53 protein-coding genes and 1 pseudogene (2 of these 54 only partly in view) are annotated in these 55,405 nt (G+C 65.5%); 35 read left to right on the top strand and 19 right to left on the bottom strand.

Features of this window, described 5'->3' with window-relative positions; translation table 11 throughout:
• The 4 genes and pseudogenes from AC1DSF_RS25735 to AC1DSF_RS25720 form a co-directional block, all read left to right on the top strand.
• Window positions 1–448 carry the 3' portion of a ferritin-like domain-containing protein gene (locus AC1DSF_RS25735; RefSeq protein ID WP_478128128.1) on the top strand. The gene continues 125 nt to the left of window position 1, outside the view, so only the last 448 of its 573 coding nucleotides appear in the window; its start codon lies off the left edge, out of view; its stop codon occupies window positions 446–448.
• Window positions 449–453: 5 nt separating this feature from the next.
• Entirely contained in the window at window positions 454–864 is a 411-nt protein-coding gene (locus AC1DSF_RS25730; protein WP_478128127.1) for a c-type cytochrome, read from the top strand.
• Between the two features lie 140 nt (window positions 865–1,004).
• Window positions 1,005–1,829, top strand: a pseudogene (locus AC1DSF_RS25725) (isocitrate lyase/PEP mutase family protein); the annotation flags it as partial.
• A 260-nt stretch (window positions 1,830–2,089) separates the two neighbouring features.
• The gene (locus AC1DSF_RS25720) at window positions 2,090–2,536 is read left to right on the top strand and encodes a hypothetical protein (protein WP_478128126.1); all 447 of its coding nucleotides are present in this window, start codon (window positions 2,090–2,092) and stop codon (window positions 2,534–2,536) included.
• A 7-nt stretch (window positions 2,537–2,543) separates the two neighbouring features.
• Here AC1DSF_RS25720 and AC1DSF_RS25715 read toward each other — a convergent pair whose 3' ends face one another.
• Complete coding sequence (locus tag AC1DSF_RS25715) at window positions 2,544–3,293, bottom strand: FAD-binding oxidoreductase (RefSeq protein WP_478128125.1); 750 nt, start codon at window positions 3,291–3,293, stop codon at window positions 2,544–2,546.
• Complete coding sequence (locus AC1DSF_RS25710) at window positions 3,283–3,891, bottom strand: sulfite oxidase-like oxidoreductase (protein WP_478128124.1); 609 nt, start codon at window positions 3,889–3,891, stop codon at window positions 3,283–3,285. The genes AC1DSF_RS25715 and AC1DSF_RS25710 overlap by 11 nt, the downstream gene beginning before the upstream one ends.
• A 329-nt stretch (window positions 3,892–4,220) precedes the next feature.
• Between AC1DSF_RS25710 and msrA the strand changes: the two genes are divergently transcribed.
• The 3 genes from msrA to AC1DSF_RS25695 are packed head-to-tail and all read left to right on the top strand — an operon-like array spanning window position 4,221 to window position 7,032.
• Window positions 4,221–4,730, top strand: a complete 510-nt coding sequence (msrA, locus tag AC1DSF_RS25705) for a peptide-methionine (S)-S-oxide reductase MsrA (protein WP_478128123.1) — start codon at window positions 4,221–4,223, stop codon at window positions 4,728–4,730.
• A gap of 59 nt (window positions 4,731–4,789) precedes the next feature.
• A complete protein-coding gene (locus AC1DSF_RS25700; protein WP_478128122.1) occupies window positions 4,790–5,707 on the top strand; it encodes an NADP-dependent oxidoreductase in 918 nt (305 codons plus the stop codon).
• Window positions 5,708–5,730: 23 nt separating this feature from the next.
• The gene (locus AC1DSF_RS25695; protein WP_478128121.1) at window positions 5,731–7,032 is read left to right on the top strand and encodes an MFS transporter; all 1,302 of its coding nucleotides are present in this window, start codon (window positions 5,731–5,733) and stop codon (window positions 7,030–7,032) included.
• Here AC1DSF_RS25695 and AC1DSF_RS25690 read toward each other — a convergent pair.
• Window positions 7,001–8,794: a glutamine--tRNA ligase/YqeY domain fusion protein gene (locus AC1DSF_RS25690; RefSeq protein WP_478128120.1), complete on the bottom strand. Its 1,794-nt coding sequence runs from the start codon at window positions 8,792–8,794 to the stop codon at window positions 7,001–7,003. The genes AC1DSF_RS25695 and AC1DSF_RS25690 overlap by 32 nt on opposite strands.
• Window positions 8,795–9,198: 404 nt before the next feature.
• Between AC1DSF_RS25690 and AC1DSF_RS25685 the strand changes: the two genes are divergently transcribed.
• The 3 genes from AC1DSF_RS25685 to AC1DSF_RS25675 all read left to right on the top strand — a co-directional run bounded on the left by AC1DSF_RS25685 (window position 9,199) and on the right by AC1DSF_RS25675 (window position 12,962).
• The gene (locus AC1DSF_RS25685) at window positions 9,199–9,735 is read left to right on the top strand and encodes a peroxiredoxin-like family protein (protein WP_478128119.1); all 537 of its coding nucleotides are present in this window, start codon (window positions 9,199–9,201) and stop codon (window positions 9,733–9,735) included.
• Window positions 9,736–9,835: 100 nt separating this feature from the next.
• Window positions 9,836–11,521, top strand: a complete 1,686-nt coding sequence (locus tag AC1DSF_RS25680; RefSeq protein WP_478128118.1) for an ATP-binding protein — start codon at window positions 9,836–9,838, stop codon at window positions 11,519–11,521.
• Complete coding sequence (locus AC1DSF_RS25675; protein ID WP_478128117.1) at window positions 11,490–12,962, top strand: phage terminase large subunit family protein; 1,473 nt, start codon at window positions 11,490–11,492, stop codon at window positions 12,960–12,962. Before AC1DSF_RS25680 ends, AC1DSF_RS25675 begins: the two co-directional genes overlap by 32 nt.
• Here the strand turns inward: AC1DSF_RS25675 and AC1DSF_RS25670 are convergent.
• From AC1DSF_RS25670 to AC1DSF_RS25655, 4 genes are all read right to left on the bottom strand, one after another.
• Window positions 12,959–13,177: a hypothetical protein gene (locus AC1DSF_RS25670; RefSeq protein WP_478128116.1), complete on the bottom strand. Its 219-nt coding sequence runs from the start codon at window positions 13,175–13,177 to the stop codon at window positions 12,959–12,961. The genes AC1DSF_RS25675 and AC1DSF_RS25670 overlap by 4 nt on opposite strands.
• A gap of 598 nt (window positions 13,178–13,775) precedes the next feature.
• Complete coding sequence (locus tag AC1DSF_RS25665) at window positions 13,776–17,618, bottom strand: NACHT domain-containing protein (protein ID WP_478183684.1); 3,843 nt, start codon at window positions 17,616–17,618, stop codon at window positions 13,776–13,778.
• 862 nt (window positions 17,619–18,480) lie between these two features.
• Complete coding sequence (locus AC1DSF_RS25660) at window positions 18,481–21,042, bottom strand: TonB-dependent receptor (RefSeq protein WP_478183683.1); 2,562 nt, start codon at window positions 21,040–21,042, stop codon at window positions 18,481–18,483.
• A gap of 40 nt (window positions 21,043–21,082) precedes the next feature.
• Complete coding sequence (locus tag AC1DSF_RS25655; RefSeq protein WP_478143899.1) at window positions 21,083–21,874, bottom strand: pentapeptide repeat-containing protein; 792 nt, start codon at window positions 21,872–21,874, stop codon at window positions 21,083–21,085.
• Between the two features lie 100 nt (window positions 21,875–21,974).
• Between AC1DSF_RS25655 and AC1DSF_RS25650 the strand changes: the two genes are divergently transcribed.
• The 8 genes from AC1DSF_RS25650 to fae all read left to right on the top strand — a co-directional run bounded on the left by AC1DSF_RS25650 (window position 21,975) and on the right by fae (window position 29,090).
• Window positions 21,975–22,364: a 4a-hydroxytetrahydrobiopterin dehydratase gene (locus tag AC1DSF_RS25650; RefSeq protein ID WP_478183682.1), complete on the top strand. Its 390-nt coding sequence runs from the start codon at window positions 21,975–21,977 to the stop codon at window positions 22,362–22,364.
• A 144-nt stretch (window positions 22,365–22,508) separates the two neighbouring features.
• Complete coding sequence (locus AC1DSF_RS25645) at window positions 22,509–23,549, top strand: beta-ribofuranosylaminobenzene 5'-phosphate synthase family protein (protein WP_478183681.1); 1,041 nt, start codon at window positions 22,509–22,511, stop codon at window positions 23,547–23,549.
• A gap of 21 nt (window positions 23,550–23,570) precedes the next feature.
• Window positions 23,571–24,482, top strand: coding sequence for an NAD(P)-dependent methylenetetrahydromethanopterin dehydrogenase (locus AC1DSF_RS25640; RefSeq protein ID WP_478183680.1), 912 nt, complete (start codon window positions 23,571–23,573; stop codon window positions 24,480–24,482).
• Between the two features lie 17 nt (window positions 24,483–24,499).
• Complete coding sequence (locus tag AC1DSF_RS25635; RefSeq protein ID WP_478183679.1) at window positions 24,500–25,618, top strand: ATP-grasp domain-containing protein; 1,119 nt, start codon at window positions 24,500–24,502, stop codon at window positions 25,616–25,618.
• Complete coding sequence (mch, locus tag AC1DSF_RS25630) at window positions 25,615–26,625, top strand: methenyltetrahydromethanopterin cyclohydrolase (protein WP_478183678.1); 1,011 nt, start codon at window positions 25,615–25,617, stop codon at window positions 26,623–26,625. The genes AC1DSF_RS25635 and mch overlap by 4 nt, the downstream gene beginning before the upstream one ends.
• Window positions 26,625–27,581 (top strand): ATP-grasp domain-containing protein, encoded by a 957-nt coding sequence (locus tag AC1DSF_RS25625; RefSeq protein WP_478183677.1) that lies wholly within the window; start codon window positions 26,625–26,627, stop codon window positions 27,579–27,581. Before mch ends, AC1DSF_RS25625 begins: the two co-directional genes overlap by 1 nt.
• The gene (locus AC1DSF_RS25620) at window positions 27,578–28,483 is read left to right on the top strand and encodes a triphosphoribosyl-dephospho-CoA synthase (RefSeq protein ID WP_478128106.1); all 906 of its coding nucleotides are present in this window, start codon (window positions 27,578–27,580) and stop codon (window positions 28,481–28,483) included. The genes AC1DSF_RS25625 and AC1DSF_RS25620 overlap by 4 nt, the downstream gene beginning before the upstream one ends.
• 94 nt (window positions 28,484–28,577) lie before the next feature.
• Window positions 28,578–29,090 carry a formaldehyde-activating enzyme gene (gene fae, locus AC1DSF_RS25615; RefSeq protein WP_478128105.1) on the top strand — a complete coding sequence of 171 codons (513 nt, stop codon included), beginning with the start codon at window positions 28,578–28,580 and terminating at the stop codon, window positions 29,088–29,090.
• A 127-nt stretch (window positions 29,091–29,217) separates the two neighbouring features.
• Here fae and AC1DSF_RS25610 read toward each other — a convergent pair whose 3' ends face one another.
• A complete protein-coding gene (locus AC1DSF_RS25610) occupies window positions 29,218–29,718 on the bottom strand; it encodes a dihydroneopterin aldolase (RefSeq protein WP_478128104.1) in 501 nt (166 codons plus the stop codon).
• Window positions 29,719–29,857: 139 nt separating this feature from the next.
• On the opposite strand from AC1DSF_RS25610, the gene AC1DSF_RS25605 reads away from it, so the two are divergent.
• Genes AC1DSF_RS25605 through AC1DSF_RS25585 form a run of 5 tightly spaced genes read left to right on the top strand, consistent with a single transcriptional unit; the run spans window position 29,858 to window position 35,195 of the window.
• The gene (locus AC1DSF_RS25605) at window positions 29,858–31,957 is read left to right on the top strand and encodes a sigma-54-dependent Fis family transcriptional regulator (protein ID WP_478128103.1); all 2,100 of its coding nucleotides are present in this window, start codon (window positions 29,858–29,860) and stop codon (window positions 31,955–31,957) included.
• The gene (locus AC1DSF_RS25600; protein ID WP_478183676.1) at window positions 31,947–32,552 is read left to right on the top strand and encodes a flavoprotein; all 606 of its coding nucleotides are present in this window, start codon (window positions 31,947–31,949) and stop codon (window positions 32,550–32,552) included. The genes AC1DSF_RS25605 and AC1DSF_RS25600 overlap by 11 nt, the downstream gene beginning before the upstream one ends.
• Window positions 32,531–33,868, top strand: a complete 1,338-nt coding sequence (locus AC1DSF_RS25595) for a DUF6513 domain-containing protein (protein ID WP_478183675.1) — start codon at window positions 32,531–32,533, stop codon at window positions 33,866–33,868. Before AC1DSF_RS25600 ends, AC1DSF_RS25595 begins: the two co-directional genes overlap by 22 nt.
• The gene (locus tag AC1DSF_RS25590; RefSeq protein ID WP_478183674.1) at window positions 33,865–34,476 is read left to right on the top strand and encodes a DUF447 domain-containing protein; all 612 of its coding nucleotides are present in this window, start codon (window positions 33,865–33,867) and stop codon (window positions 34,474–34,476) included. Before AC1DSF_RS25595 ends, AC1DSF_RS25590 begins: the two co-directional genes overlap by 4 nt.
• Window positions 34,473–35,195, top strand: coding sequence for a (5-formylfuran-3-yl)methyl phosphate synthase (locus AC1DSF_RS25585; protein ID WP_478183673.1), 723 nt, complete (start codon window positions 34,473–34,475; stop codon window positions 35,193–35,195). Before AC1DSF_RS25590 ends, AC1DSF_RS25585 begins: the two co-directional genes overlap by 4 nt.
• Here the strand turns inward: AC1DSF_RS25585 and AC1DSF_RS25580 are convergent.
• Genes AC1DSF_RS25580 through AC1DSF_RS25570 form a run of 3 tightly spaced genes read right to left on the bottom strand, consistent with a single transcriptional unit; the run spans window position 35,174 to window position 37,825 of the window.
• Window positions 35,174–35,770, bottom strand: coding sequence for an amino acid kinase family protein (locus tag AC1DSF_RS25580; RefSeq protein WP_478183672.1), 597 nt, complete (start codon window positions 35,768–35,770; stop codon window positions 35,174–35,176). The genes AC1DSF_RS25585 and AC1DSF_RS25580 overlap by 22 nt on opposite strands.
• Window positions 35,758–36,867, bottom strand: coding sequence for a hydantoinase/oxoprolinase family protein (locus AC1DSF_RS25575; protein WP_478183671.1), 1,110 nt, complete (start codon window positions 36,865–36,867; stop codon window positions 35,758–35,760). The genes AC1DSF_RS25580 and AC1DSF_RS25575 overlap by 13 nt, the downstream gene beginning before the upstream one ends.
• Window positions 36,860–37,825, bottom strand: coding sequence for an ATP-grasp domain-containing protein (locus AC1DSF_RS25570; RefSeq protein ID WP_478183670.1), 966 nt, complete (start codon window positions 37,823–37,825; stop codon window positions 36,860–36,862). The genes AC1DSF_RS25575 and AC1DSF_RS25570 overlap by 8 nt, the downstream gene beginning before the upstream one ends.
• Window positions 37,826–37,860: 35 nt before the next feature.
• On the opposite strand from AC1DSF_RS25570, the gene AC1DSF_RS25565 reads away from it, so the two are divergent.
• The 6 genes from AC1DSF_RS25565 to AC1DSF_RS25540 all read left to right on the top strand — a co-directional run bounded on the left by AC1DSF_RS25565 (window position 37,861) and on the right by AC1DSF_RS25540 (window position 44,264).
• The gene (locus tag AC1DSF_RS25565; protein WP_478183669.1) at window positions 37,861–38,562 is read left to right on the top strand and encodes a HisA/HisF-related TIM barrel protein; all 702 of its coding nucleotides are present in this window, start codon (window positions 37,861–37,863) and stop codon (window positions 38,560–38,562) included.
• A 212-nt stretch (window positions 38,563–38,774) separates the two neighbouring features.
• Window positions 38,775–40,079 (top strand): molybdopterin-binding domain-containing protein, encoded by a 1,305-nt coding sequence (locus tag AC1DSF_RS25560; protein WP_478183668.1) that lies wholly within the window; start codon window positions 38,775–38,777, stop codon window positions 40,077–40,079.
• On the top strand, window positions 40,076–41,767 hold the full coding sequence (locus AC1DSF_RS25555; RefSeq protein WP_478183667.1) for a formylmethanofuran dehydrogenase subunit A: 1,692 nt from the start codon (window positions 40,076–40,078) through the stop codon (window positions 41,765–41,767). The genes AC1DSF_RS25560 and AC1DSF_RS25555 overlap by 4 nt, the downstream gene beginning before the upstream one ends.
• 61 nt (window positions 41,768–41,828) lie before the next feature.
• Window positions 41,829–42,752, top strand: a complete 924-nt coding sequence (gene fhcD, locus AC1DSF_RS25550) for a formylmethanofuran--tetrahydromethanopterin N-formyltransferase (RefSeq protein ID WP_478183666.1) — start codon at window positions 41,829–41,831, stop codon at window positions 42,750–42,752.
• Window positions 42,749–43,567 (top strand): formylmethanofuran dehydrogenase subunit C, encoded by an 819-nt coding sequence (locus AC1DSF_RS25545; RefSeq protein WP_478143920.1) that lies wholly within the window; start codon window positions 42,749–42,751, stop codon window positions 43,565–43,567. Before fhcD ends, AC1DSF_RS25545 begins: the two co-directional genes overlap by 4 nt.
• Complete coding sequence (locus tag AC1DSF_RS25540) at window positions 43,557–44,264, top strand: HAD family hydrolase (protein ID WP_478183665.1); 708 nt, start codon at window positions 43,557–43,559, stop codon at window positions 44,262–44,264. The genes AC1DSF_RS25545 and AC1DSF_RS25540 overlap by 11 nt, the downstream gene beginning before the upstream one ends.
• Window positions 44,265–44,276: 12 nt before the next feature.
• Here the strand turns inward: AC1DSF_RS25540 and AC1DSF_RS25535 are convergent, their stop codons facing one another.
• The gene (locus tag AC1DSF_RS25535) at window positions 44,277–44,906 is read right to left on the bottom strand and encodes a response regulator (protein ID WP_478128089.1); all 630 of its coding nucleotides are present in this window, start codon (window positions 44,904–44,906) and stop codon (window positions 44,277–44,279) included.
• Entirely contained in the window at window positions 44,903–46,264 is a 1,362-nt protein-coding gene (locus tag AC1DSF_RS25530) for an ATP-binding protein (RefSeq protein WP_478128088.1), read from the bottom strand. Before AC1DSF_RS25530 ends, AC1DSF_RS25535 begins: the two co-directional genes overlap by 4 nt.
• Before the next feature lie 208 nt (window positions 46,265–46,472).
• On the opposite strand from AC1DSF_RS25530, the gene pqqA reads away from it, so the two are divergent.
• The 6 genes from pqqA to AC1DSF_RS25500 all read left to right on the top strand — a co-directional run bounded on the left by pqqA (window position 46,473) and on the right by AC1DSF_RS25500 (window position 50,879).
• Window positions 46,473–46,547, top strand: coding sequence for a pyrroloquinoline quinone precursor peptide PqqA (gene pqqA, locus AC1DSF_RS25525; protein WP_478104087.1), 75 nt, complete (start codon window positions 46,473–46,475; stop codon window positions 46,545–46,547).
• An 88-nt stretch (window positions 46,548–46,635) separates the two neighbouring features.
• The gene (gene pqqB, locus AC1DSF_RS25520) at window positions 46,636–47,556 is read left to right on the top strand and encodes a pyrroloquinoline quinone biosynthesis protein PqqB (RefSeq protein ID WP_478143923.1); all 921 of its coding nucleotides are present in this window, start codon (window positions 46,636–46,638) and stop codon (window positions 47,554–47,556) included.
• Window positions 47,553–48,269, top strand: coding sequence for a pyrroloquinoline-quinone synthase PqqC (gene pqqC / locus AC1DSF_RS25515; RefSeq protein WP_478183664.1), 717 nt, complete (start codon window positions 47,553–47,555; stop codon window positions 48,267–48,269). Before pqqB ends, pqqC begins: the two co-directional genes overlap by 4 nt.
• Complete coding sequence (gene pqqD, locus AC1DSF_RS25510) at window positions 48,266–48,541, top strand: pyrroloquinoline quinone biosynthesis peptide chaperone PqqD (RefSeq protein WP_478128085.1); 276 nt, start codon at window positions 48,266–48,268, stop codon at window positions 48,539–48,541. Before pqqC ends, pqqD begins: the two co-directional genes overlap by 4 nt.
• Complete coding sequence (pqqE, locus tag AC1DSF_RS25505) at window positions 48,532–49,683, top strand: pyrroloquinoline quinone biosynthesis protein PqqE (protein ID WP_478183663.1); 1,152 nt, start codon at window positions 48,532–48,534, stop codon at window positions 49,681–49,683. The genes pqqD and pqqE overlap by 10 nt, the downstream gene beginning before the upstream one ends.
• An 86-nt stretch (window positions 49,684–49,769) precedes the next feature.
• Complete coding sequence (locus tag AC1DSF_RS25500; protein WP_478183662.1) at window positions 49,770–50,879, top strand: MBL fold metallo-hydrolase; 1,110 nt, start codon at window positions 49,770–49,772, stop codon at window positions 50,877–50,879.
• Window positions 50,880–50,894: 15 nt separating this feature from the next.
• Here the strand turns inward: AC1DSF_RS25500 and AC1DSF_RS25495 are convergent, their stop codons facing one another.
• The 6 genes in view from AC1DSF_RS25495 to AC1DSF_RS25470 are tightly spaced (at most 15 nt apart) and all read right to left on the bottom strand, a layout consistent with a single transcriptional unit that may run on beyond the window.
• The gene (locus AC1DSF_RS25495) at window positions 50,895–51,851 is read right to left on the bottom strand and encodes an MBL fold metallo-hydrolase (RefSeq protein ID WP_478183661.1); all 957 of its coding nucleotides are present in this window, start codon (window positions 51,849–51,851) and stop codon (window positions 50,895–50,897) included.
• An 11-nt stretch (window positions 51,852–51,862) separates the two neighbouring features.
• Complete coding sequence (locus tag AC1DSF_RS25490) at window positions 51,863–52,714, bottom strand: quinoprotein dehydrogenase-associated SoxYZ-like carrier (protein WP_478183660.1); 852 nt, start codon at window positions 52,712–52,714, stop codon at window positions 51,863–51,865.
• Complete coding sequence (locus tag AC1DSF_RS25485) at window positions 52,711–53,730, bottom strand: quinoprotein relay system zinc metallohydrolase 2 (protein WP_478183659.1); 1,020 nt, start codon at window positions 53,728–53,730, stop codon at window positions 52,711–52,713. The genes AC1DSF_RS25490 and AC1DSF_RS25485 overlap by 4 nt, the downstream gene beginning before the upstream one ends.
• 7 nt (window positions 53,731–53,737) lie before the next feature.
• Window positions 53,738–54,106: a hypothetical protein gene (locus tag AC1DSF_RS25480; protein ID WP_478183658.1), complete on the bottom strand. Its 369-nt coding sequence runs from the start codon at window positions 54,104–54,106 to the stop codon at window positions 53,738–53,740.
• Window positions 54,107–54,116: 10 nt separating this feature from the next.
• Window positions 54,117–54,794, bottom strand: a complete 678-nt coding sequence (locus AC1DSF_RS25475; protein WP_478183657.1) for a hypothetical protein — start codon at window positions 54,792–54,794, stop codon at window positions 54,117–54,119.
• Between the two features lie 15 nt (window positions 54,795–54,809).
• Window positions 54,810–55,405 carry the 3' portion of a substrate-binding domain-containing protein gene (locus AC1DSF_RS25470; RefSeq protein WP_478183656.1) on the bottom strand. Its footprint extends 286 nt past the window's final position, so 596 of the gene's 882 nt are visible here — the last part of the coding sequence; its start codon lies beyond the right edge, outside the window; it ends in the stop codon at window positions 54,810–54,812.

Here is a 55,405-nt window from a genome sequence, read left to right as displayed (position 1 = left end):
ATCCAGGGACGTGTCGGTCATGCAGACGGCCCTCGCACTGGAACACGAAGGCATCGCCGCATATCGGCTCGCTGGCGGCAGCGGCCTGCTCAAGCCCGGCACCCTCAAGATCGCGAAGGTGTTCATGGGGCACCACGAGCAGCACCGGGACTCGCTGGCCGCGCTCATTGCCAAGGCGGGGGGCACGCCGGTCCAGCCGCAGGCGGACGGCCATTACGTGGAGTCGCTCAACCTGGGATCGCTCAAGACCGAGGGCGATGTGGTGGCTCTCGCGACCAAGCTCGAGCAGGGAGCGGCGAGCGCCTATGTCGGCCAAGTCGCGGCGCTGCGCGACCCCAAGCTGGCGCAGCTTTTCAGCAGCCTCGCGGCCGACGAAGCAGTGCACTGGGCGACCCTGAACAACGCGCAGGGGCTGGAGATCCGCCCCCGGGCCTACCTGTTCGGCTGAACCGCATGCGAACCAGTCCCTTGCCGGTGGCCGGCACGATGGCGCTCCTGGCCGTCCTTGGCGCACTGCCGCTATCCGTGGCGGCGCAGGTCGTCGAAAGCGCAAGCGCGGGCGCGACGCTGTTCGAAAGCAGGTGCGCAGCCTGTCATTCACTCGACGCGAGCCGCGTGGGCCCGATGCTGCGCGGCGTCGTGGGCCGCGAGGTGGCCTCTGTTGCCGGCTACACGTACTCGGGCGCCCTCAAGCGCGTGAACGGACGCTGGGATGCGCGGCGCCTGGAGATGTGGTTGCGGGACCCGCAATCGGTCGCTCCGGGTACTGCGATGGCGTTTTCCCTCGCTTCGGCGGCCGATCGCCAGGCGGTGATTCACTACCTTGCGTCCACGAGTTCGCCGACCGATGCCGTTAAGCGATGACGGCAGAGAATGCATCTTCGCTTCCCGATAACCGACTCGGTCGCCCTTCACGCGATCGCGCCCAGGGCGGGGGCCAGACCTTGCCGCTGGGGAGCATTGGCGCCTTCGTCTTCCGCAGAGAGCTATTCAGGAGCAATTCCATGTCATCCCAACCCGCCGACATTGCCCAACGTCGCCGCGCCTTTCGTGAACTGCATCAGTCCGGATGCTTCGTCATGCCGAATCCCTGGGACCGGGGCAGTGCACGCTACCTGCAGGCTTTGGGGTTCAAGGCCTTGGGAACCACCAGTGCAGGCGCAGCCTGGTCACGAGCACGCGCGGACGGGAATCTGTCTCTGGACGATGTGCTCGAGCACCTGCAGGACATCGTCGATGCGACGGCCATCCCCGTCAACGCCGACTTCGAATCTGGCTTCGCGCAAAGTGCAGCCGGACTCGCCGACAACCTTCGCAAGGCCGTAGACACCGGGGTCGCTGGCATCTCGCTCGAGGACGCCAGCGGCATTCCTTCGAATCCCGTGCGGGACATCGGCTCCTCTGTCGCACGGCTGCGGGCGGCGCGTGCCGTGCTCGACGAGCACGGGCCCGATGCACCGCTTTTGATCGGACGCGCGGAGAACTTCTCGGTCGGGAACCCCAACCTGGAGGACACCATCCTGCGCGTGCGGGCCTATGCCGAAGCAGGCGCCGACGTCCTCTACGCCCCCGGAATCACGAGGCGCGAGGACATCGCGGCGCTCGTGAATGCCGTGCACCCCAAGCCATTGAACGTGCTCGTCGGGCCAGACACGGCCTTGACCTTCGACGAGATTGCATCTCTCGGCGTGCGGCGCATCAGCGTAGGAGCGGCGCTCGCGCGCAGCGCTTGGGGTGGTTTCATGCGCGCCGCGCGGTCGATCGCCGAAAACGGCCGCTTCGACTTTGGCAAGCCCGCAAGCGGCAAGGAGCTGAACTCGTTCTTCAAGCTCAGTACGGAAACGCCCTCCTCCGTGACGGCGAACATCTTGGGACGCGTGGAGTTTCGCCTGGGAGAAGGTCCGCTCCTGGAGATCCGGAAGGGCTCGGTCGAGATCACATTCTCCTCAGGTGACGCCGTGTTTACGTGGTCGGATGGCAACTGGCGAGAGGAGGCGGCCATGCCGTTTGCGAATTTCTGCCGGTACGTCTCCGACGGAGCCATCGTCCTGGCGGAAACCTGAGCGCCCGCACCTATCGAAAGCAGACCATGTTGAGCAAGACTTCCCTTCAGACGACCATCAGGAACCTCCAGGAGGCGCAATTGCGGCAGTCGCGCGACGCTTATGCGGCCTACCTCGCCGCGGCGAGGCGCGATCGCACGGAACCCGTTGACCAGGACCAGGCATCGCAGGAATTCGGCAATGCCGAACTGGCGGAGTACTTCGAGGGGCCGACGCGAACCTACGAGGCCGCGCTGAAACGCCTGCAGTCCATCGACTTCGGGCCGAAGTCGCGCGTGGAGGAGGGCGCTGCCGTCCAGGTCGACGGCCGTTGGTACGTCATAGGCGTTGCGAGCCAGGCATTCGAGTGCGACGGCGTGACGTACATGGGAATTTCCACGGACGCGCCCATCTACAAGGCTCTCGCAGGCGCGGCCGCTGGCGATGTCGTCGCATTCCGCGGGCGCGACTGGAAGATCCGGGCGGTTGCCTGAGGCTGGATCAGGCGCCTCCGTATCGCTCCGTCTTTACTGCCTCCGCTGGTACCCCCAGCCGCACGAGGGCAGTGGCCGCCGTTTCCACGAATTCGGTGGCCCCGCAGATGAAGCACGCCAGTTCCTGGCGGTCGCTCCTGGAGTCAAGCACCGCGGCCAGCATTTCCATGTCGATGCGTCGGCCGAAGTCGCCGGGCCGCCGCGCCGGCTCTCTGGTCGTCGTTGCGACAAAGGAGAAGCTCGAGTCGCTCGCCGCCAGGCTCTCCAGTTCCGCCGCGAACGCGATGTGCGACCACTTCCTGGCGCTGTACAGGAGCAGCGCCGGAGCTGCCGGGTCCGGCGCTGCAGACCGATGCCGGACCATCGACATCAGCGGTGCGATGCCCGAGCCGCCCGCGATGAGGGCGATGGGCTGGCGATCCGAAGGCGTCCACGTGAAATGTCCGCCGACAGGGCCGCGAATCTCGAGCGTGTCGCCAGGCTGGAGTTCGTCCGCGATGAACGGGGACACCTCTCCGCCGGGCAGGCGCTCGACCAGGAACTCCAGCGCCGAACTGCCGGGAGCGGACGCGATCGAGTAGCTGCGCCGCGCCTCGTACCCGTCTTCGGCGACGAGACGGATGTCCACGTGTTGGCCTGCCACGTATTCGCCGATGGTGTTCTCCAGCAGCAGGCTGACGGCGTCAGGGGTGGCAAGGCGCTTCGCCCGAACCGTCGCCGGCGACCAGTGCAGGCGAGTCGTCGGGCTAACGGTCACCGGAGTACCGTTGCTCTTTCCACGGATCGCCCCGCATGTGATAGCCGCGCAGTTCCCAGAATCCTGCTTCGTCACGCTCGGTGAATTTCAAGCCATTGCACCACTTGGCGCTCTTCCAGAAATACAGGTGCGGAACCAGCAGGCGCGAAGGGCCTCCGTGCTGCACAGACAGGGGGCGCCCTCCGTACACGGTCGCCACCATCGCCTTCCCGCCCACCAGATCCGCAGTGGGAACGTTGGTCGTGTAGCCGCCGTAGCACTCGGCCAGAACGAATGATGTCAGCTCCCCGACACCCGCCTCCTTCAAGAGATGGTCGATGGACACCCCCTCCCAGGCCATATCGAACTTCGACCATGAGGTGACGCAGTGGATGTCGCCTGTCCAAGTGGTGCGAGGCAGCTGGCTGAATTCCAGCCATGACCAGCTGGCGATCGGCCTGGAGCCCTGCTTCAGCGTGAACCTCCAGTCGCCCAGATCGATCTGCGGTGTCGGGGTCGCCGACAGAACCGGAAAGTCCTGAGTCGCGTGCTGTCCCGGCGGCAAGCGTGCAGCGGTTTCGGGATCGACGCGACGGCCGGTAAAGCCTCTGGTTGCCACGGGGGAGCTCCTTCTTTGGTCTGACTGCGCGAGTGAGCAGAGTCCCATCGTAGCGACCGAGGACCGGCCGGCCTAGATGCCGGAGACGCGTTGCAACGTTTTCCGGACTCCGGAGCACTCGATCTGCGCCTCCACGCGATCGCGCCGAAGTTTCGATATCACTCGAGGACGGGTTGACACGTTTGCCGGATGCGGAGGCTGATGGCGTGGCGGAGAATTCTCCCTGGCGCAGGAGAATGGCGACCCCGAACTTGTGGATCGTCGAGGGTCCGAAGATGCGGCCAGTAAAGGTTAATCATGATCAAGTTTTGCAGCGAAGAGGAGACGCCATGACCACGGAACGCGCGATTCTTGCCGGCGGCTGCTTCTGGGGGATGCAGCAGCTGTTCCGGCGCCGTGACGGCGTCATAACAACTCGGGTGGGGTATTCAGGCGGGGACGTCGCCAACGCCACGTACCGCAACCATGGCACACACGCCGAAGCCATCGAAGTCATCTTCGATCCCAAAAGACTTGGGTTTCGCGATCTGCTGGAGTTCTTCTTCCAGGTTCACGATCCCTCGACCCGGAACCGGCAGGGTAACGACACCGGCACGAGCTACCGGTCTGCCATCTTCTACACCAGCGAGGAGCAGAAGCGCATCGCGCACGAAACCATCGCCGAAGTGGATGCGACCGGCCTGTGGCCTGGAAAGATCGTGACTGAGGTGGTGCCGGCGGGTGATTTCTGGGAAGCAGAGCCGGAACATCAAGACTATCTGGAGCGCAGGCCGAACGGCTACACCTGCCATTACATCCGGCCGGATTGGGTGCTTCCTGCGACGAAGGCGGAGCGCTAGGGAGCTCAACAGATGGGTTGCCTGCGGTGCAGGCGAACACGCAACATGAAAGGTAGACCATGAAGGCAATCACAGTCTCGGACCAGGCCGTGGGAATGGCCGGAATGAAACTGGCGGAGCGGCCCGAGCCGCAGGCATCGATCAACGACGTCGTCGTTCAGGTGCATGCGTCGGGATTCGTCAACACCGAACTGAGTTGGCCTTCGACCTGGGCCGACCGCATCGGCCGCGACCGGACGCCGACGATCCCCGGGCACGAGTTGGCCGGAGTGGTCACATCCCTCGGTTACGGCACGACGGGTCTGTCGGTCGGGCAGCGTGTGTTGGGCCTCACGGACTGGTACCGCGACGGCACCCTCGCGGAGTTCGTGGCCGTCGAGGCACGCAACCTCGCACCGCTGCCGGGCGACGTCGACTTCACCGTCGGCGCGAGCCTGCCGATTTCCGGCCTGACTGCGTGGCAGGGCCTGCACGAGCACGGCCGCCTTCGTTCGGGGCAGAGTGTCATTGCGCATGGTGCAGCAGGCGCGGTCGGATCGATGGTGACGCAACTCGCGCGCGAGTTCGGTGCTTACGTCATCGGCACCGGACGCGCCGCCGACCGCCAGGCTGCGCTCGATTTCGGAGCCAACGAGTTTGTCGACCTCGACAGCGAGGCGCTGGAAGACGTGGGCCGAGTCGACCTGGTGTTCGACCTGATTGGCGGCGAGATCGGGAAGCGGTCGGCGCGCCTGCTTCGGGCCGGAGGGACGCTGGTGTCCATCGTAGGGCCGTCGGAGGTGAGACCCGCCGACGGTGTGGCGATCGACTTCGTCGTCGAGTCCGATCGCGCCCAACTGCATGAGATCGTGCAGCGTGTGCGGGATGGGCGACTGCGGACGAACATCGGCACCGTCGCGTCCCTCGACGATGCCGTCGCGGCCTTCAGTCCAACCATGCGACGCCCGGGGAAGACGATCATCCGCGTCCGCCCGTGATGGCTCCGGAAGGACAAGCGAGTTTGCGCTCCTCGTCGATGGCCGGTGAAGTCGCCGGGACGGTGGCACGAGACACCAACCCGGCTCACTGGCGCGGAATGCTCCGGCTGGCATTCTTTTCCGCGGCGCTTTCCCTCGTGGTCTCCTTTGCCGCGGTGGCCGCTCCGATCCCGCTGTACAACATCTACCGAGCCGAGGACGGGTTCACCAACGCGGGCATTTCGATGGCTGTCGTCGTGTATGCCATCGGAACCATCGCCGCGCTGCTGGTCCTGGGACGACTGTCCAATCACGTGGGTCGCCGGCGCACTGCGATGGCCAGTCTCGGCGTGATCCTGCTTGGCTGCCTGGTCTTGCTGGAGGTGCACGACGTCGGCACCCTGCTGGCTGGCCGGTTCCTGGTGGGCATGGGGACCGGTTTGGCCAGCAGCAGCCTGAGCGCCTACATCGTCGACGCCGCTCCGAGCAAGCCCGAATGGCTGGCCACTGTTGCCTCGAGCCAGGGGCCGATGCTTGGCCTCGCCGTCGGCGCCATCGGCTCCGGCGCGCTCGTCCAGTTAGGCCCCTGGCCACGCGACCTGATCTACCTGGTTTGCGTCTGCCTTCTCCTGCTGTCTGCTGTTCTCATCGCCATCAGCCCGGAAACGGCAGCCCCGACGCCGGGCGCATGGCGATCGCTTCTACCGCGGGTTCGCGTACCGTCCCGAGTGAGGCACCTGCTCGCCGTGGCGGCAGCCGTTTTCCTCGCCACCTGGGCGACCGGGGCCTTCTACCAGGCGTTCGTGCCTGCCCTGGTGGAAGACCAACTCCACACCCGCAGTCCGCTCATCCTCGGACTCGTGTTCGCCGCCTACATGACCCCCAGTGTTCTCGGCGCTCCCCTCGGCGGCCGGTTTACATCTGCGGCCGCCCAGCGCATCGGCATGATCACCTTCCTGGCCGGATTGACGGGCGTCATCGCGGCCATCGCGGCTGGCACATTGACGTTGTTCATCATCGCAACCGTTGTTGCGGGCGCCGGGCAAGGCATCGCCATCAGCGCGGCTACCCGAGGCCTGCTGCAAGGCAGCCCCGTGGCGGAGCGCGCGCCGATCTTCAGCACGATCTATTTGCTCTGCTATGGTGCCGCTGCCTTTCCCAGCCTCATCTCGGGCCGGCTGTCCAACACCTTCTCGCTGCCGCAGATCGCCCTCGGGTACGGCGGACTCGCCATTGCCGCCACCGTGTTTACGGTCCTCGGCGCACGCAATCCGCACACCGACACCACCGTGGACGCCGGACCCCGCCTGCTCCCTAGCCGGCGAACGTCTCCCTCAGAGTCGTGATCCTGTTGAAGACCAGCTTGCCCTGACCCGGCGCATGGTCCTCCCTGTCCGCTACGAAGTAGCCGATGCGCTCGAACTGGAAACGCTCTTCGCGCGTCGCCTGGCGAAGCAACGGCTCGACGTACGCCGTGACGCGCCGGACACTGGCGGGATGGAGTTCGGCCAGGAAGCCGCGGTGCCCGGCGTCGGGTCGCGGAACAGCGAAGAGTCGGTCATACAGGCGCACTTCCGCCTCTACGCCATCGGCGACGCTCACCCAGGTGATGGTTCCCTTGACCTTGATGGCGGCCGCACCCGGCGTGCCGCTTTTGGTCTCCGGTAGTACCTCTGCGTGGATCTCGGCCAGCGCTCCGTCGGCCATTCTCACCGCACCGGTGCATCGCACGACGTACCCGGACTTCAGCCGCACGACATTGCCGGGAAACAGGCGATGGAAGCCGGGACTCGGTGACTCGGCGTAATCAGCGCGCTCCACCCACAACTCGCGCCCGAAGGAGAACGTGCGTTCGCCGCGCTCCGGTGCCTTGGGATGGATCGATGCCGAGCAGGATTCCAGATGACCCGCGCCCATGACCTCGTCCCAGTTGGTAACGACCAGGCGAACGGGGTCCAACACTGCCATGGCGCGAGCGGCCGTGGGCTCCAGGTCGTCCCGCAAGGCACCTTCGAGGACGGAGTAGTCGATCCAACTTTGCTCCTTGCTCACGCCGATGCGTTCCGCGAAGAGCTGGAGCGCGCCCGGTGTGTAGCCGCGGCGTCGCAAACCCACGATCGTGGGCATCCGGGGATCATCCCAGCCTGCCACGTGACCTTCGTCGACCAGCTGCTTGAGCTTGCGCTTGCTGGTCACCACGTAGGTCAGGTTCAGCCGGGCGAACTCGTATTGGCGCGGCGGCGGCGTGTTGATGAGGCCGCCCTGCGCCAGATGGGACAGCAGCCAGTCGTAGAACGGCCGCTGATCCTCGAATTCCAGCGTGGCGATGCTGTGGGTGATGTTCTCCAGCGCGTCTTCAATAGGATGCGCGAAGGCGTACATCGGGTAGATGCACCACTTGTCGCCGGTGTTGTGATGGTGCGCGTACTTGATACGGTAGAGGGCGGGGTCCCGCAGGTTGATGTTGGCGCTCGCCATGTCGATCCTGGCTCGCAGGATCGCCGCTCCCTCCGGTAGCTTTCCGTCGCGCATCTCGCGGAAGCGGTGCAGGCTTTCCGCGGGGCTGCGCTCCCGGTACGGGCTGTCAACACCCGGACGGGCGAAATCGCCACGATGGATGCGCAGCTGCTCCGCATCCTGTTCATCGACGTACGCGAGCCCCGCCTCGATCAGGTATTCGGCAGCGCGATACATGAAATCGAAGTAGTCGCTGGCCTGGTAGAGGTGCCGGGTGCCGCCTGCCTCCCAATCAAAACCGAGCCATCGCACGACATCCTTGATGCCCTCGACGAACTCGAGCTCTTCCTTCTCGGGATTCGTGTCGTCGAAGCGCAGGTGACAGGCGCCTTGGTAGTCTCGCGCCAGGCCGAAATTCACGTTGATGCTCTTGGCATGCCCGATGTGCAGGTAGCCGTTGGGCTCCGGCGGGAACCGGGTGCGAATCCGGGCCCAGTCCGGCGGGCCGCCGGCGTGATGGCGGGCCTCTCCAGGACTGCCTGCCCAGCGGCGAGACGCATAAGTGCGACTCGCGATGTCGCGGTCAATCGCCTGCCGGAGGAAGTTGCCCGAAGCGGCCGGCCCAGGCGCGGAAGTGGACGAACGTGGCAAGGTCGTTACCCGAAGAAATGCGTTCTTTGTCGCGTACCAGCCGAAGGGCGGGCCCGGCTCGGCTGGACCCAATGACTACCGGGTCCCATTGCTCAGGCTGCAAGCGGTGACTCCCGTCGTCCGAGTACCAGCGCTCAATGTAGCGCGTACCTCCGCGAGAACACTCGGCATGCGCCGCTCATGGACCACGGCGCGACGATCGGATGCTTGAACCGGACTCCTGGACACATCGCCAGCCGCACGGTGTTCCGGCGCCTGCCTTCTACGAGTATGTGGACCAGGGCGGCTCGACAAGTGACGGGGGCTCGGCGAAGGAACTGGACTCGCCGACACGAAATCCGGACCGCCGGGAATGCTTGGCGCGAAACAATCCCATCCACTTCCACTTGACCAGGCCCTGTGCCATGCTCGTTCCACGCCAAGCCGCACCGCAACTCATCGTCGACACCGTCGCCCACGGTTCTTTCGATCTTGCCCGGGAAGAGCCTCGGAGCATGACGCTCGTCTGCTTCTATCGTGGCCTGCACTGCCCCATCTGCACGAACTACCTTAAGGAACTGGAGCGGCTGACGCCGGCCTTCGAGGAGCGCGGCGTGAGTACGATCGCCATCAGCTCCGACGGCGAAGCGCGTGCGAGGGAAATGTCGCACAAGATCCGGGCGTCGCAGCTCCGCGTCGGGTACGGTCTGCCACTGGCGGTGGCGCGCGACTGGGGCCTGTACATCTCCGAGTCCCGCGGGAGGACATCCATCGGCATCGAGGAACCTCCGCTCTTCTCGGAACCCGGCGTATTCCTGATTCGGCCCGATCGTACTGTCTACTATCTTTCCGTCCAGTCGATGCCGTTCGTGCGGCCCCCCTTCGGCGAGATGATCCAGGCCCTGGACTTCGTCGTGAAGAACGACTACCCGGCGCGCGGCGAGTACATTGGCCCGCTCTGACCCGGCCCGGCAAGCGCAAGTGGTCCGCGCTCGCGCGGGGGAAATCAATCTGCCGGCGCCGTCAGCTAGTATCACGGCACTCTAGTTTCACCTCGATGGCATGTTGTCCCGCTCGGTAGCACTCCGCATTCTCTCGGGGCTGGCCGTCCTCGCTGCCATCGTTCTTGTCACCTTTGCCGCCTGGTGGTCGACGCTGCCCATGCGTAATGCGGCGCTTGAGAACGCGCGCCGAGGGACACAGCAAGAGACACTCGGCCTTGCGGAGCAATTCTCCGCGGTCACGCGCAGCGCCATTTCCAGCCTGAACGCCGTCTCGATCTCGATGGAAGCGCACGGGGGGCCGCGCGGTCTCGCAGCCTCGGAGGTGAGCGCGGAACTAAAGCGCGCAGCCGGTGACTCTGTCGGCACGCAAGCGATGTTCGTGATCGATTCGACCGGGACAGTCATGGCGAGCGTTGGCATGTCAAAAACTCGGGAAGGTCAGTCGGTGCGAGGCCGCCCAGTCGTCGCCTATCACCTCAGCCATCCGATGGATCTTGGAATTCATATCGACCATGCCAAGTATTCGGAGATGACCGGTGGTTGGGTTCTGCCCATTTCCCGCGTCATTGCGTCGAGCGACGGAAAGATGTTGGGCGTGGTCGGCGTGGCGATCAACCTCTCTTACATGCGAGACCTTTACGAGAAGCTGGGAAATTTGCGGGAGGCCAGCTTTTCGATCCTTTCGCGCAATGGGGAGGTCATTTTCCGTCACCCCTTCATCGAAGGAGTCATTGGGGTGCACCGTAGTCCGATCCACGAGGACGGCTCATACGAATCCACGAGCGAACTTGATGGTGTTACGCGGATCCTCAGCTACCGAAAACTCGAAGGCGTTGATGTCGTGATGCGTGTTGGCTTTCCTCTAGATCAAGTAGTTGCACCATGGCGTGACTTCGCCCAAGAACGTGTGACCTGGACGGCGTCGTGCCTGAGCTTGTTTGCTGCTCTGTGCTATGCAGGCTGGTTTGTTTACCAGAGAGATAGCCGCCAGTTGCGCGCTGTGGAGGAAGGCTTCGGAAGGAAGGAAAGCGAACTGCGCCAGGAAATTGATCAGATAGAAGACTTTTCCATCTCGCTGTCGCAAAAATTTTCGACCCCGCTCGGTCAGCTGCGCAACATCCTGCAAGCTCACCCCGAGAAGGTGGCGGCGTTGGGCGAGGACGCGTGCGAGGATGTCCTTGCGTCCGCGATCAAGATGGAAGGACTCGCACAAGACGTGGGAGCCCTGGGGCTTGCGCGAAAGGCCGCCGTCAAGCGGCAGGATCTCGACGTGACGTTGATGGCACATGAAATCGTGCGGTCGCTGCGGGCCGCAAATCCGACCCGCTTGGTCGACGTTCGCGTTCAGGAGCAGATGTACGCGACGGCAGATGCCAGACTCCTAAAGGTGGTGCTGTCCAACCTCATTGGCAACGCATGGAAGTTCACGGCGCTCACGCAGGCGGCCATCATCGAGGTCGGGGCGCGGGCGGGACTGACCGAAACGATCTTCTTCGTGCGCGACAACGGCCCCGGTTTTGATCCGGGTGACGCGAAGTGGATCTTCAAGCCATTCCATCGACTTCCGACTTCAGCGGAGTTTGAGGGACAGGGCATCGGCCTCACGGCCGCTCAGCGGATCATCGAACGCCACGGCGGGCGCATCTGGGCCAAGGGCAGAGTAGGCAAGGGCGCCGCGTTCTTCTTTACTGTCCAGCCGGAGCTGGCGATCAATGGCGAAACCTTCAGGCACGCACGCCCGTAGGAGGTGGTACGCGCTGAGCTTCGCGCAGATGTACGTGAAGACGCGCCTGAACCCGATCATCACGGGGTCGCCTTTCCTGCGGCAGGCGGTGAAGAGCGGCGACGGCTCGGATTCGGCCGAGGTCAAGCAGCTGGGCGCCGGCGGGTTCCTCTACTTCCGCGGCGCTTCGAGCGACACCGCGGCGATCTCGGTGGCAGCGGACGCCGTCATTTACGACGAGTACGACTTCGCCAATCAGGAGATCGCGGGCCAGTTCCAGTCGCGCCTCACCCACTCGCAGCACAAGATCCAGACCTTTCTCTCGACGCCGAGCGTTCCAGGCGGCCCGATCGACCTTGCCTTCCGCGACTCGCGCCGGCACTGGAACTTCGTCAAGTGCCACCACTGCGGCCACCGCTTCTGCCCGGACTACCTGGCGCACGTCAAGATCCCCGGCTACGACGACCTGAGCAAGCTCACCAAGGCCAAGCTCGCGCACGTGCGCTATCAGGAGGCGGTGCTGCTGTGCCCGCACTGCGGCAAGATGCCCAGCCTGCAGCCCGAGAACCGCGAGTGGGTGGTGGAGAACTCGCTGGAGAAGCACCTGGCCGCCGGCTATCAGGTGCAGCCCTTCGACGCGCCGAACATCATCGAGATCCCGTACCTCGTGCGCGCGAGCACCAGCTACGCGCGCTGGGCCGACTTCGTGAACTTCAACCTGGGCCTGCCGGCCGAGGACGCCGACTCGGGTCTGACCCCCGACGACGTCGACCGCATGCTCGTCGAGATGGAGTCGAGCCCTTTGACGACCCACGTGATCGGCTCGGACATGGGTCTCATCTGCCGCCTCTTCGTTGCCGGAGTGACGACCGAAGGCCAGATGATCATCGTGCACACCGAGCAGATCCCGATCGGCGACTTCCGCCGCCGCTACCCGGAGCTGGCGCGCCAGTACCGCGTGACCGCCAAGGTGCTTGACGCCCAGCCCTACGTGGAGACGCTGCTGCACCTGCAGGAGACCGACCGCAACCTCTTCGCCGCGTACTTCGTGACACGCAAGGGCCTGAACGTCTACGACACGACGAGCCGCGAGGAGAACGAGAAAGAGGGCAAGACCGCCCTGCGCCAGGTCTCGGTCAACAAGCACGCGGCGCTGGACGTGCTGCTCGAGGGGATTCGCAGCGGCAACATCCTCATCAAGAAGACGCCGGACGCGCCGGACATCAAGGCGCAGCTGATCGCCTCCAAGCGCGCGCAGAAGGTGACCGAGGACGGCAAGATCTCGCTGTGGATGAAGCCCTCGAACGGCGACGACCACTTCCACTACGCGCTGCTGTACACGTGGCTTGCTGCGCAGATCCGTGGCGCCGTTATCCGCGGCGCCGGCGTGCCGCCGCTGGTGACCAGCTTCAAGGTGAAGCAGCCGGCGCCGGCACCCGCCAGGGGCACCGGAATGCGCTAGTTACTACGCGGCTCGAAGACTGGTCCGTCGAGGAGCTTGGGGAGCATGAGCCCGATCAGGCTCTTTGCGAGATAGCTGTTGGACGCGTCGCAGATGAAGTCCTTGTCAGCTTCATCGATGTCGCCGCTCGGGTATGGCGAGGCACTGTGGGTCAGCTTGCCATCTTCCCACTGGTATGTTGGGAAGTATTGAGGTCTGTCACGGTTAATCAACATCTGTCGGGAAATTCCATCCGATCACTGGTCGGTTACAACTGCCGAAACCTCAAATCCCCTGGGCCGCTGACAGCAGCATGGTCGGTCAGTGCGGCGGCGGTCAAGAAGGTGCGATCACCATCAGGTCGCTGGTGTGATTGAGACAGCGGTCAAGCAAGCGCTCTCCCGGCCGAATTGCTTGAGAGCTGAAGTTTGTGAAGTTTGGACGTGGCGGCGCGTTCAACGGAGCGGTCGAGCGCAGGCCGCTCTAATTGTGATAATCAGCCGCTGCGGCAGGAAGTTCCATTTTCTGCTTGCGCGCTACGCGAGAGATCTCAGACTTTGAGATGGAAGCGATGTTGCTCATGCCGCGCATTTGGCCCTGAGAAGGTGCGAGTCGACACCGAATGGATGCCCGAGTAAGACTGGACCCAGTCACTCGAGATCGAGGGCCTGAACGGCAGCTATGGCAATCACCGGTCGTTCGGAGAACGTAACCTCGAGCGACGGGCGCACCTTCGTCCACTGTCGCTCGACCATGGCGGACCGAGTGACGGTTGGCGATCGACTACTTGCGATCGAAGTGATCTGCCGTAGCCGCAGCGAATCCCCGCGCCATTCACTTCTTACCCGACGACAGATCAAGGACGAACACGTCGATGAAGGGTCGGCGCCCCTCCGGGATGAGAGCAATGATCGACTCACGCATTTGCTCGGGCGACAACGGGGGCGCGACACCGAAGGGGGCCGGTTTCAATCGCCGGCCCGTGGCGGAGGGCACGTCGCCGAACCACAGGACGCAATAAATTCCACGACCCTCCGAGCGCCAATCGATCAGGTATTGCGCCGCTAATTGCGAATTGGCCGCATCCCAAACGTCGGGATGCCATTGGCCCTTGACCTCCATCGGCAGCTGCTTGGGGCCGCGCGCGAAAGCGAGGTCGGCCCGTTTCGATTGAGGCATGTCCGCCTCGGTCATGCGACTGACGCCATAGGAGTCGAAAAGCGGGCCTTGGATGAGAGCCGCAAGACGGTCGCGACAGCGGTTCTCGTCGCGAGGGATGTTCTGATCGGTCCAAAAATCTCGAACTTGGTCAAGGTCGTCGGCCAACAAGACCTTCTGCGCTTCGGCCAGCTCCTCCCCGACCACCGATCGCAGGTCATCAATGTTGGATGGCGCGCCGGAGGTCAAAATCGCGGAGAGCTCGGCTGGTAGGAGCGGCGCGAAGCTCTCTTCGGCTCGCTTCTGCGACTGCTCGGCGGCGAAGTGCCGGAACGCATCGGAGTAGGTGTCGCTCGGCATCGCTACGAGCTTGGCCATGAGCTGGGCGGCCTGATCCGACGTGTTGCCGGCGATTGCGGAGGCCAAGCCAACAAGAAAGTCCGTCGCGTCAAACGCGTTCTTGTCGCCACTGCTGGGACCTGAGATGGTGGTGTGGGGAAATGCGCTCCGGAACTCGGAAACGATCCAAGCGAAGACCCCGAGGCCGGCGTCGACAAGAGGGCCTCGCCGCTTCGTCTGCAGTCGGTCGCGCAAATGCCACAGGAATTGAGGATGGTCGCGGCCGACGTTCGCCAACTCGGGACGGACCTCTTCGAACCGATACGCGACGTCGATCGCCAGCCAAGCGAGCGCTTGGTCGTCGTCCCGGTAGATGCCCGCGTCGCGAGCCTTGGCCACCTCGACGATCGTGCAAACCCCCCCCGTGCGAGACAGCGCGTCCACAAGGTCCATTTCGGCGTCCACCAGCATCTCCGGGTAACCGAGAAGCCATTCGCGCGCGAGCGATGCCATGGCGTCGTTCCACAACGGCATGCGCTCGATCACCCCTAGCTCATGATGCGGCGAGAGGCGGGCATTGAAATACGGCTCGATCCAAGAGCGCAGCAGAGCGCGCTTGTCGGCGAGTTGCCGTGCGGCGGCCTGTTCGAGTGCGACGCGCAGATGATCGTTGTCGTCGTCTCTGGAAAGTCCACGCTGCTGCATGCAGATGAGAAGCGCCTTCTTCAGCGTGTCGGTGGATACTCCCGAGAACCCTTGGCCGATGCGATGTCTTCGGAGCAAGCCGGCAACAAGCGGGTAGGCGACGTGCCAAATCTTGCCCTGCACGTGGCTGTCCGCGATTTGCTGCAGGGTTGGCAGATCCGACTTGTGAAGCGTCGCCTCGAAGCCGGCGGCAAACTCTTTTGCGAGTTGCTCGTTGAAGACTGCGACTATCCGCTCCTCTGGCGGCATCTTCTCTTGGGTTCGCGCGGCGATCAGAACTCCCAGGTAAAACTTCGCGGGATTGCACGTCGCGTCAAGGTCGCCCGCCTTGATCTTCGGAACGATCGCTGTGAACTCGGCAATCGCTTGTTGATGGGCCGCCTCGTCGCGCGCGCGCCGGGCTGCGTCTTCCGCCTCCTGTCGAATCTTCCACGGAGGCTTTGACGGATGCGTGGCGCGGCGGATGGCCGCGCGTTCTTTGAGCCGGAAAGCGGGGAAGGTCCGAGCCGCCGCCAGCACTTCCCGGTTGTCCCTTCCGGTCCTGACGCCTAGCGAGACAAGGTCGCTCCAATCGGACCTCGCGCGCCGCGAGCGCGATCGCTTCGCAGCCACCTCGCGCAGGAAGTAGGCCACGTCCTCCGCATTGCGGGCAAGGCCAATGCCTCGCAAGTGCATATGGTGGTCTGCTTGCCACAGCGTTTTCGATTTGAGGGCGGTCCGCATCCCGTATCGCTGGATAGGGTGTCGCAACTCGTCGCGCCCATCGAACGCGTCACGGATTTGCTCCAGAGTTTCCCTGTCGGCGGAGGACTGCTCGTTGATCTGACCGAGCCAAGCCCAAACGGACGGCGCGTCCCTGAGCTCGATAGTGCCGCCTCGCAGCGCTCGCAAGAGCAGCAGCGCGAGGATCTCGGATAGGTCGCGCCGGGAGTCGTGGTCTTCGGTCGCCCTCGGCGGAACACGCGAAGAGATGCCGCGGAGCAGCGTCTTCGAGCGCGACGGGGTCAGCTCAGAGACGAGCGTTTCGAACCGACGGAACCTGATGGGTTGACGTTCGCTCGCGCGAGGGAACTGCGACACCTGCAGGCCGATCTCTGCCAGCAGCGTCGACGCGAGGAGATCGTCGGCCACGTCGTAGCCGAGCATCTCAATGAGTCGGCCGGCTAGACGCGCGGAGTCTTCGCTGGCTTGGTCCACCAGCGCCTGCGCGGCAGTCTGCCAGAATGGCCGACTGCGGTGCGCAAACACCGCTATCAAGGCCTCCTCGCGTTCGCCGTAGTAGCGCGCGTCATCGAGGACGAGTTTCTCGAGGATGGCTGAAAGGGACAAGGCGAGCGGCGTGTCCTTGATCGCTTCTAGCAGCAAGGTTCGAAGATGGAAGTTCGATCCCGCGTCGGCCAGGATCGCGTCAATCCGAGGCGCGAGAGAAGCCTGGGCAAGTCCTTTCGCCGAGCGGGCGTCCCAGTCTTGCGCGCGGAAATATGGGTCCGCGCGCGCTAAGCGCTCTAGGGCGTTGAGCAGGGCTGCGGCCTGAGCTGCGTCGAGAACGGCCGTCTCTCCGTAGCGAAGCAAGCCGAAGGGGTCGGCCGCGATGACGCGCGCCGAGAGGTAGGGACTATGGAACGCGAGCCAGGCATGCAGACCTCGCAAGCTCGACGGAACCGCACCGCCGCCGTGAGATTGGGCGAGAAGTCGACGCCTGCTGAGGCTGGTCGTCGCCTGAGCGGCAAGCCACCGAGCGCCCAGAAATTCCGCGATGACGCGGTGAATGGGCGCGGCGCGGCCCACCCCGACACTTTTAAAAAGCTTGGAAGCGACGACGGAGCGCGCGTCGGCGCCGCCGGGCAAATTCTCCAAGTCGCCGATCCAAACCTCACCCTCCTGACGTTCCGCGATTCCGCCCAGCCTGATTGCATCGACGCCGCCGAAGATCATCGCCGCCATGCACGCGCCAGCCGACGACAGGGCCTGCTCTTGACCGATCTGTGCCAATTGCGTGTTTTGGCCAGCGTCGTTCTCCTCACGCCAAATCAGCTCGCAGACGTGTCCGAAGAGCTCGGCTCGTGTGGCAGGCCGCGACTTCCCGCTGTCGGCGACGCGGCCGAGCAGGCTCAGGGTCAACGGATTTCGGTAGAGGTCCGAGAGGCCTTGCTCGTCCAACCCGTCCAAGACGGGGTCGACGGAGCTCGTGAATCTGCGCGACGACCAGAACGCGCGGGCCTCCTCGCGCGTGAATTCCTCGATCGAGACCACAAGCGGCTCGGCCCCGTAGATCTCCTTGAAGCTGCGGAGCGAACGCGATTGCCACTCCCGAGAGCGGCACGAGAGGACGAACCTAGGGCAGCCAGCATCTTCAAGCTGAGCGAGAACCCGGTCTAGCGCGTCGTTCTCGTCACGCGCGATCGCTTCGTCCAAGCCATCGATCAGCAACGGGCACCCTGAGGTCACATAGCTCCCCGGACTCTTGCTCAGCATGAATCTCGGAGCCGACACTGGCGCCACGCCGCCAGCTCGACCAAGCTCGCCAATGAGCTCGCTTTTGCCCATACCTGGCTCGCCGAGAACGACTACGGATCGCTCGAGGCCCAACAGGTTCGAGTCTAGGATCTCGCGTTCCGAAGCCTCGTCGAGGATGCGCAACTTGCGCCGGAAATAGGGAGTCTCGATGGGTTCGACGCCCTCGCCGCCGGACACATCAACGCTGTCGATATGTTGCGCGAGAGCGCTGCGTTCCGTAGCGCGCCGCTTACGAAATCGAGATCGATCTAGGATGGTCACGCGAGGCCTCATTGCACGCTCGCGCACTCAGGGTCAGTGGTTTGATTGCGAGCAAATCGATTTGAGGGTGCCCACCAGCTTACGCAAAGAGTCCACGTGGAAACGAGGATGAGTTTCAGGCGCTTGAGATGAGAGGTCGTCATGCCGGTTCAAGGCGAGCTGGCGCGGAGGGTTAATAGAACCACCCCGCGGCGAAGGCGAGACTGGAGCCTGAGTTTAATGACTCGCGATGGCTTGCATGCTAGAAGTAGGTGATCAGCGAGAAGCTACTGACGAGTTCCGCCACGAAGCTACTTGGCCAGCCCTAAAGAACCGGGTGCGACACCGGCCTTGATCACGTCCTCATGCAAAGGCAATTTGCTCTACGCAGCTTCCCCAAGAGCAGGTAATGGGCGTCCGAATAGCGCTGGTGACCCGACGTTCGACGATGAGCCCGGGTACTTCCGCTATCGGGCCCAAAGCGGCCGCTCGTTGCTGCTCTATTCGTCTACGCGCTACCTGAGCAAGCGCACGATGTGCCCGGAGTAGACCGCGACCACCTTCCACTAAAACGCTCCGCTCAGGTTCCGAAGCTGTAGCGCAATCCGACCCACGCAGTGCGCGGCGCGCCCGGCGACAGGAGAGTTGCGCGACTGACTGGGAAATCGCCATTCGCGTTCGCCGGAAGCGCTTGCGCGATATAGCTGCCGTTCGTGGTGAAGCCGTTGATTCCAAGCTGGCCGCCGGTCGTGTACTTGCGATCGAACAGGTTGCTGACCTGGACGAAGAACTTCAGTCCCGGCTTGGGCTTGTAGTCGACGCCGAGGTTGAACACTGCGTATCCCCCATTGCGCCCCGAGCCGGTGTAATAGATTCCGTCGGGCGAGTCCAGGCCGTTCTCGTTGCCGCGCAGGGTCGTGCCGCTCACCGCGTTCATGTCGGCGCCGATACGCCAGTGCGCGTCAGGCTCCCAGTCCGCGAAGAGCTTCAGGCTGCGCAGCGGCAGCTGCGGGATGCGATTGCCGGGCCTGATCTGGATGGTCCCCTCGGTGCCGGGGAAGCCGGCGGCGGCGGAGGAATTGCTGCTGTTGCCCGAGCCGTCGATCGTCTCCAGGCTTTGGTAGGTTGCATCCAGCAGGCTCAGATTGCCGCCGAAGGTCCAGCTGGCGGCGGGTTTGACCTGCAGACCCATCTCGACCCCTTGACGCCGTGTCTTGCCGAAGTTCTTGAAGTAGCCAAAGCCGCTCGAGTTGTCCGAAACGAAAAGGATGTCGTCGCGGTTGTCGGAGCGGAACACTCCGAGGTTCCAGGCCACGGTGCCGACCACTGTGCCGCGCAGGCCGGCCTCGAAGGTGGTGGTGACGACCTGCTTGAGCGGCGGGTCACCCGCAAAGGAATTCGGCAGCTTGCAGGGGCTCGCCGGGTCGGCGCAACCCAGCTCGATCGCCGTGGGCGCCCGGCTGCCCTGGTTTGCACCTGCATAGAGGGTGACCACCTCGTTCGCCGCGAAGGTCAGCCCGGCGGCAGGATTGAAGCGTGCGAAGGTGTATGAGCCGTCCAGCGAACCAGGTCCTCCTCCAGGCGTGATGCCGTCGACATTCGTCAGCGAGGTGTGGTTGTAGCGTCCGGACAGCGTCAGGTGCGTCCGCGTGTTGAGCTCCATCGTATCGGTGGCATAGATGCTGCCAGTGCTCGATCGGCTCGATAGATGGACCCGCGCGTCGAACGCGTTCTCGGAGTCTTGGCTGCCGTCGGCGAAGGCGCCGGGGCCGAACACCGGCGTGATGGTGCGATCGGGATTGAGGTAGCCGAACTGCGTGCCTTGCGTGAAGGTCACGCGGCTGGCGTCGTAGGCAGCGCCGACGACGAACTGATGCCCGACCTGGCCGGTCTGCGCCTGCGCCGACAACTGGCCCGCGAGGCCATAGTTGGTCTGGCGCGCTTCCGTCTGGTTGACCAGGCCGTTGCACTGCTCGTTCGGCGCTGCGTTCAGCAGCGCGTTCGCGATGCAGCGCCACTTGGGAAAGGGCGTGTTCGACGAGTTCTCCCCGCTGGTCGGGAATCCCGTGTAACCGGCGGCCGCCAGTGCCGCCTGCTCGGCCGCGCTGAGTTGGTAGACCGGCTGGCTGAAGGAATCGTCATTGACGTCGCCGTTGAAGGTCCTGGCGTTGATGTTGCGGTAGTAGGCGTTGCCCGAGAAGGTGAGCGAATCGCTCAAGACCTGCACCGCGGCCAGGTTGAGAAAGGCGGACCGGTTTCGCGTGTTGTCGGGGATGGAGCGCACACTGCCCCAGTCACGCTGCAGCGCGCCCTGTTCCTGCACGCCGTTGCCGGTGAGGTCGTTGTCGGCGAGCGCCAGCGTCAGCGACACGTCGCCGTCGCGTGTCTTCCGTCCGACCTTGGTGAACAACTGGCTCAGGTCGGAAGACGATGCTGTGCGCCAGCCATCTTCGGTGAACCGGTTGCCGGTGACGTACCAATGCATGCCGTTGTCGGCGTTGTAGCCGCCGGTCTCGAACTCCGCGGCCGCGCGGCCGTATGAGCCGCCCAGCACCTGAACCGAGGTGCCGGGATAGTGGATGCCGTCCTTGGTCTGGATCGACAGGGCGCCCCCCAGGGTGTTGAGGCCGAACAAAGGATTGCTGCCCGGCATCAGCGCAATCGACGCGATGGCCGTGCGTGAAAACAGATCCCAACTGACGACGTCGCCGAAGGGCTGGTTCAGCCGCACACCATCGAGGAACACCGAGAGTCCTTGAGGAGTGCCCAGCAGGGGAGACGCCGTGAATCCGCGGTAGTTGATGTCGGGCTGGAAGGCGTTGCCCTGGGTCTCGTTGACGGTCACGCCGCCGATCGCGCGGTTGAGAAAGTTCGAGAGGTCGAGCGAATGGAAGCGCTCCATGTCTGCGTCCGTCGCGGTCTGCACATTCGACGGTATCTGGTCGCGCGGCACGTCGATGCCGGGCAGCGGCGTGACTGCGATGACGTTGATGGTGGGCAGATCGGGCACGGCCCGGACGGCCGGTGCGGGCTCACCGCTGGTCTCGTCCTGTGCGTGGGCCGTCAGGCCGTGGCACAGCAGCAGGACCGCCGTGGCCACAGGCGCTGACGAGAAAACAAACGCGCGTGCGTTGCCGGACATGGTGTCTCCTCGGCGTTTGAATTGTTATCGCGCAGGATGCTCAACGAACGATCTTCTCGAGGTTAGCTGCGCGGTCAAGGCCCTTGGCTTCGGCGAAACCCTTGACGCCGCGAAAGACCGTCCCATCCAGATCGGCCTCTGTGAAGTCGGCCCCGGTCACGTCGGCGCCTGTGAGGTCGGCGCCTCCAAGCTTGACGCGAAAGAAGTTCGCGCCGCGCAGATTGCCGTCCGTGAGATTGCAGAAAGTCATCAACGACCGGTTGAAGTCGGCACCAGCCAGCGTGGCGCCGGCCAGGTTGGCGCTGGCCAGATCGGTTCGCATCTGTCCCATTCCCTGGTTCTTGATGTTGACGCCGACGACGGCATTGCTGAAGTTGGCTCCGGAGAGGTCGGCCCCCGGCAGGTCCGCGATCATCCGTACCCCGGTCATGTTGGCGCCCTTGAAGATGGGCATCTTCTTGACCTCGCCACCCAGGATGACGACCGAAAGCAGGCTCGCGCGCGTCAGGTTGGCGCCGGTGAAATCCGTGCCCATCAGCCAGGCGCCGTTCAGGTTGGCGCCTTCCAATGCTGCGCCGCGGAAGTCGGACTGAACGAGCTTGCTGCCGAAGAAGCTGGTGCCTCGCAAGTTGGCATTGCGAAAGTCGAGCTTGCTCAGGTCGAGGTCGGACAGGTCCTTGCCCGACAGGTCGGCCACCGCGGCTGGCGATGCGCTCGCGAGCGCGGCCCTGACTTGATCGACGGAAAGGTCAGCCGCCGAGGCATTCAGGACCCCGAGCACAGCCAGCAGCGTGGTCACGCTGGCGTTTGCGAAACGCTCGACACTGTTCATTCAGACTCCTCTCTCGCCGTCGCGGCTATCCGATGGTCGACGCACGCTGCAGTCCTCGGCGTCATAGCATTCAATGAGCATCACTTTGAAAGAGACCGACATGACCCAATGGCGCAAGAAGTCTGCTTCCGACGTGTTCACGCCCGAAGAAACCGTCGCGCGGCTCGCGGAGGAGCTGCCGAAGTGGTACTTCGAGGATGGATGGATTCGTCGCAAGTTCAAGACCAGCGGCTGGAAGGCAACGCTGATGGTTGTCAACACGGTAGGCCACTTGGCCGAGGCCGCCTGGCACCACCCCGATCTCACGGTGTCGTACGCCTTCGTCACGGTGAAGCTCATGAACCACGCGGCCAAGGGCATCACCGAGAAGGACTTCGAACTCGCCAGGAAGATCGAGGACGTCGTGATGTGGCAACCCGGCGCCGTGGAAGGCGCGGCGCTCGAAGGCACGCCCGACGACCCGCGCTTCAAGTACCTCAAGTACGACTGACCCGGCGCGCCAGGACGTTGCGTGGTGACACAGTGTCCTCAACTCGATACATGGCGGCACGCGCCCTCGGGAGAAGGGCCAGCGGAACGGAGCTTGCTTTGCAAGCCCTGAACAACCATTGACCTTCAATACCCCTCAAGCGCGATGGATCGCCCCCGAAACTTTCCCGAAGAGGGCTTTGTCGGCCGCCCAGAGATCGTCGCCCTGCGCGCGCCTGGGCGTTTGCATCTGGGCTTTCTCGACCCTGCCGCGTCACTGGGCCGTCGTTTTGGCAGCGTCGGCCTGATGATCAACGGCTTCGAAACGGAGGTCGAGATCAGCGCGTCGGCCTCCGACCAGATCACGGCCAGAGGACCGGCGGAGCATGCCGAGAACGAGCGCGCGGCCGCGTGCCTGAGCCTTCTGCGAACCCACAGTGGGCGCGCCGAACCGCTGCATCTGCGGATCGTGCAGGTCTTGCCCGCCCATGCGGGGTTCGGTTCCGGCACGCAGTTGGCGTTGGCGATCGGCAGGGCGTTCGCGCTCTGGCACAGCCTTGGCGTTCCCACAGCGACCTTGGCGCAATGGCTCGGGCGTGGGCTCCGCTCGGGCATCGGTATTGCAGGATTCGACCATGGCGGGCTGATCGTCGACGGCGGCCCAAGTGCGAACGGCGCGCCCGCGCCCGTGTTGTCGCGCATCCCGCTGCCCGAAGCCTGGCGAGTGCTGATCGTCCAGGACAGCGCACAGAAGGGCTTGTCGGGTGATGAAGAAAGAGAACGGATCGCCGGCTTGCCGCCATTGCCCCGAGCGCTCGCCGCCGACCTATGCCACCAGGTGCTGATGCGCGTACTGCCGGGAGCCGCAACCGCCGACTTCGCGTCGTTCGCGCAAGGCGTCCTGCACGTCCAGCAGGTGCTGGGCGAACACTTCGCGCCCGCGCAGGGCGGCCGCATCTTCGCAAGCGAAGCGGTGGGACGCCTGCTCGGATGGGCATTGCAGGCCGAGCACGTCGCTGCGATCGGCCAGAGCTCCTGGGGCCCGACCGGCTTCGCAATCCTGCCGTCGCAGGCGCGCGCGCAAGCAGCGCTCGATGCCATGCTGGCCGCCAACCTCATCGCGCCGTCGCTGACGCTGCGCATCGTTTCCGGCCGCAACAGCGGGGCCGCACTTCTCGATCGGCGCCTCGAAGTGCCCGAGCCCTGAACTCAACGCAGAGTCGTCTACATGGAACGTCCCTACATCCTCCACATGTTCACACCGGGCCGGCAGATGAGTCCGTTCGACATCAACATGGCGGCCGACGCGGGCTACCAGATCGTCGTGCCGTACTGCGGGGTCGAAACCGACGGCATTGCCGGGCTCACGCAGGACACGATCTTCTCGCGCAGTCCGAAGGGCTTGCTGCGAACCGGCATCTTCATCGGCGGACGCGACGTGCTCCAGGCGGCCGATATGCTCGATCGCGCAAAGGCATCCATGTTCAAGCCCTTCGTCGTGTCGCTGATGGCCGACCCCAGCGGCGCCTTCACGACCGCGGCGGCGATGGTGGCCTGCGTCGAGGCCGCGCTGCTTGCCGGCCAGCATGCCCAGGGCCTGGATGGCCGGCGCGTGGTGATCCTCGGCGGCACGGGGCCCGTGGGCCGCATTGCCGGTGTGATCGCGGCGCAAACGGGCGCGCAGGTCTTCCTGTCCAGTCGCGGTGGCACTGATGCGGCCGAAGCAGTCGCGGGCGAGACCGGCAAGCGTTTCGGGGTCAGCCTGCGGGGCGTGGCCGGCGGCGATCAGGCCGCTGTGCGCGCATCGATCGTCGATGCCGACGTGCTGCTTGCCTGCGCGCCGGCAGGTGTCCAGGTCGTTTCGGCCGAGATGTTGACCTTCGCGAAGCAACTCAAGGTCGCAGCCGATGTGAACGCCGTGCCGCCCGAGGGCATTGCCGGCGTCGCTGCGATGGACAACGCCAAGCCGCTGCCCGGCACCTCGGCCGTGGGCATCGGTGCACTGGCGATCGGCAACGTGAAATACCAGACGCAACAACGGCTACTAGTGCAGATGCATGAGGCCGAGGCGCCGACGGTGCTGAGCTTCACGGAGGCGTTTGCCACCGCACGCGCCTTCATCGCCGAAAAAGCGGCTTGATTGCTCTGGCACCCGACATGACAGCGTTTGCCGTGGTCTCCATTTCTGCGCGCATGTTGGCCGAAGCAGCCGTCGATGACGGTTTCGAGGTGGTGGCGCTGGATCTGTTCGGCGACGCGGACACCCGCCGAGCCTGCGCCGAGTGGCATTCGATCGGAGATCCGGCGAGCTTGAGCATCGACGGCGCACGGCTGCTGTCCACGCTGGAAGCGCTTGCGCAGCGTGCTCGCGTGGCCGGCTGGATCGCGGGCTCCGGCTTCGAGGGCCGGCCCGACTTGCTGGAAAGCGGCGCGGCGCTGTTGCCACTGATCGGAACGCGTGCAGACGCGATGCGGCGCTTGCGCGACCCACGGGCCTTCTTCGGCCTCCTCGATGCGCGAGGGATCGCGCATCCGCCGGTACGGTCGACCGCGCCCGATGACGCAGCCGGCTGGCTGGTCAAGGATGCGCATGGTTGCGGCGGCTGGCACATTCGCCGGGCGGCATCGTCCGACGTCCTGGGCGCCCATCAGTACTTCCAGCGCGAGATCGCAGGCAGGCCCATGTCGATGACATTCATGGCCAACGGCAGCGATGCCTCGGTGCTCGGCTTCAACCAGCTGATCGTGCGGCCTTTGGCGGGACGGCCTTTCGTGTATTGCGGCGCGGTGGGACCGGTGTCCTTGCCTGCCGGCGCCGCGGACTGCGTCACGGCCGCACTGCGTGCGCTGGTGCCCGCCTTCTCACCGCGCGGTCTGGGCAGCCTGGATTTCATGCTCGATGGTGAGGCCGTCGAGGTGCTCGAAGTCAACCCCCGTCCGCCGGCCAGCATGGCGCTCTACGGCCCCGGCATGGTGGCGGCGCACGTGCGTGCCTGCGTGCAGGGCGAGTTGCCGGAAGCTCGCGTGCAGACGCACGGTCTCATTCGCGGCACCGAGGTCGTCTTCGCACCGCGTCGGCTTTGGCTGGACGAGCCTGCCACGCGGCGCCTCGCCGCACGCCCCTGCTGCCACGATCTTCCGCTCGGCGCAACGAGCTTCGAAGCCGGCGATCCCCTGTGCAGCGTGAGTGCCAGCGGCACCGACGCGGCGCACGTGCGCGAGTTGCTGCAGCGCGGCCGCGATGCGGTGCATCGATCCCTGGAGGCTTGCGCATGACCGCCGCGACCGCGACAGCACCCCTGGCGGCATGCACGCTCAGCGTGAACGCGCTCGCCCGGCCGCTGGTCGAGCGCTTGCTCGCCGATGCCGATGCGCTCGGCGTGAGGGTGAGCCGCGACGAAGGTGGCCCCTACATCGTCGATGCAGGCATCGCCGTAGGTGGCAGTGTCGCAGCGGGCCTGCTGGTGGGTGAGATCTGCATGGGCGGCCTCGGCCACATCAGCTTGCGCCCTGATGGACTGGAAGGCTGGCCCACGTGGGTCGAGGTGCACAGCGCGCAACCGCTGCTGGCCTGCCTGGGCAGCCAGTACGCCGGCTGGAGCCTCGCGGCCAGCAAGGAAGAAACGGGAGGCAGGAAGTTCTTCTCGCTCGGTTCCGGTCCGGCGCGCGCCCTGGCGGTCAAGGAAACGCTTTTCAGTGAACTCGGCTACCAGGATCATGCGGATGCGGGCGTGCTCGTGATGGAAGTCGATCGGACGCCGCCGAAGGTCATCATCGACAAGCTGCTGCGCGACTGCCACTTGAGCGCAGAGAGGCTGACGCTGATCCTCACGCCGACGACCAGCCTTGCCGGCACCACCCAGGTGGTGACGCGCGTACTGGAGGTCGCGCTGCACAAGACGCACCAGTTGGGCTTTGACCTCGGCAACGTCGTGGGCGGCGCGGGCACGGCGCCATTGCCGGCCCCCAGCCCCGATGGGGTGGAAGCCATGGGACGCACCAACGATGCGATCCTCTACGGAGGGTGCGTGCATCTCACCGTGCGCGGCGACGATGCAGCCGCGCGCGAGCTTGCCAGGCTGTTGCCGTCGCGCAATTCGAGCGACCATGGTCGTTCGTTCGCCGACATCTTCAAGGCGGCCGAATACGACTTCTACAAGATCGACGGCGCATTGTTCGCACCGGCCGAAGTGTGGGTCAGCAACATCGACAGCGGGCACACCTGGCATGCCGGCGGCCTCGATATGCCCTTGCTGCTCGGCCTGTGGCGGCAGGAAGCGTGATGAACAGCGTCACCGGCCTCACGGTGGCCATCATGACCGACGAGACCGGCTGGCACACGCGCCGGCTTCAGGCGGCGTTGCGTGCGCGAGGCTGCGTCGGTCGCTGCGTCGATCTGGCGGATTGCCGGATCGACACCACTGCCGCCTGGCATGGCTTGGTCGTGCCGGGCTTCGGCCGCGATCTGCCTGACGCGGCGCTGGTGCGCGGCATCGCGAGCGGCACCTTCGAGCAGGTCACCAAGCGCCTCGGGGTGTTGCATGCACTGCGTGAACTGGGCGTACCCGTCTACAACGATGCCCGGGCAATCGAACGCAGCGTCGACAAGTCGATGACCAGCTTGCTGCTTCACGCCGTGCGCATCGCCTCGCCACCGACATGGGCGACAGAATCATTCGCTCACGCGCAGCGCATCGCCATCCGCGAAGGCGCGGCCGGCCATGCGCTGGTGCTCAAGCCCCTGTTCGGTTCGCAGGGCAAGGGCTTGCAGTTGGTGGGGCAGGTGGATGGCGCTCATCGCGCGCTGCCAGACATCGACACCCTCTACGGATCGCTCGCCTATCTGCAGCGCTTCGTTCCGCCGCAAACGACGCCAGGCTTCGATTGGCGGGTGCTGGTGGTCGGGGGCAGGGCGGTCACCGCAATGCGGCGGGTGAGCAGTCACTGGATTCACAACGTTGCGCAAGGCGCGCGCTGCGAACCGGCCGGCCTGACGCCCGAGCTCGCTGAACTGTCCGAAGGCGCTGCGCTGGCGCTGGGCATGGACTATGCCGGCGTGGACCTGATGCCGTCGAAACGTGGCATTCAGGTGATCGAAGTGAACGGCGTCGCTGCCTGGCAGGGCCTGCAGCGCGTGACCCGCTTCGACATCGCACGCGTCATCGTCGATGACTTGCTCGACCGCAAGCTCGCGAGTGCGCGGGCCGGCTCGCGCTCGGCGATGCCGCGCCAGGCATGAACACGATCGCCACGGATACACGCCAGAGCGCGACGGACCGCGCCAGAGAGTGCTTCCTGCGCGCCTGCGAGTTGGACGTGGCCGTGCGCAAGCCGGGCAACGTCAGCCGCGCATCGGCCGGGCACCGCATGACGGCCGAGTGCTTCATTGCCAGTGCACAGGCCGCAGCCGCACCGTTGTTCGAGCCCGGGGCATCGGTCGGCGAGCGTATCGAGGCCGCGGTGGATGCGACATGGGCGGTCGCCGGGTGCAACACCAACCTGGGCATCCTGCTGCTCTGCGCGCCGATTGCGCGGGCTGTCGACCTGCGGCCTGACGCCACGGAACCCGCCGCCTTGCGCGAGGCCATCGAATCGGTGCTGGGCGCGCTCGACCTGTCCGACGCACAGGCCGCCTTCCGCGCTATCGCACGAGCCAGCCCAGGCGGCCTCGGCACTGCGCCTGATGAAGACGTCAGGGATGCGCCGAGTGTCGGCTTGCGCGCGGCCATGGCGCTTGCGGCGCACCGGGACAGCATCGCGCGCCAGTACCGCGACGGCTACGGCATGTTGTTCGATCTGGCGTTGCCGACGCTCGGAAGCGGGTTCTCGCTGAACGCGACTTGGGTGAACGACGCGCCCGATGCCGCGACCGTGGCTTCGGTCCAACGGCTCTACCTGGCGCTGCTCGGCAGGGTTGCGGATTCACACATTGTTCGAATTCATGGCGAGGCCGTGGCACACATTGTCATGACTGCGGCGCAGGGGTGGCGGCTGCGCGCCTGCCGCGAAGGCGGGCTTGACGCCGATCCCGAATTCGCAGCCTGGGACGCCTCGCTCAAGGCAGACGGGATCAACCCCGGAACCACGGCTGATCTGACGGTCGCGGCGTTGCTGATTGCGGGCGTGACAGCCTCCCCATGACCCGGGTGGCACGGAACGTGATATCCGATGAATTGCGCCGGCCGGCAGGCCGGCGTCCCTTTGGCCCGGAACGCAATCCAGGAGACTAACAACCATGGCAAAAATTGATCGCATGATGGTCGGCGAGTCACTCGTCGGTGAGGGCAACGAAGTAGCCCACATCGATCTGATCATCGGGCCCCGTGGCAGCCCTGCCGAAACAGCGTACGCGAATGCCCTGACCAATCAGAAGGACGGTTTCACCTGCCTGATGGCCGTCGTTGCACCCAATCTGCTGACCAAGCCCGCAACCGTGCTCTTCAACAAGGTCACGATCAAGGGCGCCAAACAGGCCGTGCAGATGTTTGGGCCAGCTCAGCGAGCCGTCGCCATGGCCGTGGCCGACTGTGTCGAGGACGGCACCATTCCTCAGGCCGAAGCCGACAATGTGTTCGTCTGCGTTGGCGTCTTCATTCACTGGCTGGCCGATGACGACACGAAGATCCAGGACTACAACTACCAGGCCACGAAGGAAGCGATCCAGCGCGCTGTCGCCGGTTCTCCCTCGGCTGCCGAAGTGGTGAGCAAGAAGGGCAGTGCAGCCCACCCGTTCGCGGCGCATGCCTGACACACCCCCAGGCTCGCGCACTGCGTGTCGCTCTCCACCCCCTTGCAGGGGGCAACACCGGCGGCCCGGCTGAGCCGGTTCCGCGGTGTTTCTGGAAGGGGCTGGTTGCTCGCGATTTGTCGGTGCGCTATTTAGGCACCATGCCGGAGCCGATCAGACGCAGTACCGCGCCTGCGCCTGCGCGGGACGGGTGGTCTTCGGGTGGCGGCGGGCGGCGCTCGATCTGCACGCCGACGGAGGACACGTCGCTGAACTTGTTGGGCTTGACTACCTTGACGCGGACCCAGATTGCGCCGAACTCGTGGATCACGACGTCGGCGATCGCCTCGGCAAAGGCTTCCAGCAACTTGAACTCGTGCGCGGCCAGCAGGCGCCGCAGTCGCGCGCAGACGGCCGCGTAGTCGATGGTGTCCGCGATGTGGTCGGTGTCGCAGGCGCGCGCACGGGCCAGTCCCGCATGAACGTCGATCACCACCGGCTGCGCGCGGTGCAACTCGGTCTCGTGGATGCCGATGACCGTGTCACCGACAAAGCCTTCGATGAAGATCACGTCCATCGCACTCGAATCCGGCAGTGGGTTCGGCGAAACCCTGGCCGTGGAAGTCGCTGGATGATGCTCGGCGGTCATCGTGCTCCTTCGCGTGGTGGGTTCGCACGGTTGCAAAAGTATCTTTGCGCACTGTGAACTCAAGTTGCAAAATGCGGGCCATACATACAGTGCGTCCCAGGCAGCGCATTCGGCGCGTCGGTTGCACACGGAGACATCGATGGCGCTGACTCTTCGAAAGAGCGCGAAGCCGGCCGATCCTCATGCGGATCGTGTGCTGGGCGTCGTGCGCGGCGGCTTCCCGGACCAGACCACGGACGTGGTGATGCGCTCATGGATCCGCTGTCTGGACCAGTACCACCTCCGGCCCGACAAGCCGCACGACCCGAACGTGATCGGCCGCGTGCCGCTCCAGGAGCGGCGCACGCGCCATGCAACGGTGATCGAGTGCGCGCGCTACGAGATGACCACCCTCTATCAGCAGTTGGCGGATGGCGAAATCGCAGTGTTGCTGACCGACACCGACGGGGTGATCCTGCACATGGTGGCGTCGCCCGAATTCGCTGCCGAAGTCGGGCCGCTGGGTTTGCGTGCCGGTGGCGTCTGGAGCGAAACCGAGGCAGGCACCAACGGGATGGGGACTTGCCTGGCTGCGGCCGGTCCGGTGACCGTGTGCCGCGACGACCACTTCTACACGCAGTTCACACAGCTTACATGTTCGGCGGTGCCGGTGTTCGATCCCATGGGCAACATCGTCGCCGCGCTCGACGTCACGAGCCGCTCCAGCCTGATGCAGCAGCACCTGCTGGTCCTGTTGTCCATGACGGCACGGATGATCGAGAACCGCCTGATCGATCGCGAGTTCCGCGACGCCCATCCGCTGCATTTCCACAGCCGGCCGGAATTCGTCTACACACTGCACGAGGGCAAGCTCGCGGTGGACGACGACGGGCGCATTCTTGCCGCCAATCGCAGCGCGATGTTCCAGCTCGGTTTGCAGTCGATGGACCAGATCCGCTCGCGACGCATCGAAGACCTGTTCCAGACCTCGCTGGCCGACATGCTGCAGCGCAGCGCCTTGTCATCGTTTCACCCGGTCGTGACCTACGGAACCGACGCGGCGTTGCGTTTCTTCGCGGTGGCGCGACGCCCGGCCGCAGTCGCGGACGCAGTCGCAGGCTCGTTGGCGCCGTCATCGGTCGACTTCGCGGTGGCACACATTGCGCGCGCCAAGGCGCGGCCGAGCGACGTGCAGCGCACCGCGACGCCCGCTTGCACCTTCGAAGACCCTCGGCTCGCGGAGCAACTGGCGATCGGGCGGCGGGTGATTGCCCGCGGCACGCCGGTGCTGGTGTGCGGCGAAACCGGTTCGGGCAAGGAGGTGCTGGCGCACGCGCTACATGACGGCAGCCCACGCGCGGGAGGACCCTTCGTGGCGATCAATTGCGCGAGCCTGCCGGAGGCGCTCATCGAGTCCGAGCTCTTCGGCTATTGCGCCGGTGCGTTCACCGGTGCACAGCGCTCAGGACGGCGCGGCAAGGTCCTGCAGGCGCACGGCGGCACGCTGTTCCTGGATGAAATCGCGGACATGCCGCTCGAACTGCAATCGCGCCTCCTGCGCGTGCTCGATGAGCGTCGCGTCACGCCGCTGGGCACCGAAGAAAGCCATGCGGTCGACTTCCAGCTGATCAGCGCCAGCCATCGCCATCTGCCGTCCATGGTGCGAGAAGGCCGGTTTCGGGAAGACCTGTACTACCGGCTCGCCGGCGTCGAGGTGCAAATGCCCCCGTTGCGCGAGCGCAGCGACAAGCTCGAACTCATTCGAGCGCTGCTCGCTGCCGAAGGCGGCCCCGACGTATCGCTGAGCCCCGAGGCCGAGCGGCTGCTCATGGCGCACCCCTGGCCCGGCAACATCCGTCAGTTGAAGCATGTCCTGCGCACCGCTGCGGCCCTGGCCGATGGAAGGCCGATCACCCGCGTCCACCTTCCGGCGATGGCGGTCAACCTCCAATCGACGCGTGACAGTGAGCCGATGCCTGGAACGAGCGCCGAGCGGGCTGACATGTCTGTGTCTCTGTCGGCCGCGACATCGGCGGCCGCGCCGGGCTCGGCGCGCGACGGGCACGTCGACAACGCGCCCGGCAGCGCCAAGCTCAACCTGATCCAGGCCAACGAGCGGCAATTGCTGCTGCAGATGCTCGAGCAGTACCGCTGGAATGTGAGCAACGTAGCCAAGGCGCTGGATGTCAGCCGCAATACGCTCTACCGCAAGATCCACAAGCTCCAGATCGAGGTTTCCCATCCCGAGCATGAATCCTGACGAGTCCGACGACCCGGTGTCGGCCGACGATGGCGAGCCGCGTTCGCGCTTCGCCTGGTGCGTGACCGGCTCCGGCCACTTTCTCGACGAAGCGATGGCGCTGGCTGCGCGACTGCCGAACGTCGACCTGTTTCTCTCGGCTGCAGGCGAGGAAGTCCTGGAGATCTACCGGATGCACCTCGACGATCTGAAGTCGCGGTTTCGGATCTTTCGCGACAAGACGGCCAGCGGCGTGCCCGTGGGCATGCTGTACGAGGACATCTATCACACCGTCGTCGTTGCTCCGGCGACCAGCAACACGGTGGCCAAGTGCGCCTGCGGCATCAGCGATTCGCTGCCGACCAACATGTTCGCGCAGGCCGGCAAGCGCGGCATACCGGGCATCGTGTTTGCATGCGATACCGAACCGGTGGTCGTGACCCGTTCGCCGCACGATTGGGTCACGGTGCGGCCCAGGCGGATCGAACTGGACAACGTGGAGCACCTGCGTGGGATCGACTTCTGTCGGGTCGTCACCTCGCCGGCGGAGCTCGAAGCCGCACTCGATGTTCGACTCAAGGAAATCTCTCGCGCATGGAACACATCCTCTTCCTGACCGGGCACCTCGCGCAGCCGAGTCTGGAGCGGGTTCTGGCCGGCATCGATGCCGCCCCGTTCACTTGGGAAGTGCGAGACCTTGGCTTGCAGGTTGCGGGGTTGATGACGTCCGACATGATCCGCCGTCGGGTGCCTCTGCCCGAGGGTGTCGACCGCATCGTCGTGCCGGGGCGCTGTCGCGGCGACATGGATGCGCTGTCCCGCCATTTCGGCATTCCGGTGCAGCGGGGACCCGAGGAGGTGAAGGACCTGCCGCGGTTTTTCGATCGTGCCGCCAACGCGATCACGGTGGACGCATACGAGGTCGCGATCTTTGCCGAGATCGTCGACGCGCCGCGCCTGAGCGTGCCGGAGATCGTCGCGCGTGCCGGGCGCCTGAGGACCGACGGCGCCAACGTCATCGACCTGGGCTGCCTGCCGGAGACGCCGTTCGATCATCTCGAGGAATCCGTCCAGGCGCTGAAGGAGGTGGGCTTCCAGGTGAGCGTCGATTCCGTCGACACCGATGAACTGCTGCGCGGTGGGCGCGCGGGCGCCGACTACCTTCTCAGCCTGACGCTGGACACTTTGTGGGTCGCCGACGAAGTCGCGTCCACTCCGATCCTGATCCCTCGCGACCCCAGCGACGAGGCCTCGCTGCACCAGGCGGTCGAAGCCATGCAGCGGCGCGGCAGGGTGTTTCTCGCCGATTCGATCCTCGACCCGATCCCTTTCGGCTTGACGAAATCGATCGTGCGCTATCACCGCCTGCGCGAGCGATTTCCCACGGCGCCGATCATGATGGGCGTAGGCAACCTGACCGAACTGACGGAAGCGGACACCAGCGGCATCAACGCGTTGCTGTTCGGAATCTGCGCCGAGCTCGACGTGGCCGCCGTGTTGACCACGCAAGTCAGCAACCACGCCCGCCGCGCGGTGAAGGAGGCCGACTGGGCGCGCCGCATCATGCACGCCGCGCGGCAGCACGCCACGCTGCCCAAGGGCCTGAGCGATGCGCTGATGACGGTGCATGCCAAGCGTCCCTTTCTCGATACGCCCGAAGAGATCGCGGCCACCGCCGCGCAGGTGCGAGATCCGAACTTCCGCGTGCAGGTATCGGCGAGCGGCCTGCATGTCTACAACCGCGACGGATTGCGCCGGGGGCAGGGCGCCTTCGAGTTCTGGCCGCACCTCGGGCTCGAAGCCGATGCAGCGCACGCCTTCTACATGGGCGTGGAACTGGCGCACGCCGAGATCGCCCACAAGCTCGGAAAGCGCTACGTCCAGGACCAGCCACTGGACTGGGGGTGCGCCACGGAAGAGCCCTCCCAATGAACGACGTGATCTTCGAAACCGTCGTGACCACCGTCGCGCCCGACGGCAAGCCGCACGTTGCCCCGATGGGCGTGCGCTATCGCGGCGAGCGCGTCGTGCTGATGCCCTTCAAGCCATCGACCACCTATGACAACATCGCCGCGACGGGTTGTGCGGTGCTCAACATCGTGACTGACACGCGCGTCTTCGCCGGCTGCGTGACCGGCCGTAGAGATTGGCCGACCCAGCCGGCCGAGAAGATCGCCGGTGTGCGCCTGGACAGCGCCTTGAGCCACTTGGAATTGAGCCTCGCCGAGCGCATCGATGACGTACAGCGCCCGGCGCTGCACATGATGCGGGTTCACGAGGTCGTGCATTCGAGCTTCGCCGGCTTCAATCGCGCGCAGGCGGCCGTCATCGAGGGTGCGGTGCTGGTGAGCCGGCTGCACATGCTGCCGCCACAGAAGGTGGACAGCGAGATGGCCTATCTGCAGATCGCCATCGACAAGACGGCCGGGTCCCAGGAGCGTGAAGCCTGGGGGTGGCTCGTCGACGCAGTGCAACGGCATCGCGCCAAGGCCGCCAAAGCCGCCGAGGGCGCCGATGCCATCCAGGGACCATCGTCATGAAATTGCTCGTGAGTGTTCGCAGTGTCGAAGAAGCCTTGCTGGCAGCCGAGGGAAAAGCCGACTTCATCGATCTGAAGGAGCCCGGCCATGGCGCGTTGGGCGGCCTGCCGATCGCCACCATTCGCGACATCGTGGGTGCACTGCGCCGGCATCACAGTGGCCTGGCGATCAGCGCCACCATCGGCGACATGGCGATGCACGAGACGCACCGCATTGCGACGTGTGTCGATGCCGTCGGCGCGTGCGGCGTCGACTATGTGAAGGTCGGTATCGAGCGCGTGCCGCAAGCGCGCGTGGTGCTCGACGCGCTTGCCGCCAGTGCCTGGCCCATCGTGCCGGTCTTCATCGCGGACAAGGGCCTGGAGCTGGCCGATGTGGCGCACGCCTGCGCGTTGGGGTTTCCGGGCGTGATGGCCGACACCTTCGACAAAAGTGCCGGCAGCCTTTTCGACGCGGTGCCGATGGAGGATCTGCGCCGCTTCATTGCCGCCGTGGGCGCGACCGGGACGATGGTCGGCCTGGCCGGCGCGCTGCGCCCGATGCACGAACCGCTATTGCGTACGCTCGCGCCTGACTTTGCAGGCTTTCGCACGGCGGTGTGCGCGGGCGATCGAAGCTCGGCGCTCGACCCTCGGCGCCTGCAGTCACTGGTCGCGCTCATGCACGGGCATGAGCGCGCCGAAGCCGGCACGCCCCATCAATCGTCGAACCTGACGTGACCAAGGAGCAACGCACGTACGCGCGTCACTTCGTTGCAGTGAACGATGTCGATCGGAAAGGCCGAGCCGTCCGACAGCGGCCCGAAGGAACGATCGACCACGCCGGCCTCGCCCAACTGGGCCAGGCTCAACCTCGGGTCGATCTCGCACGCCTTCACCAGCACCAGTCGCTCGGCATTCAACCGATGCGCGAGATCGAGCGCGATGCTGTCGGACGTGAACTCCCAGTTCGTCTGGGCGGTCGACCGGTTGCGTTGCAGTTCGAGCGGCAGCCACAGCGCCGTCTGTCCCTTGTGCAGCACGCGGTGGATGTCCGACTTGGTTCGCGTGAGCTGCAATGCGGGATTCAGGCCGTGCATGAGGTAGGCGGTCTGCGCCATCGCGAGAATCGCCATGTTGTGTGCGCTGAGGTCGTTGAAGCGCCACTGCGCCTGGGCGCGCCTGACTTCGTCGCCAAAGGCACCGCCACCACAGACGACGATCACGCGTCCCCCGCCGCATTCGGCCAGCAGGTCGAGCCAGACCGGCAGCATCGGATTTGCGTTCAGGCTTCCGCCGATCTTCACGATCCACATACGGCGGGGTCCATGTCGTAGAGGGTTGCGACGGCGACGCACGGCGCGCACACCTGAGCCCACTCCTGTACCGCAGCGCGGTCGGTGTCAGCATTCGCTGAGGCGCGCGCAATATCGCGGCCGTACGCGAGATGATGAGGAACGCATCGGGATCCGGGCGTGCCCGCCCTTGCGCTCGCCACCACATCGGGCACCAGGAAGTCGCCGCAACCGGCGCTGACGATCACCGCACCGTCCGGAAGCGCGTGTGCCCCGATCACCCGCCGCATCTCGCTGCCTAGAACGCCGACCTGCAGCACCCGCCAGGACCGCGCAAAGTCGAGCCAATCGTCCGTCGAGCCATCGCGCCGATCGAGCCCGATCATGCGGGCCAGCCGCTGCCGAGTGGCATCCGGGTCCTTGCCGGCGTTGTCGGCGCCGGGGTACAGATCGCGGGCCGCTTTCAGTTCACCGGTCAGGCGGTACACATCCGCGCTGGTCGCGAAGAATTCGTTCATCACGTTGTGCGGCGTGCCGCGCCAGTCGATGCGCTGCGCCACTGCGCAAAGCGGCGTGCGCACGACGCCGTGGTAGACCAGTTCGCCACTCGCGAGGCGCTGCGCGTCGGTGCGGTTGCCGGTGAGGATGCGTCCATCCTTGAATGCGATCAGGTCGGTCGTCGTGCTGCCGATGTCCACCAGCAAGCCGGTCCCGATGTACAGCGCGGCATGGCGCGCCGTGGCGAGCCAGTTGGCCGAGGCGATGGCGTTCCACAGGTCCGGCACATCGGCATGGCGGCACCAGCCGGCGTCGCCGGCGAAGAAGTGAACGGAACCAGGCCCCAGTGCATGCGACAGTTGCGCCGCGATCTTTCGCACGCCATCTTCACGGTCTGTGAACAGGTCGACCATCTCGCCGGTCATGGTCACCGCGTGCTGCGCCGTTCCCAGGCCGTTCCATCGCTGGCGTGCCGAATGGAGCACGGCATCGAGGCGGTCCATGCCCAGCCATAGCGGGCAGGGCCATTGGGCCACGTCGAGCACTTGTCCGCCTTGCAGAAGGCACGCCTTGGCGTGTGCGCCGCCGATGTCCCAGCCGATCACGATTCGTTCAGCCATGGGCATGCGCCGCCTTCGATCGCGAGGTCCGCTCCGCCTCCCGAATTGCGATCACCTCGGCCGCGAGATTGCGTCCCGCGGAGCGCGAAAGGCCGACGTAGGCGCTGGTCACGCGCGGATTGATCTCGATGACCACCGGGCCGCGCTGTGGATGCCACACGAGGTCGATGCCGACGAAGCCGCGCAGACCGGGAACGGCCTGGTGAACGCGCCTGGACAAGGCGCTCAATCTCGCGCCGCGCGGATCGGTGAGCGGCACCGCATTCACGTCGACGCCGAGAAACGACAGGTGGCCCTGCGCGTCGACGTCCAGGTGTTGACGATTGATGCTCAGCAGTTCGCATCCCTTCGTGCCGCACAGCAGCGACAGGCTGAGCGGCATGCCCTCCACCCAAGGCTCGATCGCCATCGCGCGGCCGGCGCGAGAGCGCATCGACCAGTCTTGCATCGCCGCTTCCTGATCGTCGTGGAGCCATGTCTCGACGGCCCCGGCGCCATCGTCCGGCTTGACCACCCAGCGCCTGGCTTCGGGCTCGTGTTCGAAGGCCAACGGCGTGGCGATGCCGGATCCCGCGAGGGTCGTCAATGTCATGCGCTTGCGCGTCGCGAGTTCGATCGCCGAGGCATCGCAGCCCAGCCAGCGTTCCGCATCGACGCATTGCCGCAAGCCCGCCAGAAGCCCATCGGTTTCGGGTGCGACCACCCACGAGAGATCGTGCGCATGGGCCTGGCGCCTGACGAACTCGAATGCCGGTTCGCCGTTGCGCGGCGTCACGGGCCGGGCCGGCTCCGGCACGCGCGACGCCAGCGTGCAGGTCGCGACCGATAGATCGAGGTTTCCAAGGCGAAGCAAGTCGGCCATGATGGCGTTGCGCATGGACTGGCCCATCGCCAGCAGGTCGCCGGAGGCCATCTCCCCGCCGCCGCTCAGGTATTCATAGACAAAGATCCGCTTCATCGCTCCACCTGTCTCCTCCTCTTGGCTCGCTCCACATGAACCTCATTCCCGTCATCGACCTCATGCAGGGTCAAGTGGTGCGTGCCGTGCGCGGCAACCGCCAGTCGTATCGACCCATCGAGTCGCGGCTGTGCTGCAGCAGCGATCCGGTCACGGTGGCGAAGATTTTGTGCGAGCACTGCGCTACGCACCAGTTGTACGTGGCTGATCTCGATGCCCTGCTGGGAGGCCCGAGCCAGTCCGCAGTCTTGCGCACGCTTCTGCAAGCCATGCCGGGGCTCGAGCTTTGGCTCGATGCCGGCTTTGCCGGCGCAGGCGCGGCCGACGCGATGAAGGTCCAACTCGGCGCCGCGAGCCAACAGGTCGTTCCGGTCTTCGGCAGCGAGTCGCTGGCATCGCGCGAAGAACTCGAGCGCTGCTTCGCCGATGGGGGGGAGGGCGTGCTGTCGCTGGACCGCCGCGACGGCCAGCACCTGGATGTCGCGGGTTGCTGGGATGCACCCGCGCTGTGGCCTGGGCGCGTGATCGTGATGACGCTCGAACGCGTCGGCGCAGGCGCGGGTCCGGATCTGGAGACGTTGGTCGACGTGCGTCGCAAATCTCCCACGACCTTCGTCGTCGGCGCCGGCGGCATCCGCAACCAGAGCGACCTGAAGGCAGCCAGCGACGCCGGTGCCGGTGCCTGGCTGGTGGCCAGCGCGCTGCATGATGGCGGGTTGCCCCGCGTAGTCGGCTGACCCAAGCCAGAGTTGGTTCGCATCATGGGCGTTGCCGCATCACGTTTCGTGCCAACGCGATACGGTTGCCATGCGGGCCTGCGATGGTGCGCTCAGGTCAGAACTGAAACACGGCGCGCCACACAGTGTTTCACTTCTGACGGCCGTCCGTCCGCGCGGGGGCGGGCATTGTCGTGGTGCGCCGTGGCACATCGCTTGCGTGAAGCAGCGCGATGACCGAACCATTGCTGGCGACGAAAGGGGACGCGGTGCGCTGGACCTGTCCTTTCTGTCTGTTGCTTTGTGACAACCTGAGCGTTCGGCCCAGCGCATCCGGCACAACACTGGAACTGGCCGACGGCGAATGCGCGAGTGCGCGCATGGGTCTTGCGCAGTTTTCGGGCAAGCCCTCTGCGGCGAGGCCGCTGATCGATGGGCATGCTGTTGAACTGGCCCATGCAGTCGCTGCCGCTTCCAGCGTCCTGGCCGAGAGCCGTCAGCTACTCGTCGGCGGCCTGGGCACCGACGTCGCGGGCGCCCGGGCGATCTACCGTCTGGCCTGCAAGACGGGCGCAATCTGCGACCCCGCCGGCGGCGACGCGCTCATGCAGTCCGTGCGAGCGCTGCAGGATCGCGGCGGCTTTGCCACCACGCTGGCCGAGGTGCGCACGCGCGCCGATCTCGTCGTTTGCATCGGTGAACTGCCCGGCGGCGCAGCTGCAGAGTTCTTTGCGCGTTCTGGGCTGGGGGAGGAGAGCCTGGTGCCGCAGCGGCATGTGGTCTGCCTGGGGAATGGGGCGACCGATTCGGCGAGCCTCGCGGCATTGGCCCACCACCGCGGCATCACGACCGAATCCATCCCTCTGCATGGCGACCTGTTCTCGACGGTCGCACTGCTATCGGCGCTTGTGGCGCGGCGCGCCGTGCGCGACGTTCCTTTGCCGCTCGCAGCGTTGTCCGAGCGGTTGCGCGCCGCGCGCTACGCCGTGATCGTCGGCCAGACGGACCGCTTGCCGGCGCACGGTGCATTGATCATCGAAGGCGTCCATCGGATCGTCGCCATCTTGAATGCCACCACCCGCGCAGGCGCGATGTGGCTCGGCGGCGGCAATGGCGCACGCACGGTCAACGAGGTGTTCACCTGGTTGTCGGGATTGCCCTTGCGCTCGCGTGCGGGCCCGGGCGGGCTGGAGCACGAACCGCTGTGCTTCGACGCCATGCGCCTGCTGGCGGACGGGGCCGTGGACTGCCTGCTGTGGATTTCGAGCTTCGACGCCACCTGTACGCCGCCCGCGACGGCCCTGCCGCTTATCGTGCTGGGGCACCCCGATCTGGCTTCGTCGGCTGGGCGCGCCGGGAGCATCTTCATTCCGGTATCGACACCGGGCATCGGATCGCCCGGCCATCTCTTTCGGGCAGACGGCGGCGCGGTGCTGCCGCTGGTTCCGGTCTATCGCGACACCTTGCCGATGCTTTGCGATGTGCTCGGCAGCATCACGCAGCGCGTGTCGGCGTTGCACGCGGAGGCCAGCCGATGAGCAGCCTTCGCCTTCGCGGCGGCAGGATCATCGATCCGACGCAGCCCACGGACACGATCCGCGATCTGTGCGTGCAGGACGGACGCATCGCCGCGCTCGACGCGCGCGATCCAGTCGATGCCGAGATCGACGCGACCGGATGCGTCGTGATGGCAGGCGGCATCGACATGCACACGCACATTGGCGGCGGCAAGATCAACCTGGCGCGCCTGCTGATGCCCGAAGACCGTCGTGCCGAGGGCAATCCGATCGGGCTTCCCGACAATCCGCTCGAACTCGCGTCCTGCGGCGGCTGCGCGCCCGGCACGCTGGCCACCGGCTACCGCTACGTCGAGATGGGCTACACCGCAGCCTTCGAGCCGGCCATGATCGCGAGCAACGCACGCCAGGCGCACATGGAGATGGGCGACACGCCGATCCTCGACCATGGCGCCTACGTGATGCTCGGCAACGACGAGCTGTTCCTCGAACTGCTGGCCAAGGGCGGCGAGGCCGGCCACAACTTCGAGACGATCCGCGACTACATGGGCTGGACGATGCACGCCACCAAGGCCATGGGCGTCAAGGTGGTCAACCCCGCAGGCATCTCGGCCTTCAAGTTCAACCAGCGCAAGCTGGACGTCGACGAGCGCCATGTCCACTGGCAGGTGACGCCGCGCCAAGTCGTGCACACGCTGGCGCGCGCCCTGCGGGAACTCGGCGTACCGCACCCGCTGCACATCCATGGCAGCAACCTGGGCGTGGCGGGCAACATCGAATCGACCCTTCAGACCATCCAGGCGCTCGAAGGCTTGCCCGCGCACCTGACGCATGTGCAGTTCCACGCCTATGGCACCGAAGGACCCAGGAAGTTCTCATCGGCGGCACTGCAACTTGCGGAGGCGGTCAATGCCAACCCGAACATCAGCATTGATGTGGGACAGATCATGTTCGGCCAGACCGTCACCGCCTCGGCCGACTCGATGCGTCAACATGCCCAATCGGGACTCGCCAGCCCGCGCAAGTGGGCGGGCAGCGACATCGAATGCGAGGCCGGTTGCGGCGTCGTTCCGTTCAAGTACCGCGAGCAGAGCTACGTGAATGCATTGCAGTGGGTCATCGGCCTGGAAATCTTCCTGCTTGTCACGGACCCGTGGCGCGTGGTGCTGACCACGGACCATCCCAACGGCGGACCGTTCACCAGCTACCCGCACCTCATCCGCCTGCTCATGGATCGCAGCTTCCGCGAGGAGCAATTGACCAGGTTGCATCCGGACGTTGTCGCGAACTGCGCGCTGCGTTCGATCACGCGCGAGTTGACGCTGCGGGAGATCGCCATCATGACGCGAGCCGCACCGGCGAGGCTGCTGGGCCTGCGCGACCGCGGCCACCTGGGCGTGGGCGGAGCGGCAGACATCGCGGTCTACCGCGAGCAGATTGACCGCGAAGCCATGTTCTCCACGCCTGAGTGCGTCTTCAAGGATGGCGAACTGGTGGCGCGGGCAGGGCGCATCACCGCGGTGCCGGTTGGCGGCACGCACTTCGTCGAGCCGGATTACGACCGCGGTGTCGAGAAGACCTTGCGCCGGCATCTTGCGTCGCACGGTTCCGTGAGCTTCGACCACATTCCGATCGGGCACGACGAGCTGTGCCGTTGCTGCAATGGCGGGCGCCTTCTGCCGGCGGCGTGCTTCAAGAGCGTCTCATGAGCGCCGCGCCGGACCGCTCCAAGCAAGCTCGCACCGCAGTGCGAAGCACGGAGGTTGCCCAGTGAGCGATGCATTGATACGCAACGGCGTACAGATCGACGATGGCTTTGCCGAAGCCTTTCCGATGAAGGCCACGCGCATCGTCATCACCGCGCACAACGCCACCTGGGCGCGTCACGCGGCGGTGTCGGCGACCGGGTTTGCGACTTCGGTGATTGCCTGCGGGTGCGAGGCTGGCATCGAACGCGAACTCGGCTCCGAAGAGACGCCCGACGGACGGCCAGGCCTGAGCGTGCTGATCTTCTCGATGTCGGGCAAGGAGTTGGCCAAGCAGGTCGAGCGGCGTGTCGGCCAATGCGTACTGACCTGCCCGACGACGGCGGTCTACGCTGGCATCGCCGAAGGCGAGGCGATCGCGCTGGGACAGAACCTGCGCTTCTTTGGCGATGGCTGGCAGATCTCCAAGGTGATTGACGGCGTCCGCTACTGGCGGGTTCCGGTGATGGATGGCGAGTTCGTTGCGCAGGAAACCACGGCGGTGGTGAAGGGCGTGGGCGGCGGCAACCTGCTGCTGCTGTGCAGCGACACCGACAGCGCGCTGGCCGTCGCAGAGGCCGCCGTGCGAGCGATGAAGGCGCTTCGCAATGTGATCATGCCCTTCCCCGGGGGGGTGGTGCGCTCCGGCTCCAAGGTGGGCAGCAAATACGCCGCGCTCAACGCGTCGACCAACGATGCGTTCTGCCCCAGCCTGCATGGCCTGGTGGCGCACAGCGAACTGACGCCGCAAACGCGGTGCGTGATGGAGATCGTGATCGATGGCCTGACCGAAGCCGACGTCGGCGCGGCGATGCGCGTGGGCACGCAGGCCGGCATCGCATGGGGTGCTGCCAATGGATTGCTGCGCATCGCGGCCGGCAACTACGGCGGCAAGCTCGGTCCGTTCCACTTCCATCTGCACAGGCTGCTGGGGGAGGGCGGGCCATGACCGGCTGGCGGTTGACGCTCAAGGCATCGCCTGCGCTTCGGGTGGACCTGCGCGGCGTGACGCCGACCTCGCTGGCCCGGCTTTCGGCGGCCGAAGTCGAACGGCTGCAGTTGGGATACGGCAATGCAAGGCTTGCTCTGGCCGAGTTCTTTCGGATCGATTCGCATGACCATGGCGATTCGCTCATCTTCGAGGGCGACCTGTCGCGTTTCGATCGGGTGGGCTGGCAACTGGCGGCAGGCCGTATCCGCGTGGTCGGGAACGTCGGGCACTATGCCGGCGGCTGCATGAGCGCGGGCGAGCTTGTCGTCGAAGGCCGGGCCGGTTTGCTGGCCGCGTGCGAAATGGCAGGCGGCAGCTTCACGGTGCAGGGCGACGTGGATGATTTCGCGGCGAGCACCCTGCCAGGCAGCATGGACGGCATGCGTGGCGGCACCTTCGTCGTCAAGGGCCATGCCGGTGCCCGATTCGGGGATCGCATGCGGCGTGGCAGCGCCATCGTCCATGGGAATGCCGGCGACTTCCTCGCGTCTCGCCTGGTGGCCGGCACCGTCGCCATCGGCGGGCGTGCCGGGGCACATGTGGGCTGGGGCATGCGACGCGGCAGCGTCGTGTTCGCCCGCGAGCCCGAACCTTCGGACATTTCCTCGACCTTCGTTCCCGCGCTCGGCGGGGCGGAGGTCTTCTGGCAACTGCTGGCGCGTGATCTTGCGCGCCATGGCGGACCCTTCGCAGCGCTGGCCGCACGGCGCACCGAACGGCACCTGGGCGACTTGGCGGCGGACGGAAGAGGGGAGATCATCATTGCCCGATAAGGGTCCTCGCACCGTCTCCCGCGATCTCGCCTTGTTCGATCTGGATCTCACGCTGATCCCCTTCGACAGCGGCATGGCCTGGACGCAGTTCCTCATACGCAAAAGCATCCTGCCGGCCGAGGCCGAAGCGCGCTACCTGGCCTACTGTCACGAATACATCGCAGGCACGCTCGACATCCATGCGATGCACCGCGCGAACATGCAACCCCTGCTGCAGGTTCCGCGTGCGACGCTGGCGCACTGGCAACGTGAATTCGAAATCCAGACGGCTTCGCGCATACCGGCATCGACCCTGGCGCTCGTGAAGCGTCACCAGCGCAAGGGTGACCTGTGCGCCATCGTCACGGCGACGACGGAACTGATTTCCCGCCCGATCGCCCGCCTGTTCGGCATCGATCAACTGGTGGCCACGCGCCCCGCCACCGTGGATGGTGTGGAGGGTGCCCCTTTCACCGGAGAGATCGATGGCGAGCCCTGCTATCGGCAGCACAAGGTGACGCGCGTCAATGATTGGCTCGCCATGCAGCCATCGGGGTCACGGCACGGCCTGGCCGAATTCGGGCAGTCGTGGTTCTATTCGGACGCCATGGGCGATCTGCCATTGCTCAATGCCGTCTCGCACCCCGTGGTGGTTTGCCCGGACGAACGACTGCGTGCGCACGCCGAGGCATCCGGATGGCCGATCCTCGACCTGTGAGCGGTTCTTCTTTCAGGCCTGGATCAGTCCCCAGCGCAGCGCGACGAGCGTCAGCTCCGACTGGTTGCTCGCGCCCAGCTTCTGCTTGACGTGGTAGAGGTGCGTGCCGACCGTGCTCGGCGACAGGTTCAGTGTCTCGGCGATCTGCGCCACGCTTTGGCCATGAGCCAGTTGGATGAAGACCGAGAACTCGCGCTCGCTCAGCGTGTCGGCCGGACTGGCGGAGCCTTCGAGCTGTGTCAGCGCCAGGGCCTGTGCTGTCTGGGCATCGACGTAGCGTTCGCCGCGTGCCACCGCAGTCACTGCGGCGATCAGTGCATCGGGCGCGCTGCGTTTGGTCAGGTAGCCAAGCGCCCCGGCGCGCAGCACGCGCCGTGGATGGGCAGTGTCCTCATGGGCCGACAGGGCGAGCACGCGAGCCTTTGGGTCTTGCGCCAGAAGCCGCCGGACGGCCTCCAGGCCGCCCATGCCGGGCATCGAGAGATCCATCACCACCACGTCCGGCTTGACGCGCGGGTAATCGACGCAGGCTTGCTCGCCGCTTTCAGCCTCTCCCACCACTTCAACCTGTGCATCCGCCAGCAGCATGCGAAAACCCATGCGCACCAGCTTGTGGTCATCGACCAGCAACACGCGAATCATGCAGCCTCCTTGCGGGTGGACATCGGCAGGCGCACGTGCAGCCGCACGCCGCGAGGCACCGCGCGCTCTATTCTCACGGCGCCGCCCAGGCCCTCCACGCGTTCGGCAAGCCAACGCAGTCCGTAGTGGCCGGCGCGCCGGGGATCCTCGGGCGGCATGCCGTTGCCGTCGTCGACAAGGTCCAGCGTCACATCGCCGGCGTGCTGTTCCACGCTGAGCTGCAGATGGCGGGCCTGACCGTGGCGCAGCGCGTTGGTGATCCCCTCCTGCGCCGCCCGATACAAGGCAAGCGACACGTCGGCGCACGGCGCCGCATCGGCCAGTTCGACCTTCAGGGCGATCTGCACGTCGGCGTGGACGCGTTGAGTGCGCTCCGCCAGGTCGTTCAATGCTTCGGCCAGCCCGAAGTTGTCCAGCACCAGTGGCGTCAGGCGCGGGATGATGCCGTGCATCGCGTCGTACAAGCGCGAGGACTCGTCGGCAATCAGGCGCGCCGCCTGTTCGGCCTGCGGATCGAACGAGTGCACGCGCGTGGCGATCGACAGCGCCATGCTGCGCATCGCCGTCACCGACTGGCCGAGCTCGTCGTGCAGTTCACGCGCGATCATGCGGCGTTCGGCTTCGATGTGCTTGTCGATCCATTGCGTGAGATCCCGGCTGTCGGAGAGCTGCAGTTCGGCCCGCACCGCGCGGCGCTCTGTCTCGATGTGCCCCTGCAACTCACGGACCATGCGGTTGAAGGCCGCGCCGATCGCTGCGGCCTCGGTCCCGGCCAGTGGCGGGAGTGCCGAGTCGAAGCGCCCGGCCTGCAACTGGTTCAGCGCCTGCACGATCTGGCCGAAGGGCCGCACCGCCCGCCCGACCAGCCAGAACACCATGGCGTTGACCACGACCAGAAATCCGAGCACACCCGCGGCGAGGGTCACCACGTAGTCCCAGGCATCGACCTCGGCACGGGTGGCATTCGCGCGCACGACCAGCTTGCCGTCGGGGAACGCGATGGCTTGCACCGACGGCGGTGGCGCAATCAGCTCACCGAACCAATCGGGCGCGTCTCGTCCGGCCTTGTAGGTGGGCGGCGGTGAGCGGTACAACTCCTTGCCTTGCGCGTCGAACAGCGTGAGATCGTTCGAGCGAATCCGTCCGATGCTCTGGAGGAAGGCCAGCATCGCCGGCGTGCCCTGCGCTGCGTAGCGCACCGCGGTGCCCTGCAGCAGCAGTGCGGCGACGCGGTTGGCCGCCACCACTTCCTCGTTCACGGACTCGCGCATGCTGCGTATCTCCAGCGCGAGCACGGTTGCTGCGAAGAGAACAGTCAGCGCAAGGACGATCAGGTTGATCTTCAGCCGAAGGCTCATGAGCGGACGCGGGGCCCGGTTGGCACACACACGCGGGTCATGGTAGCGGCTCGCCGCGCTGTGCGCGTTCGATTCATGAAAATCATGAGCCCGCAATCATGATCCGGCGGCTGTGCCAATGGAGCGCCAGGGGAGACCATGGCTCACGGGAAGAGAACAATCCCCGCGGCGCCACATGGCGCCCGTGTCATCCTCATAGGAGACCTCTATGCAATGGACAACCCCTACTGCGACTGACTTGCGTCTCGGCTTCGAAATCACGATGTACATCGCCGCCCGCTGACCCGGGTCACGGCACGCTCGGCGCTCCGCAGGACTCGTCTTCGGAGTGCCGGCCTGGCCGCAACGGGTCGGGGCCTTCGACGCCACCGATGCGCATCACTGTCCTCGGTTCGGCTGCAGGTGGTGGCTTTCCGCAGTGGAACTGCAATTGCCGCAACTGCGCCGGCCTGCGCGCAGGCACGTTGAACGCCAAGGCACGCACCCAATCGTCGATCTTCGTGCGCCCTGATGGCGGCGTGGACGGCGTGCTGTTCAACGCATCCCCCGACATCCTCGAGCAGATCCGCAGCAAGCCTGCGCTGCAGCCTGCGCGTTCGGTTCGCGATACGGCCATCGCCGGCGTGGTGCTGATGGATGGTCAGATCGATCATGCGACCGGTCTTTTCATGCTGCGCGAACGCAATGGAGCGCTGCCGTTGTGGTGTACCGACCCGGTCGATGAGGACCTGAGGCAGGGAAACCCCGTGCTGCGCGTCCTGGGCCACTACTGTGGCGTGGAGCGGCATTGCATCGCGCTGGACGGCAGCCGGTTCGCCGTGGCCGGCGTTGCCGACCTGAGCTTCCGCGCGTTGCCGCTGTCGAGCAAGGCCGCGCCTTACTCTCCGCACCGGGACAGGCCGGTGGAGGGCGACAACATCGGCATGCTGATCTCCGACGATCGCAGCGGCAAGACCACGTTCTACGCGCCAGGGCTCGGGCAGATCACGCCGGCGGTCTTCGACGCCATGTCGCTCGCTGATTGCGTGCTGGTCGACGGCACGTTCTGGACCGATGACGAAATGCCCCGCCTCGGCCTCAGCGCCAAGACGGCCCGGGACATCGGCCACCTGCCGCAGTCGGGTCCGGGCGGCATGCTGGAGTGGATGGCCAGGCTGCCGAAGCGCACGCGGCGCATGCTCATCCATGTCAACAACACCAATCCGATCCTCGACGAAGACTCTCCCGAACGCGCGACGCTGACGCACGCCGGCATCGAGGTCTGCGAGGACAACATGCAGATCTGCATATGACTCAAAGCACCGATGCATGGTCGCGGGACGAGTTCGAGGCGAAGCTGCGCGAGCGCGGCCGTGCGTATCACATCCACCATCCGTTCAACATCATGCTCAACAGCGGTCGCGCGACGCGCGAGCAGGTGCGTGGCTGGGTGGCGAACCGCTTCTACTACCAGATCGCGATCCCGATCAAGGATGCGGCGGTGTTGTCCAACTGCCCCGTGCGCGAGGTCCGCAGGGGCTGGGTGCAGCGCATCCTGGATCACGACGGTTTCGAGTTGAACGGCGTGCGCGACGAAGGCGGCATCGAAGCCTGGCTGCGACTCGCCACCGCCGTGGGCCTCACGCGCGAAGAGGTGCTCGACCTGCGCCACGTGGCCCCGGCAATGCGCTTCGCGGTCGATGCCTACGTGAACTTCGCGCGGCGCGCGCCCTGGCAGGAGGCTGTCTGCTCGTCGCTCACCGAACTCTTTGCCCCCGAGATCCACAAGCAACGGCTGGCGAACTGGCCCGAACACTATCCCTGGATCGATCCGGAGGGGATGGCGTACTTTCGTGATCGGGTGAGCCAGGCGCGGCGCGACGTGGAACAGGGACTGGCGATCACGCTTGCCCATTTCACGACCCGGCCGTTGCAGGAACGGGCGCTGGAGGTGCTGCAGCTCAAGCTCGACATCCTGTGGGCCATGAACGATGCGATGGCGCAGAAATACGGAGTGGCTTCATGACGCCGCCGAGCACTTCCTCCCGGCCTCGCGTCGGTACGGGCTTCCGCCTGCAGTGGGAGCCGGCGCAGAACGCGCATGTGCTGCTCTACCCCGAGGGCATGGTGAAGCTCAATCAGAGCGGTGGCGAGATCATGAAACGCTGCGACGGCGAGCGCAGCGTGGCGGCCATCGTCGGCGAGCTGGAGCAGGCTTTCTCGACCGGCGATCTGAGTGACGATGTGCTGGCCTTCATCGAACTCGCCGGCAAGCAACGGTGGCTCGCATGGGACTGATGCAACACGCACCACCGGCGGCAACGCCCGGGCCTCCGCTGTGGTTGCTGGCGGAACTGACCTACCGATGCCCGCTGCATTGCGTCTTTTGCTACAACCCGATCGACTTCGCGCGCCAGGAGGAAGAGCTCACCACGGACGACTGGCTGCGGGTGTTGCGACAGGGGCGCGAACTGGGCGCGGTGCAACTCGGCCTGTCGGGCGGCGAGCCGCTCGTGCGCGACGACCTCGAGATCATCACGGCCGAAGCCCATCGGCTGGGCTACTACACCAATCTGCTGACCTCCGGCGTTGGCCTGACCGCGGCGCGCGCCGCGGCGCTGAAGGCAGCCGGACTCGATCATGTTCAGTTGTCCTTCCAGGATTCCACGAAGGAGATGAACGACTTTCTCTCGCACACGAAGACCTTCGAGCTGAAGAGCCGGGTCGCGAAAATCATCAAGGACCAGGGTTGGCCGATGGTGATGAACGTGGTGATCCATCGCATGAACATCGACCACGTCGATCGCATCATCGCCATGGCGGCCGAGCTCGGTGCCGAGTATCTGGAACTCGCGAATACCCAGTACTACTCATGGGCGTTCCTCAACCGCGACCAGTTGTTGCCGACGCATGAGCAGTTGAAGCAGGCCGAGCGCACGACCGACGCGTGGCGGGCGCGGATGGGCGAGCGCATGCGCATCTTCTTCGTCGCGCCGGACTACCACGAAGGCACGCCCAAGCGCTGTGTCAATGGCTGGGGCAGCACCTTCCTCAACGTCACGCCGGACGGCACAGCGCTGCCGTGCCACACCGCGAAGATGCTGCCGGGCCTGAGCTTTCCCAACGTGCGCGAGCACAACCTGCGCGAAATATGGTTCAACTCCGAGGGCTTCAACCGCTATCGCGGCACCGGCTGGATGAAGGAGCCGTGCGTGAGCTGCGAATTCCGCGAGCAGGACCTGGGTGGATGCCGCTGCCAGGCCTACATGCTGGCCAACGATCCGGCCGTTGCCGATCCCGCTTGCGTGAAGAGTCCGCACCACCATCGGGTGCTGGAAGCCGTCGAACGCGCCGGTACCTTGACCTCGGCGCAGGCCGTGGAGCACCCATTGGTGTTTCGAGAACCGGCCAACTCGCGCCGGCTCAGTGCCATCTCTTGATTTGAGAAGCGGCTTGGCGCCAAATGAGCGCCGCGTCCTGGCGCTGAGGTGCCAATTGAGTTCGCCCGCCAAAACAGGAGGTCGTCATGAAGCGTCGAGACTTCATCACCACCACGCTTGCAGCGCAAAATTTGCTGCTTGCTTCTTGCGCAAGCCCGACACCGCCCGACACCAGCCGCTCCACGAAAGCGCAAATCACGGTGCTCTACGACGCTTTCAGTAGAGATCCGGCGCTGCAGAAGGACTGGGGCTATGCCGCGTTCGTGGAGGTCGACGGGCGGCGCATCTTGTTCGACACCGGCAACAACGCCGACGTGTTGGCGAAGAACGCGGCGGTGATGGGCGTGGATCTCGCGAGGCTCGACTTTGTCGTGATGTCGCATCGGCACGGCGACCACATGGGAGGCATGGGCTACCTGCTCAGCGTCAATCCGAAGGTCAGGATCTACGCGCCCAAGGAAGGCTTCGGCGTCTATGGTGCCGACCTCCCGAGCACGTTCTTTCGCAAGGACGAGTCCTTGCCGGCCGAGCAGCGCTATTACGGCGGCAGGCCGCCTGACGTGATGCGCTTCGGAAGTGCTTGGCCGAAAGCAAATATCGAACTGGTCGACAAGCCCACGGTGATCGCGCCGGGAATCCACCTGATTTCACTGGTGTCCGACAAGCCCGGCACGCTCGAGTTGCGCGAACTCTCGTTGGCGGTGGAGGCACCCGACGGCATGGTGATCCTGGTAGGCTGCTCGCACACGGGCATCGACAGGATCGTCAAGGCGGCTGTGGCGATCCAGCCGAAGATCCAGTTCGTCGTCGGTGGTCTCCATCTCGTGGTCGCCAAGGATCCGGAGATCGAGACCACCATCACGACGCTGCGGGACACGTTCAAGGTCGCCTATGTGGCACCAGGCCATTGCACCGGCGAACCGACATTCACTGCGCTACAGAAGGCCTTCGGTGAACGTTGTCTCTACGCGGGGCTGGGAAGCACGATCGCGTTGGGCGCGCAGCCTCTTGCGGCCGACAAAAGCGGACTCGCCGTGCCGACGGCGCTGACTGACGACGATCTGAAGAGCTACCGGACGTTGCTCACCGCCGGCGGCGAACGCCGAAGCGGACTGTTCGCCGACCTGCAACGAATGCCGACGCCAGGCGGCGCCTATCTCGGACAGTGGCGACGCAGCATGGTGGGCTGCTGTTGAGGCGGGTCTCGCTCCTCATTGTTCCAATTGCGCGCGTTGCAGACGCACGAACAGGATCGACGCATTGCGCCGGTGAAGGCTCTCGTACTGGTCCCAGCGCGCGAATTCCGGTAGTGCCGCCGCATCGGGAACCTCACTGAGGGCGGTGCCGGCGCGCAGCAATTCCTGCACGCGCACCTGCAGTTGAGCAAAGTAGCGAAGCTGTGCGTCGATGTCCCCGATGGATGCCGGAGGCCCGTGGCCGGGCACGAGGACCTTGGCCTGCAGCGCTCTCAGGGCCTGCAGCGCGTTCGACCAGCCTTCGAGATCGCCGTCCTGTAGGTCGGGGATGCGCCCATGGTCGAGCAGGCCGCCGGCGAACAGCACGCCGGAAGCCGCATCGAGCACTGTGACGTCGCCCGGGCCGCTGGAGTGCCCGAAGTACATCAACCGGAGGGGCCGGTCGATCACATCGATGCTCTGCGTGGCCTCGAATTCCTGGTCCGGCGTGAACATCACGGTGCCGCGCATCTCCTCCTCGCCGAGCGTTTCCTTGAGCATCTTGAGGCAGCGTTCGCAGCGCGACGCCATCAGCGCCGCGGCTTGGCGATGCATGAGGATCGGGATTCCGTGCTCGCGATAGGCGGCTGCGCCGAAGAGGAAGTCTTTCTGCGCGTGGGTGATCAAGACCAGCCGCACAGGCTTGTCGGTCACGCTGCGAATGGCCGCCAGCAGCTGCTCGCCTTGACGATAGGAAGTGCCGGTGTCGATGGCCAGCACGCCGTTGCTGCCGACGATGAAGCCCGCATTGCCGACACGGCCCAGGTTGCGGGTGTCGACCCCGCCGGGCGCACCCTGCACCATGTAGACGCCGGCAGCGAGCGCCACTGGCTCTGCGACGGCGGGCGCCCGTGCCGCCCCGGACGCCGCACAGGCAGCGAGCAGCGTCGTGGCGGCTGCTGCGGTGATCCATGTGGCCAGCCACATGCGCATGCACCTTCCGGTCATTGCGCACGCCGGTACTTCAGCGTGCTCTGGAATCGCAAGTCGTGCGAGTCGATCACCTCGGCCTTGAGCTCGCCATCCCCGCGCGGCAAGAAATAGAAGCGGAAGTTCGGGTTCTCGCTGATCGAGAAGTCGACATCTGCCGACATCACCAGCACCCCCGCGTAGCTGACGTTGACCTGCCGCACGAAGTACGCCGGCGTGTAGAGGCGGGAGACTTGATCCAGCGCCAGGCCTGAGTTGTTGGGATGGCTGATCATGAGTTGCGCGAGCTGCGGCTGGTTGTCCTCTGCATGGCCCTCGACGCTCAGTCTCATGCGGCCGAGGGTCGCGAGCGCCGCCTGCGCGTCCTTGCCGGGCGGCGCCGAACAGCCGCCCGAGGCCTTGACGAAGGCCGTCGCCATGTGCAGCCGGCCGTCGTTGGTTTCGGCAATCGCGCGCACGTGGGTGTACTCGTCGACGCGCACGCGCGTCTCGATATCCGCCCGCCCGCTTTGCGGCGTGAACTGGAAGATCGCCGAGATGGGCGAAGGGTTGTTGTCGATGATCAGATAGACCTTGTCGATGTAGCGCGTGGGCGTCTGCAGCAGCCGGGTGTGGATAGCAACCGGGACGATGGCGGCATCTTCGGCCCGCGCGGGCACGACCAGCGAGATCACATCGTCGCTGGCAGCGGCGATCGGCCGGGACTGGAACAGGCTGGCGCGCACCTTCTGCCACACGGGATTGGCCTCTGGGTTGTCGGCTGCCTCGATCTCCGCCCAGGCTCCGGTGCAGAACAGGCCGACAGCGAGCAGCGCGAAGCTCGCTGCCGCGCGCATCAGGAAGCATCGGACGACCCAGCTTTTCATGGTCTCGACTTCTGCGGGCTGGAAGGCGATCGAGGCGGCGGCTCGGCGGTGGTGGGTGGAATATCTTCCCATTCCAGTTCCGCATAGGCGGCAGTGACGTTTCGACGATGAAAGCGTTCGCCAAGCAGCCAGTGCGAGCCGGCGGGAACCTTGATGCTGTCGACCGCCTGCTGAATCGTCCGATGGTCGTGGATGGCAGAGCGCGTGTCGCGCGCGAGGGCCTCCAGATAGCTCGCCTGCGTGGCCAGCACGGCCGACTCGTCGGTGCTGACGCTCCCATGGCCGGGCACGACGGTGTCGGCCGGTATGCGCGCGAGATCCGCCATGACCGCCAGCCAGCCGCGAAGGCTGCCGTCGATCACGGGCAGGTGCTGCACGAACAGCAAGTCGGAGGTGAAGAGCGTGCGTGTGCGCTGGTCGTAGACCGTGAGGTCGTTGTCGGTGTGCGCCGTGGGCCAGGCACGCAGCGTGACGACGCGATCGCCAAGATCCAGGTCGAGCGATGTTTCCACCGCCGTGTCCGGGTAGACGATCGAGGCGTGGGTCAGGTGGAGGCCAAAGTCGCGTTCCAGCGCGTTCAGGTAGTAGGTCTCGCGCGCAGCCAGCGCGGGGGTGAAGCGCGCATGGGCCACGAAGTGCGGAGCCGTCGAGCCCGCGTTGACGAAAGCCGCATTGCCGAGCACATGGTCGGGGTGGGCATGCGTGTTGATCACCCAGCATATGGGCAGCGGTGTGGTGCGTTCGATCGAGGCGAGCAGCGCCCGGCCGACCGCCGGCGTGCCCCCGGTGTCGATCACTGCGACGCAACGCCGGCCGACGATGAAGCCGAGGTTGGCCACGTCGCCGCCGTTGCCCGGCCCCCAGTCGTCCAGCATGCCGGCATGCACGAACACGCCAGGCTTCACTTCGGTGATTGCCAGCACGGCCCCGGAGTCCGGCGCCGGCGCGGCTGCGCAGCAAGCGCCCAGCACCATCCCGGCAAGCAGGAGCGGCATCGAACGCGGGATGCCCGGCATGATGCAACTACTTCGGGCCGGCGGTGATGAAGCAGCCTTTCTCGGCCTTGGCCTGGAGCTCGCGCAAACGCTTGATCTCGGGCTCGTACGACGGTACGTCGCGAATCGCGCCGCCACGTTCGCCGCCGATGGACATGGCCTTGGTGATCGTGCTCATCGTCACGTAGTCCTTGTACTTCACGCTGCTCGCGATGGCGTCGAGCGCGCATGAGCACTTGGACGTCATCTCGTAAGTCGGCCCGGGGTGCGCACGCATGCACTCCTGCACGTATTGCACCCGGTCCAGCGTCGGAAAGTCGTTGACTGGAGTGGGGGCCGCGGCCATCGACAAGGTGCACCAGCCCAGCAGGGCGATTGTCGTGATTGATCGTTTCATGGGAGTTCCGTCAGGGTTGGCGCCCGGCGCCTTCGAGAAGCATCTCCTCGACCATCAATGGTGCTGCTTCGGCGGATTGCGCGTCAACCCTTGTGCGAATGCCGTAGAGGCCGCCCGGCACGGCGTCCGACAGCAGGAAGACGTAGGACTTGTTGGCCAGTTTCTCGAAGCGCGGACGGTTCGGATCGTCGAGGTAGGGAGAGACGCTGATCTCTCGCACCGCCACTGGCTGCCCGCGATAGGGCAGGTTGACGTTGCGCACCGTGGCGCCCTGGTACACCGCCATGCGGATGCGCTTGCGAAAGTAGCTCGGCTGGCCCTTGGTCAGGCGTTGCATCTCGCGAATATCGCGTTCGAGGAAGTACAGGATCGCCGGGTTGCCTCGGGCGCTTTCCACCTCTGGCTGTTGCACAGCGCGGGCGCCGCTGAAGAACTCCGCGCGAACGGCGCAGCACTTGCCGTCGGGCTCCGCAATCAGCAGAAGGTTGACCTTGTCGTCGAAGGGCTCTTCCAGCGTTCCGGTCTTGCGGAAGACGTAGTGCAGGGTGAGCGGCGGCCGCAGCTTGCCGAGATGGTCGTCCATGAAAATCGCCTGCTCGGCGACCGAGTAATCGGTCGCCGCGAAGGCCAGCCACGGCATCCCCAGGATCAATGCGAGCGCCAGTCTCAGCACGGGGTTTGCGTTCATCGGGAGAGGGAAGCGCTATTGCTTCGGAGGAACGTAAGAGTAAGAGGCGTCGACGACCGGTACGCCGTAGTCCTTCAGGATTGCCTGGATCTGCGATCGGTTGGATTCGATCAGGCCTTCGACCTGCTGTTTCCATTCGCGCTCTCCGTAGCGCACGCCCATGGCGATCTGATAGTCGAACTGCACACCGGGCTCGGACTTCAGCGGGACCACCGCGAGCTCGGGCGTCTTCACGCGCTGGGCGTAGTAGCCGGCAATCGGCCCCCAGACAATCGCGACGTCGATCTTGCCCGCCGCGAGGTCCTTTTCGATGATTTCGCCGGGGTATTGATCCGGGTCCGCGTTCATCACGGGGTAGGGAACGCCCTGGTCGACGAGCTTGTGTTTGGCGAGCCAGGCCGATGCGGGCGAACGGTCGTAGATGCCGATGCGCATCTTGCTCAGCTTCGCCGGATCGACCTTCAGGAAGTCCTCGCCCGATGCCACCTGGTCCAGGCCCTTGCCCTTCGGAAAAACCAGCGCGTACGTCGATCGGTAGTAGGGCTTGGTGGCGGACACCTGGTCATATTCCGCGGGCACGCCGATCACGATGTCGCAAGGATATTCCTGGC

Source organism: Variovorax sp. 01N429 (assembly GCF_056399425.1).
Note: the sequence above shows the minus strand (reverse complement) of the source record. Positions and strands in the feature narration are given on the sequence as shown.

Excerpts from the sequence above, each read along its gene's own strand:
- mch (WP_478183678.1), top strand. The coding sequence starts at position 25,615 with ATGACCGCCGCGACCGCGACAGCACCCCTGGCGGCATGCACGCTCAGC.
- pqqC (WP_478183664.1), top strand. The coding sequence starts at position 47,553 with ATGACTCAAAGCACCGATGCATGGTCGCGGGACGAGTTCGAGGCGAAG.
- pqqB (WP_478143923.1), top strand. The coding sequence starts at position 46,636 with ATGCGCATCACTGTCCTCGGTTCGGCTGCAGGTGGTGGCTTTCCGCAG.
- AC1DSF_RS25605 (WP_478128103.1), top strand. The coding sequence starts at position 29,858 with ATGGCGCTGACTCTTCGAAAGAGCGCGAAGCCGGCCGATCCTCATGCG.
- AC1DSF_RS25570 (WP_478183670.1), bottom strand. The coding sequence starts at position 37,825 with ATGAAGCGGATCTTTGTCTATGAATACCTGAGCGGCGGCGGGGAGATG.
- AC1DSF_RS25720 (WP_478128126.1), top strand. The coding sequence starts at position 2,090 with ATGTTGAGCAAGACTTCCCTTCAGACGACCATCAGGAACCTCCAGGAG.
- AC1DSF_RS25670 (WP_478128116.1), bottom strand. The coding sequence starts at position 13,177 with ATGTTGATTAACCGTGACAGACCTCAATACTTCCCAACATACCAGTGG.
- AC1DSF_RS25580 (WP_478183672.1), bottom strand. The coding sequence starts at position 35,770 with ATGTGGATCGTGAAGATCGGCGGAAGCCTGAACGCAAATCCGATGCTG.
- AC1DSF_RS25555 (WP_478183667.1), top strand. The coding sequence starts at position 40,076 with ATGAGCAGCCTTCGCCTTCGCGGCGGCAGGATCATCGATCCGACGCAG.
- AC1DSF_RS25585 (WP_478183673.1), top strand. The coding sequence starts at position 34,473 with ATGAAATTGCTCGTGAGTGTTCGCAGTGTCGAAGAAGCCTTGCTGGCA.
- AC1DSF_RS25635 (WP_478183679.1), top strand. The coding sequence starts at position 24,500 with ATGACAGCGTTTGCCGTGGTCTCCATTTCTGCGCGCATGTTGGCCGAA.
- msrA (WP_478128123.1), top strand. The coding sequence starts at position 4,221 with ATGACCACGGAACGCGCGATTCTTGCCGGCGGCTGCTTCTGGGGGATG.
- AC1DSF_RS25665 (WP_478183684.1), bottom strand. The coding sequence starts at position 17,618 with ATGCTGAGCAAGAGTCCGGGGAGCTATGTGACCTCAGGGTGCCCGTTG.
- AC1DSF_RS25485 (WP_478183659.1), bottom strand. The coding sequence starts at position 53,730 with ATGCCGGGCATCCCGCGTTCGATGCCGCTCCTGCTTGCCGGGATGGTG.
- AC1DSF_RS25560 (WP_478183668.1), top strand. The coding sequence starts at position 38,775 with ATGACCGAACCATTGCTGGCGACGAAAGGGGACGCGGTGCGCTGGACC.
- AC1DSF_RS25500 (WP_478183662.1), top strand. The coding sequence starts at position 49,770 with ATGAAGCGTCGAGACTTCATCACCACCACGCTTGCAGCGCAAAATTTG.
- AC1DSF_RS25490 (WP_478183660.1), bottom strand. The coding sequence starts at position 52,714 with ATGAAAAGCTGGGTCGTCCGATGCTTCCTGATGCGCGCGGCAGCGAGC.
- AC1DSF_RS25535 (WP_478128089.1), bottom strand. The coding sequence starts at position 44,906 with ATGATTCGCGTGTTGCTGGTCGATGACCACAAGCTGGTGCGCATGGGT.
- AC1DSF_RS25480 (WP_478183658.1), bottom strand. The coding sequence starts at position 54,106 with ATGAAACGATCAATCACGACAATCGCCCTGCTGGGCTGGTGCACCTTG.
- AC1DSF_RS25680 (WP_478128118.1), top strand. The coding sequence starts at position 9,836 with ATGTTGTCCCGCTCGGTAGCACTCCGCATTCTCTCGGGGCTGGCCGTC.
- AC1DSF_RS25575 (WP_478183671.1), bottom strand. The coding sequence starts at position 36,867 with ATGGCTGAACGAATCGTGATCGGCTGGGACATCGGCGGCGCACACGCC.
- AC1DSF_RS25495 (WP_478183661.1), bottom strand. The coding sequence starts at position 51,851 with ATGCGCATGTGGCTGGCCACATGGATCACCGCAGCAGCCGCCACGACG.
- AC1DSF_RS25530 (WP_478128088.1), bottom strand. The coding sequence starts at position 46,264 with ATGAGCCTTCGGCTGAAGATCAACCTGATCGTCCTTGCGCTGACTGTT.
- fae (WP_478128105.1), top strand. The coding sequence starts at position 28,578 with ATGGCAAAAATTGATCGCATGATGGTCGGCGAGTCACTCGTCGGTGAG.
- AC1DSF_RS25565 (WP_478183669.1), top strand. The coding sequence starts at position 37,861 with ATGAACCTCATTCCCGTCATCGACCTCATGCAGGGTCAAGTGGTGCGT.
- AC1DSF_RS25640 (WP_478183680.1), top strand. The coding sequence starts at position 23,571 with ATGGAACGTCCCTACATCCTCCACATGTTCACACCGGGCCGGCAGATG.
- AC1DSF_RS25650 (WP_478183682.1), top strand. The coding sequence starts at position 21,975 with ATGACCCAATGGCGCAAGAAGTCTGCTTCCGACGTGTTCACGCCCGAA.
- AC1DSF_RS25610 (WP_478128104.1), bottom strand. The coding sequence starts at position 29,718 with ATGACCGCCGAGCATCATCCAGCGACTTCCACGGCCAGGGTTTCGCCG.
- AC1DSF_RS25660 (WP_478183683.1), bottom strand. The coding sequence starts at position 21,042 with ATGTCCGGCAACGCACGCGCGTTTGTTTTCTCGTCAGCGCCTGTGGCC.
- AC1DSF_RS25590 (WP_478183674.1), top strand. The coding sequence starts at position 33,865 with ATGAACGACGTGATCTTCGAAACCGTCGTGACCACCGTCGCGCCCGAC.
- AC1DSF_RS25685 (WP_478128119.1), top strand. The coding sequence starts at position 9,199 with ATGCTCGTTCCACGCCAAGCCGCACCGCAACTCATCGTCGACACCGTC.
- AC1DSF_RS25625 (WP_478183677.1), top strand. The coding sequence starts at position 26,625 with ATGAACAGCGTCACCGGCCTCACGGTGGCCATCATGACCGACGAGACC.
- AC1DSF_RS25655 (WP_478143899.1), bottom strand. The coding sequence starts at position 21,874 with ATGAACAGTGTCGAGCGTTTCGCAAACGCCAGCGTGACCACGCTGCTG.
- AC1DSF_RS25700 (WP_478128122.1), top strand. The coding sequence starts at position 4,790 with ATGAAGGCAATCACAGTCTCGGACCAGGCCGTGGGAATGGCCGGAATG.
- AC1DSF_RS25620 (WP_478128106.1), top strand. The coding sequence starts at position 27,578 with ATGAACACGATCGCCACGGATACACGCCAGAGCGCGACGGACCGCGCC.
- pqqD (WP_478128085.1), top strand. The coding sequence starts at position 48,266 with ATGACGCCGCCGAGCACTTCCTCCCGGCCTCGCGTCGGTACGGGCTTC.
- AC1DSF_RS25645 (WP_478183681.1), top strand. The coding sequence starts at position 22,509 with ATGGATCGCCCCCGAAACTTTCCCGAAGAGGGCTTTGTCGGCCGCCCA.
- AC1DSF_RS25595 (WP_478183675.1), top strand. The coding sequence starts at position 32,531 with ATGGAACACATCCTCTTCCTGACCGGGCACCTCGCGCAGCCGAGTCTG.
- AC1DSF_RS25475 (WP_478183657.1), bottom strand. The coding sequence starts at position 54,794 with ATGAACGCAAACCCCGTGCTGAGACTGGCGCTCGCATTGATCCTGGGG.
- AC1DSF_RS25675 (WP_478128117.1), top strand. The coding sequence starts at position 11,490 with ATGGCGAAACCTTCAGGCACGCACGCCCGTAGGAGGTGGTACGCGCTG.
- AC1DSF_RS25600 (WP_478183676.1), top strand. The coding sequence starts at position 31,947 with ATGAATCCTGACGAGTCCGACGACCCGGTGTCGGCCGACGATGGCGAG.
- pqqE (WP_478183663.1), top strand. The coding sequence starts at position 48,532 with ATGGGACTGATGCAACACGCACCACCGGCGGCAACGCCCGGGCCTCCG.
- AC1DSF_RS25730 (WP_478128127.1), top strand. The coding sequence starts at position 454 with ATGCGAACCAGTCCCTTGCCGGTGGCCGGCACGATGGCGCTCCTGGCC.
- AC1DSF_RS25545 (WP_478143920.1), top strand. The coding sequence starts at position 42,749 with ATGACCGGCTGGCGGTTGACGCTCAAGGCATCGCCTGCGCTTCGGGTG.